The organism is Pseudoalteromonas aurantia 208 (assembly GCF_014858725.1).
GTDB lineage: Bacteria > Pseudomonadota > Gammaproteobacteria > Enterobacterales > Alteromonadaceae > Pseudoalteromonas > Pseudoalteromonas aurantia.
Window position 1 is genome coordinate 288,358 of record NZ_AQGV01000013.1, and the last position, 57,671, is coordinate 346,028.

Consider the following 57,671-nt stretch of genomic DNA (forward strand, 5'->3'; position numbering starts at 1 on the left):
AACAATACTTTGATCACAATAATCGATAAAGTATCGATCAACTTTAACAAAATCTGGACGTAATTCTGACCACTGCTTTAATCCCGAATAACCCGCCCCTAAATCATCAATGGCAATACTAAAGCCTAATTGACGATAATGCTCGATGGTTTTGAGTAGCAAAAATCCATCGTCTACTTTATCTTGCTCTGTTACTTCAATGACGACTCGATTTGCAGACAAACCATATTTTTCAACTAAATGTAACGTTTCACCTTTGGGGTGACTTGGGTCTAATAACGTATTAGGGCTAACATTGATAAACAGCTTGCCTGGTAAATCCTGCTCAACAAACCGTGCGATAGCCTTTTCACGACACAACAGTTCTAATTCCGACAGCTTTCCTTGTTCACTGGCTATACAGAATAGACGCTCTGGAAACTCTAAACTCGTTCCAGAAATCCCACGACTCAATGCTTCAAAGCCAAGAATACTCTGCTTAGAAATATCATATATTGGCTGAAATAAAGTACGCACAGCGCCCTGCTGCAATATATCTTCTAACGCTTGTAAATCAAGCAACGTTCTATTTGGCGCATTGTCCACTGAATTCAGACCAAGTTATTGAGTGATAATCGAACAAGCTACCAAGGTTGTATGACGTTTTTATTGCAACGCGCCAGTATGTCCCTATAAAGCGATATATGGCTCTGTTGTACACATAAAAAAACCAGTGACAAAGCACTGGTTTTTTTATCATCGAATAATATGTTAGTAATTATTCAGCATCATCATAATCAATATCATCAGAAGATGTTTTAAAACCTTCCTTTACGAGCACTTCTAAATAAAATGACGGCTGTTCTAAACGTGCTGCTTCATCGATACACTTATTAATTTCATGTACTTTGATAACATCTGCTTGCGACTCAGTGTGACCAAATCGACAATCGAAGTCCCAATAATCAACCCCTGCTGGCAATGTCTTATTGCGCTCTCGACGAAGGTATTTCTTCACTTCATATTTGATTGCGTCAACTAAACGCGCAGGTTTCAACTTAGGGTGTGTCAAAGCAAAAGTTTTTTTCATGATGATCTCAATGTCAGGACAGTTGTTTTTACAGTCTGCCGAGTGATGGAAGTTAGTCTAACTATTTTACTGTAATTTATTGATGGTAGCGAATACTAAAAAGATATTTATATAGACAGACTTCGGGATTTTCCCCGCAAACTTACTGGACACAGTGTAATACGCTAGTATGACTCTACGACATCTGTAAAAAACGACATTTAGCTCTGCCTGATATGTGACAAAATATAGGCCAATAGATTGCAGTTCACGCTAAATTACGTACACTCATTCTGTATAACATAAACAATACAAGCGAATAAATATGCCAGGATTACCCGCTGCGAGAATCACGGATATGCATGTTTGCCCCATGGTCACCGGTATAGTGCCTCACGTTGGAGGACCGATTTCTGGACCAAGTGTACCAAATGTATTAATTGGTAGTATGCCTGCTGCTGTAGTCGGTGACTTAGCGGTCTGTGTTGGACCTCCCGATAGTATCGTAAAAGGCAGTGTCACCGTTCTGATCAGTGGCCGACCGGCTGTAAGAATGGGCGATATGACAAGCCATGGAGGCAATATTATATTAGGGATGCCTAACGTGCTGATTGGCTGATTTTTGTGCGTCGAAATGGCTGTTAAAACAGCCATTTCTTCAATTTAGAACCCCAAAGTCAGATTTTGATACTCCTTCAATGGAAAACCCTTCATTGAACCGTGCCTATCAAGCCACTCGACCAAAATTTTCATCCATTGGTAACCCAACTTAAAGTTCCAGATAGGGTTAAATAACGGAACATATTGCATTTGCACCAACTGAGCACGTAGCGTCCTCACATCTTGCTCACTTTCCATGATCCAAATGCGCCCATCAGGAAAATACACAACCGCTTCATAATCAATTTCATCTACCATAGGTCGACCAGCCTCATCGCTATGATGCACCACCCAACCACCACTGCCAGCTTTCATGCATCCAGCATTTACCCGTACTGCAATTTCTTCCAATAGTAGGGACAAATTGCCCGTGTGTGCACCTTCCTGGCGGCCGTATTCATCGTAAGTACGAATGAATCTATCACTGCCATCTACATCGCGTTGTAAGAAGTTATCTTTTTTACCATTGGTTGCAGCCCTTACAACTTGCTGCTCTTCTTCAGAGAAAAAGCGCTCCTTAGGGAAAACCCCCCATAAGTCATAATCTCCAGTCTGAACACCTTTAAAATTAGAAGGCGCTTTAGCACCATATCCCAAAGGGTTTGTTAGCCCACATAACTGAGTGTAAGTTTGCCCTGACTCGAGCGTAATAACCTGCTTTCTGGCACCCGTGCACGCTTGAGCTAATGCGTTATCTGGTGCATAACATACCGCCCAATCCCCGCTCCCTGGGCTATACGCTTTTGAGCCTTGTTGTAATGTGGCGACCTTAATCAAGACAAATTTATGATGCTGCCCGTCTTTTGCCGCAGCCGTAATGTTATACATATCATCACTGACTTTCTCTTCTTTGTAGTGTTTTTTCGCTCGGATCATCAATGCTGGTAACCCACTGCGGCGCACTTCAGATATATACAATGGAATCGCCATCGCACCATACTTATTTATCGCCTCTGCAACTTTATTTTCTTGCCACCCAATTGCGCTGCCTCCAGTGCCTTTCTTCCCAAGAGCAGGATCAGCTAGTACAAAACCTGACATCGGACCCCAATCACATGATTTCGCTTTTACATGATAGCCCTTAGTAGCATAACCTTCATTAATCAACTGTGTGGCATAGATCCCCACAGCACGGGTTGAAACAACACAGTTTGTTTCTTCTGCAACCTTTGCAAACACTGCAGAATGTGCCTCAGGTACACCCGCTAATAACTCCGCATTTTCACTGCCACTCTTCACAGGTTCTCCTTAATAATATGTCGAAATTGTTGTCATAAAAATCAGTGTTGTCAGCACTGGCCAAAACCATATACCAGCAATTTTTTTGTAAAGTTTGGCATTACCGCGTGTCGCTTGCGCTTTATAATATTTGTGCGCGATAAACATGAAGATTGACGCTAAGAAGTACAGCAGAAAATAGAATATTTCAAAGTAAACCACTTCATCTATTTGTAAATGCTCACGGATGCTGTAATGCGCTAGCAATATGGTAAATACAACCGCTGTAATATTGTTCCTCAAGTCGCCATATGGGGTATATGCCATACTCACAATACATGCATACAATAAGCACACCATCACCATGACTGGTAATAGTGTCGTAACAAATGGACCTAAGAATTCGCGTTCAATGTTAATACTGTAATTAAGTTCAGGGCTAATATCTTGATTGACAAAACTATCCATTCCAAAGTTCGTATTGTAGTTTTGAAACGTGTACTTAAAGTAACTTTGCTTGAGGCGCCATTCTTCCATCACAATATCTTTAGCCATGGCAGGATTATCTCTTTTTCCTAACTTTTCATAAGCTTCTAAGTCTGGTACCAATACAATACTGCTGCCCAAATCCGCTCCTTTAAGCCTCAATACGATATTTTTATGGTCAAATGGATATTTAGAGTAATCAAATTGCTGACGCGTAATCACCGAAAAGTACCAACCAACGACCAAACCACCATCATTTAACTCTTTGCGGTATTGCTCTGTTATTGTTGATTCTATTGCTTCATTAAAATTCACGCTGGCCGGGATCACATCGCGTTGCTTCGCCGTCAATTTTTGCCATACTAACCCCGTTAAGTGAACATTATTGGCATTTACAAACTCAATAGATTCGACATAAATACCTGTCGCTACATAGTTAGGCTCAGCAATGCGCATTTGCAACATGCGATTACGATAACTGGTCTCAAGTGCTTCTCGTTGTGCGGTTGATGTAATCACCACCGTACTGTCTTCTTCTATCGAGTTAAAGCTCCGTGCAAACTCCAGCACAGTCACGGTGCTAAAAACTAATATGAGTGACACTGAAATATTATTCTGCGTCCAATTAATTTTACGCTGGCGAGTCAATAGAAAGATAGCAAACATCAATGCCGCGGCATAACAACTGACCGCAACAATATTCATTTGCCGCCTAGCATCTTTATCCATTTCGAACATATCCGCCGACATACGTGTGATCAAAACCCAATCAGTATGGGGGATCTTGGTACACGCGGCGTAATGTTCATCATTATCCATGGTTTCGCCATTAAAAAATAAATACGTCAAATCTGCGGCAAAACAACCTTGTACTTTTTTTAAAAATTTAAACTCTGAATGTTCAGATAAACTCGCAGCATTTTCTCCTTCACGTACAAACGAAAATACCGGATGAGAAATCAAATTTTGCTGAGTCGAAAAAATAGTGCCGTAGCCACCTAAGCCAAATTTTAATTTCTTTAATGACGTTGTTAAATAATCTAAAGACACGTCCGAGGGCACCACCCCAATGGGTGCATCACCATTGCGCTGCGCCTCGACAGATGCAAAGAAAGGAACTGAGTAAGTACTCATTAACACGCTATTCTGCGGCTCGTAATAAGGCTCCGTCCAAATAGGACCTTCTTTTAGTGGACGATGGTACCAACTAAACTCAATGTCAGGTTTATCATAATCCACCAAATTAAATTGACGGTCGACGCCCGTTAAGCGTTCAAAGTAAGGGCTAAAATAGCGAGTGTAGCGTTCAAACTTATAGGGGTGAAACGTAACATTGAGAGAGAATAAATCCAAATTGTTATTGAACTCTTGCTCGACCATTTGTGGCACCAGCTGCTTATCTTCCAAAGCTGTTATACTTTGTGCGAAATTATCTACTGCACTCATAGTCGCTGCTAACTTATCCCCCACTTGTTGGGCTGCGGAAAAAGTCTGTTGCTGCACTTGTGCTCGGATCTCACTCTGAAACCGACTATGTTTTTGATAAATAATAAAAGTACAGTACAGCGCGCTCAGCACGCTAAATATAAGGCAAACAACTAAAACTGGCGTTGCTAACTGATTACCAATACTTTTCGCCGCTTTGATACTTTCTTGAGGGCTAATCGTCATTGTTCGTTTTTACTTTCATTTAATTTAACACACTCAAAGGTCATCTACGTTTTTCGAAAACTAACTATAGTAATGCCTGTAAAAAAACACCATGACCTTAATATTACATCGCATTTATACATGCTTAATGCTTTTGTCCTGCAATCACAGTATAACTGCTGTTCAATTTCTCAAGTTCCATGGCCAATGTTTGTAAAGCATTGCGCTCAGACTGAGCCGCGGCATTGAGTCGAGTCATTGCCGGCCTCCTCGGGCTGGTTCGGTGAGTTGCATCCAACTGCATTAACCATGCTTGCACTGGGTACAGTACATCACGCTGTAGAATTTCTAACCTTTGCGAAATTTGCTTTAAACACCCATCGATTGCCTGGCAGTTTTTAGGCCTTAGCATGCCTTGTGCTCGTTGCGTGAAGAATTTGAAATAAATACCAACACCTGCATCTATTGATTTTGTTATCTCATGACGGCGGCCAAATTTAACCCAAGTAAGCTTTTTCCACTGAGCAACTGAAACCGGCTGATTTTCCAAGGCATTCAATGATTCTCGTAATGATTTATTGCCAATCAGGGTGCGATTGATCATTTTAAAATCGACCCCCTGCAATGCCATTTCTAATTTTTTAATTTGCGCCAAGTAATCAAATTCCGCTGTATTTTGCTGCGCCAAAGTCTTTTTATTAAATAATTCTATTTGATCTAGCGTACTCATACCACGCTTCACAACCGTTGTGGTTTTTCCAAGCTTCTTGCGGTTAAACAATTCAACTTGATCAAGTACACTGGTGCCAGATTTAACCTCTGTCTCAACCTGCTCTAGCTCTTTTTTATTAAACCGAGTAATTTGATCTAGGACCCCAATACCCTGTTTTTCAATAGTTTTGGTTTTGCGCAACCCACTATTGTTGTGAAGCTCAATTTCATCCAATAACCCTTTACCCCGTTTAACTTCCGTATCCACTTTTTTTAACGAAGACTTATCAAATTGTCGAATGGCATCGAGTAATGAATTGGGCTTACTCAACTCAACTTTGCTTAAGGTTGATTTATCAAAGTTTTGCACTGTGAGCAAAAATGGCGCGGGTCCAACTTCATCCGATTTAGTCTTCAGTCCTTTTAAACGAATTTTTCGAGACTCTATATACTCTTGAGCCCGCTTTTTCAATGACTCAAACTCAGAGACGTGTTCAGAACAATAATCTAACCACACGGCCATATCATCATTGTCACGAACGGTGGCAAATAAAGTGGAATCAGTCGCGTTAACAATGAGATATGCTGCAATGAGTGGGTCCTTTAATAGCTCATCGGATACATAAGGGTTATATTTATTTATTTTTGATAAATGCCGATTGAGCTTGCGCGTAAAATAGTACTCTTTTGCTAACACGGCTATTTTCTGAATATAAAATGCAGTTAACGTTAAAACCTTGCTTACATTACCAGGCACCATGATCCCTGACATAACTGAAAAACTATTTTCCAATGCTTTCACTAATTGTACAGCTGCGTCTCTCATTGCTAGCAAGAACTGATTATTTGCGAACGTCATCAATGCCGTTCTAAGCTGATACGTTTTACTAGCAAGCGTCATGGTTCTACTGTCTTTGTATCTTTGATAACACCCTTTTGCCGCTAACTTCACTGCGTCTGTGTATTCTTTTACTGACTTGCCAGCCGACACAATCGAGTTAATACCGGGTACTAAAGCAATACAAATTTCCGCAACCAAACTAATCAATAAACTACGAATACTCGCCCAACAATCACTCAAAAACTTCACAAAGTCTTCAGCAATACCTTTTAAAAATTCAAAGATAGTTTGAGCAATGTCTTTGATCCATTCATACCCTCGCTTTACCTTTGTTGCCATCACATTACCCGTTCTCATTTGCGCAGCAATAGAGTTGGCTATTTGATTAACTTCCGATGACTCACTTTGTTGCTCTTCATTATAATTAGCACGTGTTTGCCGGTCATTTTCTGTTTTTTCACGTCGTGATTCTGTAATATCTTTTTTGGCCTGTTTGACCATTTCCTTTAAATCATCTTTGTAAAGAAATTTGGCTTTACTCCCATATAATATACGTACGCAGTCACGCTTTGCTTCTTTCGCCAATAGTAAAGAAAAGTCATCCGCTTGCTGATCCTCTTCGACAGGGAATAAAAAGTTATGTAATCGTTCTACTGGAAAGTTCTTATCTGATTGATTTCGTTGGCTTGAGCGCCAGCCATCTAAATTTAAATACTTGTCTTCTTTACTGATTTGCCATAAAAAGTAAGCACTTTTAAGCTCTTTAAAAAACTCAGGTGTCGGCGTACTCGAATAGGCTGCCACTTTCGAATCTACTTTTCTAAGTAATTTTCCACGGGCCGCTAACCGTATATTCGTATCAGACTTCCATGTATTTAAAATGTGTGTCGTTGCAAATGGCATAAGTACCTCTAAAAAAATTACGCTCTATCAATCATAGACAATAAAATGGCAGCGTTAATAGCATGACCTACCATATTATCTGGAGGCATAACAACTGGCAGCTCTGGTGCCACAATTGAGCCAGTGCCAGACCAAAATACCGCATAGCCAAGCCAGCCTATATCAACATCTAACCCTATTCGCTCTGCTAATTGCTGCGATCTTATACGCAAAGTTTCATTTGGAGATTGTAGCCAACTTTCTACACACGTGAGTAATTTCTCATGATCGCGCGTTAATTCCCCCTTTTGTTTGAGTACCCGTACGCCCCAACGAATTGCCACCATCACGGGTAAACCATGTGCAATCAACTGAATTGCATCTCTCTCTAGGTCTTTTTCACACAATACGGCAACAGCATGCTCTGGGGACCAATCCAGATCTAATACCGCGAGTGCTTCTTTAGATGCTTGATACTTTGATAAAACCTGAGCGATAGAACGTTGCTTTAACTCATTGACTATATGTACGTCGATAATCTCCAAAATCACCCCACCTTTAATTAATCTTAACCAATGCACCTGTGATTTCAGCCATTGCTGCACCACTCAATTTGGCCATTGCCGTTGAAGTTACTTGCGCTCCAGCGGTACCTTCAAGTTTTGCGATTGCGGTTGACTTAACATTCGCGCCCGCCGTACCTTCCAAGTTAGCTTGTGCCGTTGCTTTGATATCAATATTTGCATTTGCACTCATTTTGGTCGATGCGCTACTTGAAGTCGTTAAATTCAAGGCTGATATTTTAGTATCTTGGCTCGATTTAAGCTCAATGTTACTTCCTTCGATTTTAATACCTGAGCTGCTAATGGTTATTTTATTACTGCCCACTTTAAGCTCAATTTGTGAATCCCCTTCCAAGGAAATTTTATCCGCCTTTAACCCATAGTTTTTTGTCACTGTCACTGTTTGTGATTCTTCTATCGTAGTAGTTTGTGACTTTTTCACTGTTAGTGCATCTTCGGCATTAATTAACGTCGTAGCATTATTTGTCACCGTTAGATCAAAATCTTTTCCTGAGCTAATAGAGAGCTTTTCCTCACCTTTTTTATCATCGAAGCAAATTTCATGGCCCGTATCTTCTGCTAACCCTGTTTTAATACAGGATTGCGTTGCATCTTTTTGTGGGTAAGGTGGTTGCGTGCCGCCGTTATACACGCTCCCTACTACAATGGGCTGATCTATATCGCCATTGATAAAATCAACTAAGACTTCGTCACCTATCCGAGGGATAAACTGCATACCCGCTTTAGCGCCTGCTGTTTGCTGCATCACTCTGAGATAACAACTTGTCGATTTGCTATCACTCACATCCCACATAAAGTGCACTTTAATACGTCCATCTTTATCCTGATTAATTTCCCCTTTACTGTCAAAGGAACCTGCATCAGTTACCACCAACGCACTGGTTATTCCGCGTACGACAGGTTTAATAGGGAATTCAGGAGTCAGCGCCAACTTACTGTTTCTACATATAACATGGCATACATAGCTGGTATCAACCTGTGTTTGAGTGACATCAATATGGTGCTCCACTGCCAAAGTATTATATTGCCCTTGCTGCTGAGTATTTATATGATTCTCAACCGACAGAGTGTTCCCAACTATCACGACATTGGCATCTGTGATTATTTTTATATTACTGGCTTGTGCTTCTTGGGCATTATTAAGTACAGTGGCTAAAGCACTCACATCGGTAAAATCTCCGGCGTCACTATTAAGCGCATAGTGTTCAAAGCTTTTATTCGTTACCGTGGTAATACCACTATTAGATTGCTGAGCCACCGCACTTTCTGATTTCGCTTTGTCATAGTTATAACCTGATAACGACAGTGATTTTTTCGCTAAGCGCTGCTGAGGTTCAAAACTTTGTATTAATAAGTTTTTAGCTGATTTAACTAATGCATGATCAAATTTTGCCAATTTATTGTCATCTAGAGGCGAAGACGCCAGTTGCACCTCTAAGGTGTGCTTTGCATCGCTTTGCGAAAAGAAAAAAATCACCCCAGCTTCGGCCATCAATCGCGTCACGAATTCGAGATCTGTTTCATCATATTGAGTGCAATATTCTTTTTTCCCCGTCGGCATCGAGCCAAATTTATATAAACCTTTGAAGCCTGCATTGTCGAAAATATCAGACAAAATATCTTTGAGGGATTGCGCTTGATAAATACGATAGGTACGGCTAAATCTTAATAACCATAGCCATGACTCTAGCTTGAGGTTAAATGCACGAATATTCTCAGCATTTGCTTCTTGCTCCTCAACCTCAACAACATATGCGTGGTAATCTAGTAATTTATTAGGCCTTCCAGCAACATCTTGATACCAACTCACCGACATTGTTTCGCCCAAAGCACTCGAGACATCATCACCATCACTTACCAAATCGATATCAATTGATACGCCTTTGCATAAGGTGTCAGACACCTTGCAACGGTTGAGTCGATATTCTTTACCTTGTGCAGTCGTCGCAATCAAGTAGCTGGTTTCACCCGCAATATAGGTTTCCATAAGTGTGCTCCAGCGTCTTATTTCAGTGGCTGCGAAAAATGCAGCGGCACCGTCAATTGTGAATAAAATAGTGGATTAAGTAAGCTTTGTATGCTGTCGACACCACGGATAGTGACGGTGGCCCCAGCTTCTTTTTGATATGCAAACATCAACGTGTCTTTATTTGATGCGACTTGATTTTCACTCACTAAACGTAATAACCCCCAAACACCGCGATACTCTTTTATTTGCGGCTGGTTATTTAAATCAAGCAAAGTTACCTGAATACGCTCTGTTGAAAAATCTTTTGGCCACATGCTAGAAGTTGCAACCAATGGACCATGGGTATATAGCATGTTTGTATCGCCAGAATTAAACGTAAACGAATTCAACTTTGGCGAAAGTGAGAGTGGTTGTAAAGTCACTTTCGCTTGCAATTGTTCACCTTGACCATATAGCTGGCGCTGCATCCGTTTAAATAATTTAAAAAAGGTCACAACGTTATCATTGAGCGAAATCACTGTCTTACGGTTAAAAATAGCCATCCGATATTGTTCATCCACAGCCAAAAAACGCGATAAAACCTCAGACTCAAACTTACTGACACTGCTGTCAGATGCAAAAAACAGTGCTAATGCATTTAAGCTTAAATCTTCCCCATTTGCTGCAAAAGGGTAATATGGGGCTATCGAGTCGTTATAAGGTTGTAACACCGAGTTTTGCCAGCGGCTTTGCAAATACGTTTGCACTTTCGTTCTAACATGCTGGGTTGTTTGCGCCACAGTTAAGTCAGCTAAACCTTGCATCAAACGCTCTGAATAAGGCTTTAACCACAGCCCAGAAAATGCATCGAAGTTGCTGTTTTGTTGAATTTGATTAAAGTACGTTAACCCAGGAATGACATCATCATCCGCTTGACTCATCCATTTTTTCAACGCAATCAATTGCTGTAAAAACACTTGGTATTCATCTCGCATGGTCGCTTGTTCGCCAATTAAAAGCTGGTATTGAGAAAATGACTGCTGAATTTTTTCGCTTATCTCATTATGCTCTCGCGACTGTGCAATTTCTAATTGCTTGTGCTTGTCTAGTTTTGCGCTTGCTATCTGTGCTAACTTGCCCGCTTTCGCCACCTTCACAGCCACTCTTGCAGGTGCTTGCTGTGTCACATCAACGACTGAGTTTTCCTTAGGTACGTCCACTTTGGGGATCAGTAAATAATTTCGTAACGTGCTATATAGCAGCATTAAAGGTGACTTTTCGTTTGCAGTTAATGCCGTCATCACATCTTCCAATGTGAGTGACTTTTTCAATTCAATACGTTGATAATACTGCCGCCAAAAGCGCGTGTAATCATTAATATAACTATACTTCAAATAATTCCCGATGCGTGTCAGCTCCCTTTCACTCGGTGGTACTTGAAATAATCCATGATTTTTTTCTACTAACCGCTGCATAAACACGGATTCAGGCAAAAATGACAATTTCTGCATAGCCTCCGGCGTATATAACGCAGGTACCAAAAAGCTCGATTGCTCACCCTGAATCTCAAATAAAATAGTATTTTTTAACTCATCTCCTAACAGGGCCTTACGTATATCTATAAGCCGAGTAAACTCAGGAAGTTGTTTAACATACTTGTACATCAATTGATTGGTATCTTGCAGTGCCAATTGGCTATCCACAATCGCCAATAACTCATCATTCGTATCAACACCTTGATAACCTAAGTCATAAAAATCATTGAGTAACGCTATAAAGTCACCTGTTTGTACTTCATCCATTACGCCACTTTCTAGCAGTGACATAGCAACGTAATTCAGTACAATTTGTTTATTTTCTCGTTTCGAAAAAGATAAATAAACATCTTTTACATTAATCACTTTGAGGTAATCTTCTAGTTCAAGATAAACAAATAGCTCCTCTTCCAAGTATTTTTTCAAACTCGGTTCAATCGCTAATAACAGCTGACTTTTATACAAGGTTTGATAATGTTCGGCACGCTCTATCGAAGTAAAAATACCTAATACATACCAAGGTTGGGAACTTTGTGCCTGATTGAATTTTACATAAGCCGTTCTCAACAAAGTAAGAGGCTCAATAATACTAGAGGGCTCATCTATATTAAATGCGGATTTATCAAGATTATCTTTATAATCACGATGTACTTGTCTAAATTCACTGTGAAGTACCTCGTTATATAAATAAGCTTGCCAGCCAACCCAACTGGCCAAAGTTAGTATGGCTGTGCCCACAAAAATCATCGCAGCTTGTTTAATACCATGTTTCCACATTTGCCAATGATTTGCGGGCGCCCCGTGAGATGAAGGCAATACATAGGCTGCAAATGTTTTTGTTAATTGCGCCTTAGGCTTTAAATTTGACTCTTGCACGACTGGCAGTAATGTTTGATTAATCTCAATAAGCGCATGAGCCGTCGCCAAATTGACACGTTGAGTCGCAGTCTCTGATTCAACCAAATGGAAACTTTCAAGCTGAAACGGCACCGCTAAACCATTAAAGTCTAATAACTCGTCAACAAAGCCTGAGACAGCTAATTTCAGGTATTGGAGTTGCATAGGTCCAAGCAGCTGCTTGCGTTTAAAATCTTCATCTAATTGCAGTGAAACTTGGTGCACATTACTGGTAAATAAACGTTTAAACAGCTCATCGTACGCCTGTGATAATTCGCCGCTTAGGTTTTGGTTATTACCCTTTAAGAAGAATGATAACTCACTTAAATCACGTTGTTCATGTAAAGATTCGGCAATACCATCTAACTTATTCACACCACACAAAAACAAGTGTAAAGGAATTTTATACCCGGTTAATAAATAAAGTGATTCTAACTGTGCTTTCACATCTGCGATATGTGCCTGCTTTGCCTTTTGAGCACGCTGAATTAAGCTAAATGCGTCATTCAGTAAGAGCATGCCATTCAGTGGCTGCTTCGCCCGTATATGCGTCAACCAAGATAAAAAATGTGCGCGTTCCGCTTTATGGCTCGATTTAACATGCCAAATTAATGCCCCCTGCACATGATAAACCGCAATATTCGACGGCATGTTAGCGAGCGTTACACGATTAAACTGCGCGAATGTATCTGTAATACTCTCCTCTGATGCTGCAAGGTACCATGCGGTATCATAAATATTAGGACTGAGTTTTATTTTCTTTTCGATACGCCTATATAGCTGTGAATATTGTTTGAATCGACTACTACGGGTATATCGTCTCCCCACAAACGCACGCAAAGCGGGAAAAAAATAACTTGTTATACCTAACAGTATAATAAGTGCACTCACCCAATACATCATACTGCCATAGTTAAACCAACCATTGAGCCCCGCTAGCACAATACCAATAACAACTAACACACCTGCGAGAACTATTCGTAACATGACTCGACTCATTGATATTTCTTAATATAAGGAATGATTTTGCAAAACTCAGTAAAGTAATCACTTACTGTTTTTGCCTGTGCGAAACCGCTTGTAATAACACCGACAAGTTGGCGTTCCTGCTGCTCAATGATCTGTAAAGGATACTGTGAGTTTGCGCATGTTTTTTGTAAATTCTCTGCACGCTGGCGGTTCTTAAACGCCCCAATCTGCACCAAATATCTAACTGTTTGTACAGCGGATGCTGTGTCTATGGGCGCTTCATTGAACTCCGCCGTTGCAAGCTCAAGAGGGTCACTTTTAAGTGCTTTTGATGGCCCAAGAGCTGAAGTGGTGACTTCGTTATTTACTGTTGCCACAGCGCCTATTGCTGATTGCTCATATTTCGCCTGTTCAAAAAACTGGGTATTCTCCATAAACATCTTCGGTGGCTGTAACTTTTTCAGATGTTGATAAGTATCATCAGCCATTACTTGATACTCTAAATTTTGCTGTTGGTACATTTCACCTAAATAATGATTGTAACTAAATAAACTTGTTAACAATATCAGCAGCATGGTTAGCCAAAAATAAAGTGGCTTAACCCCTTTAAACAAACCAAACCGCCTACGAAACACCCTGACTTTACGCGGTTGTTCGTCAGCATAAATCTTAAATGCACCGAGTTCAGATAATGCGTAATTTATCTCTGCGATAATTTGTTTTAACTGAGCACCATGGTGGTTGTGATACTTCCCTTTAAACCCCAGTTGTAAAATAACGTAACACACTTTCAGAAGTGCTAAATGCTTTTTAGGAAAGCCCATCAATTGCTTAATAAGATTAAAGAATGTCTCGCCGCTATTGCGAACTCCAAACAACTGGCTTACCAACGTTTTATTTTGCCATTGCGTGGTATCGAGTGTACTTTCATAGCTGACACGTTCATCAAAGTAGGCCGCCCAAATAAAGCACAGCTTATCAAGTAATGCAGGCGAAACCTCCAACTCGTGTCCACGTTGTTTTATATTTTTTAACTCTAGTACTAAGTGCGCTCGATAATTATCAAGTGACACGGGATCATCAAGTGACTTGATCGCATCAATCATTGGCATCAAAGGTAGGCTCAAGCGCATTAGCTCCTCACCTTGCCACGAAAATTCGCTCAACAAGTCTTTAAGTGCGGTATTTCTCTCATCAACGAGAGAGAATTGATTGACGGTATAACTGGCTGTATTCATATTAATTGATCATAAATAGTTTAACGTCATCAACATGAATGCGCGCATCAATATGTAACGCTAACATTTCTTTATTTTCGATAATTTGCAGCCATAGTGCATCTTCCACATCAACCTCAAAATACGTGGCATCTGCTTGTTCTTTCAACTCTGCCGGAGGGAAGGGTAACGCTTTAACCATGACGCCCTGAGTTGCATTTTTTATACAGTTAACAATGCTCTTATTCCCTGCCAGTTTAAATCCTGTTTTAAACACCTCTTTAGAGATATACCCTTGCGATGCAATCACCGCAATAACAATACGCTGAGATTGCAATACATCGGCCTGTTTCACTTTTGCCAGTAACATTCTACGACTATCAAATAACGATTTATCCCAAAAGTACTCAACCACGTTCTGTTGCTGAGTAATAGACAGTTTGTCTTTTATGCACGACAACACACCGTGAAACTGTTTGAAAAGGTTTTCAAATGTTAAAGGCGTCCAAGGTAAGCGCTGCTCATACTCCACACTCAATAGTGCCGCCTCAAATTGCTTTAACTCAAAGAAGAAACGTCCTAATTTATAATGCTGAGTCTTTTGAGTCGCTTCGAGCCAAGGCAGCCAATGATAAATAGTGCTGAGTAATTGCTGCTCCTTAAATAAAGCAGCATTGCTTTGCGTTTCTACAGCCGTATTTAAGCGCAGTAACAATTGGTTTGCTTTGGCGTTCGCCAACGTTTCTAATTCTTTAACCCGTTCAAGTAAAATATCAGCAGCACCAATACTCAAACTATCAGGAATAAATGAGCGGTCAATAATCACCGCACCATTACCATCTACTTCTAGTACTTTGCCAACCGCTAACTTGACAAAGCCATCCAAGTTATCTTGTTCCAGCTTTAACGTTGCGTTAAGCGAAGCCGTTTCAACTTCTATTTCTTCTTGTTCATTAGAAGTGAAATCATAGATTTTTGTGAAAGCTGTTTTATAACGTGAAGTGGTCGAATTATTTTCAAAGCTGTTATTGCCACCTAATAGCGCAGGGACCACAAGGTATACCATTTGATCAACGCTCCCTGGTGGGATACTCATTGCGATTTCTTTGGCTATTTTGAAATATTGACCATCAGGTAATATACCTTCACACGCACGTATAGAAAACTGCCCAAGCTGTAACAGTGATTCATTAATACTGAGTTGTGTTAATCCACAATGGGGTGCAAACTCACTGGTTGTGAGTGCACTATAGCGCTGTGTGATCCCTTCGAGGTGGGCTTCCATTTGTTGAAAATGCTGAGGGTATAAAAATGCCCCTTCACGCCATACAATCTTGTTGCTCAAATTAAGCTCCCCAACTAAATAAGTTGTCTAACAGGCTTTTCTCTGGGATTTCATTAAACTTGACACCCGTACCATTGATCCCAAGCCAGACTACCGTTTCTTCAGATACATCTTCAGGTAATTCAATCACTGCCTTAGTTGCCCCAGCTTGATACTGGGTAAACTCAACCAGCACCGCTAAATACCTAACCCCAGGTAACAACTTCACCGTAATATCTTCACTGGTGTTTGGCATCACGGGATACAAACGCTTCTTCTCAATCAATTGTTCGGACAACACTTGTGTGTCGCCATTAAACAACGTAATAAAATTACTTTGTAAAAAGCGTTCTTTCTTGGCGAGTTGGTAAATACGTACCGCAACTGGATTTGCCGTATTATTCGCCCAATTAAGTTGTTCATTGGTTTCTAAGCGCAACTTAATCGGCAATGAATACCGTTGCAGCGCGTCGCCACTTGAACAACTTACAAGTAACAAGCATGAGAGTATTAATATTATTTTTGCATGCATTCAATTAATAACGCTTTAAACTGACGTTTAAAATGCCCTTCTTTAATTTTTCTTTGATAATAACTTTTATAAGCATTCCAATGTTTTGAACTTAACATTGAAGGCGGCCCAACCATTTCGTCAATTAATTGTGGGTCAAACTCTTTCACAAACTCATCAACCACATCATCCATCATCATGAGCAATTGTTTTTGCTGTTGCCATGGGTTTTGCGTCACTGCAATAAGTTGATCTAACTTCTGTTCAATAACACGCTGACTACTGTCTTTGCTTACTGGCAAGTCTATGCTTTCTGAGCGTGGCAGTTCCGAGAAATCGTCGTTGACACTTTTATCACGTGTGAAAGCTTGGTCTAATTCATTTTCTAAATCGGCAAAAATATTGCTCGCATCAAACTCAATGTCATCAACGCTTTCAAATAAATGTGCTTGTGCATCATTTTGCGTGACTTCACCTTGGTCATGCGTTATTTCATTGTCATTCGAAAATAGCAATGTATATCCATTGAATGTAATCACATCACCATCAGATAATAGCGCCGATGAATTAGCAAGCTGAGCACGGCCGTTCATTTTCACCCCTTCAATTAAAGCGATGAGTTTGTACTGCGCTGAGTCCTTGTCCACTAAGACCCTAATCAACTGCTCACTCTCATCCTCACTGGCATCGATAGCCGGCAAAATAAGATCGCATTCAATTGAGCTGCCCAATACCACTCCTTGCTCAGATATCGTTGCCATACGTGACAGAAGACGGATATCGTCAGGGCACTCTGTTACTTGTAAAATCGCCGTATTCATTTACTGACTTCCACTATTAGGCACAATACAATTCGATACTGCGGTATTAAATGCATCTAAAAAAGTTGGCCTGTCATTTAAAAATGCCTTTGAAAAAAGCACCCCCAGATCAATTGTTCCATGTTCTGTGCGTGAAAAAACCGTATCTTGCAAACGTAATTTTGCTATTTCATGTTCAAACTCATGCTCATCTAACAAAATAGCATCGACCTCATGACTTAATAGTAACTGCACTAACGCACGTGCATTACGAGGCTTCATTCTCACATTATAACTTTTGCGTTTCAAATCAAGCCATTCATCAGAACCAAATTCCGCTGCAACTTTATATCGCTGATATAATGGATTCGTGGTCTCAATATCAATTTTGTTACCCGCGAAGTACCAGTAAAGATGCTTTGCTGCAACAGCAACTGATACCTGACCGAACTCACTACGGGCTTCACTTTGCGCTACCGCAAAAATACCATCCAGATTACCGGTTCTCAAACGCAATTCAACATCAACCCAATCACTAAATTCGGCTCTATATGGTGTTTCCAATCGGTTAAACGCACATTTAATTTGTCGGATCACAGTCCCTTTTACGCTGCCATTCTCAATGTAATGATATGGATAAGCATCATGCGTTGCCAAACGCAGTAGATCTTTCGCCACTGCGCGCTCGCTCATAGCTGCCATGCCTACAATCAATGCTAATTGTACTATGTATTTCAGCATGAACACGTTAACTTATCGATAAATCAAAACCGCTGGTATCAGCGTGGCCACAAATATCGACCGTCGAAATAACTTCACCTTGGCTTATTTTTTCAATACAACGCTCAGCCAACAAAGGCATTAAATGACGATTAATAATTTGTTCAATCGCTCTACCACCTATCGTAGGTTCATTCCCTTTAGTGACAACATAATCCACAAACTGTTGATCATACTGAAGTGTCGCCTCATATGTTTCCTTAAGCTTATTCGCAACCCGCTGTAACGATATTTCAGTGATCTGCGCTAATTCTTGTTCATTAAGTGGGTAATAAGGAATGATATTGCAACGTCCTAAAAATGCAGGTTTAAAGAATTCTTGTAATGCTGGTCGAACATTATCAACCAATGAAATCATATCAGGGCGATCTGCTTGGTCATTGCAGTAATCAACAATCGCACTATCTGCGGCATTTGACGTCATGATGATCAGGGTATTACGAAAATCAATGTTGCGCCCTTCACTGTCTTGAATACAGCCTTTATCAAAAATTTGATAAAAAATATCATGTACGCTTGGGTGCGCTTTTTCCATTTCATCAAGCAACAAAACGCAGTATGGGTTGCGACGAATGGCTTCAGTTAGCACACCGCCTTTTCCATAACCAACATAACCCGCAGGTGAACCTAACAACATAGATACTTTATGGGCTTCTTTAAATTCCGTCATATTAATGATGGTCATGTCCTGCTCACCACCAAATAGCTGATCGGCCAAAGTCAAAGCGGTTTCTGATTTACCAACCCCGCTTGGTCCGCACATCAAAAAGACGCCAACTGGTTTGCGCTTATCTGTTAACCCTGCTCGTGACACCCGAATACTCTTTGCCAGTTCATTCATGGCATGTGATTGGCCTATTATCCGCTGATGCAAGGAATCTTCTAATGATAGTAACTTGGCGACTTCATCTTTTAGCAAATTACCAACTGGGATCCCGGTCCAGGCCCCTATTACTTCGGCAATCGTTTGTTCATCAACAATCGCATGGATCATCGGATCTTCGCCTTGCAAAGACTTTAACTGCGCCAGTAGCTCCGCAAAATCCCCCTGCGCCTCACCCTTTTGAATTTCAGCTAGTTGCTTCGCAAGTACTTTCTCCTTATCCCATTGCGTTGTTAAATCCACTAACTGTTGCTCAAACCCTATTTTAGAGTGTTCTTTTTCAACAATCGCCTGTTGCTGATTCGAGAGCATATCATCTTCTTTGTTCAACGAAACAATCTCATTTTCTAAATAGCGAATGCGCTGTTCAACAGATTCAATTTGTGCCGGCTTAGCACTTTGCGTCAATGCAATACGCGCACAAGATGTGTCTAAAATACTAATGGCTTTGTCTGGTAACTTTCGACTGGGTAAATAACGGATAGATAAATTGACCGCTGCTTCTAGGGCCGCTTCTGTAATAAATACATTATGGTGTGATTTTAGAGACTCGGCGACACCACGCAGCATTTGTAATGCATCTTCTTCATTAGGTTCATCTATTTTCACGACTTGAAAACGACGAGTTAATGCAGGATCTTTTTCAAAATACTTTTTGTATTCTTCCCACGTTGTGGCCGCTAAAGTTCGAAATTCACCTCGTGCAAGGGCTGGCTTTAATAAATTTGCTGCATCATTCTGTCCTTCAGCACCACCCGCTCCAATAAGTGTATGCGCTTCATCAATAAACACGACAATAGGCACTTCAGAGGTTTTCACTTCGTTTATCACATCCTTAAGTCGATTTTCAAATTCTCCTTTAACACTTGCCCCAGCCTGTAATAAACCAAGATCAAGGGTATGAATTTGTACACCCGCCAGTACCGCTGGCACTTCATTATTCGCTATTTTCTGTGCAAGTCCCTCCACAACAGCTGTCTTACCAACGCCTGGCTCCCCCACAAAAATCGGATTATTTTGACGTTTTCGACATAAAATATCGATCGCTTGACGCACTTCCTCTGACCGGCCAGAAATAATATCCAATTCACCATTTTTCGCCGCTTCCGTTAAGTTAACCGTAAATTTATCTAACGCGCCAGTGACCACCGCAGCCGGAGCACTGCCAGCGCTTTTGCCCTTCGTCGTCACGGCCAATGTCTTTATATGTTCTTTTAAACTTTCCAGTGACACATTTTTCAACGCTTTGAAGTCTTTATTATTAAATGCCAACGGATCTGGCTGTAAAATACTTAACAATAAATGTAAGCCCGCAACGCTGTTATGAGAAAACTCTACAGATGCAACTAACCATGCTGATTTAACGGTTTCAATTAATTCTGGGCTAATTGTTGGTTGCCCTGAATGTACTTTCTCTAATTTATTAATTTTCTGTTCTAGCTCTTGTAAAAACCCAGCAATATCGACCTTTTGTGATTCTAGAAACTGTTGTAATTTAGGGTCTCGCCCTTGTAAAAGCGACATCAACCAATGCTCAACTTCAATCGCGCCAACTTGCGACTTCATTGCATCTGCAGCCGCATATTCAAGCGCATTTTTTAAATTGCCATCTAAATATGAAATTAACTTTGAAATAGATACTTGTGACATACGATTCCCTCTACTCTAACGAGCCCTTACAATTCGTTTAAAAATACCACCACGTGTTGCCAAATTAGAATTTACGCCCAACACAATGGCTTGTGATTGCTGTTTAGTCAGATATAAGCTTTCGACTTGTGAACCGGTATATTCCGCTTCTACATCAACAACAACCTCATGATTAACATAGTAGTTACATAGCGTTTTTATCGCGCGCAACCTGCCCATTAGTTCACTGTCTTGACGCTCTAATTTGGCAAAACAGATTGCTGATTCAAATTTCACACTCACTATAATTTTTCGACCTAACTGCGGGAACTTCCGCCCTAATACCGCACCTTGGCCTAACTTACACCGCCCAACTCGACTACGGGCTTGGTCGGGGATCTGTTTTTCTTCCAATGCAGTTAATGACACCGATACATCATTTGGAAAATAATGCTTAAGTAATAACACCAAATTATTTAAACAGTAATGTTCACTACGTACCACCAATGTAGCCGGCAACATAGCCAACTCATCGTACTGTGCCGTAAGTGAATAAAAATAAGACCTTTTTAAGGTTAATGCTTCATAGGCAGTTTGTGCTTTTTCAGCCCGCAATACCACTGAAGAATATGACTTTAACTGCAGTGATTGATGCACAAAGGTATTGTCAAAAATAGCAAGAAAACGCAAATACGCCCGATTTAATCTAAAGTAGGCTTCTTTCAACCAATCTAAAATGAAATTCGGCAAGCCACCATTTGGGCCGAATAAGGTCGCCTCATGCGCGCTAACAACATAGTGGCGATCCGCTAATTCATCATATTTAATATGTCTATCTGTATAATGATCAGAAAATAGCTCTTGTTTAAAACTGACTTTCTTGGCGCCAAAAAGCCTCGCCAGCCGCGTAAAATGCAAAGCTGAACTCACCTTAGTGAATACTCGCTTACTTAGCTGCATGTTCGCACTCCGAGCTGCGCATCAAACACTTTCGTTGGCCAATTAAAGCTGGTGTATTCAACATGCAATTGGCAACAACGATCAAATGGCGTCTGCGCTATGAAAAAGTCATTCAATAATTCGCTAAATAATGAAAAGTCGGCTGTCAATTCAGAGTTATCCAGTTTAATCGTTAAACTTAGCCCCGGCACAAATATCATCCTGCCTTGCACCTGAAACGGCGCGTTAATCTTATCAGCCTGCACATGATAAATGGCATTGAGCTCTTGGTGAGTCGCATTTGAATTAACAAATAAGCGCAAGAAACCTTTCAATGTTTCTTTCGCATCATCCGCTTCCAATAACTGCGACAAATTAAATGATAACAGCCGCAACATATTCCAATAGTTACGTTCATCTGTCACCGTACCAATGGGCTGAATGGTCACCCCACCCACATTAAACTCCCCAGCTAAAGCTTCTTCTGTATTAACAACAATACGATTACCCACATGAACTTTACTGGCAAGCTCTGCATCGAAACAGGTAATTTCCGCATACGCAGTAAATCCATTTGGGTAAGCTTTGGTCGCATTATTAATGGGTAGCACTAAATGTTGTACTTCATCAATAGCATCTATCGACTGGGTTGCACCAACGGCAGCCAGCTTGGTCATTTTTGACCAATATAACTGCTCTTGAAAATCAACCGTTTGTGTCCCTATCACCGGTTGGATTTCATTTTGCCCACTGGAAGACACCTGATAAACGCGATCGATAGAGTAGATATGAATATTACTTTGGCTTGCATCTGCAAAAATGGGATACGACAGCTCTTGATAATTCACCCGAACCGGCTCTGATGTTTGATGAAACAAATTACTGAACAGTGTTTTGTTTATTTTTACAGACAAGTTTTTTTCATCAAGTAAGGCCGCTCCGAGCTCATTCAAGTACAAATCCAAAAACACGGTTTGCCCTGATGATACTGCGATTTCTTTGTCATTACGTAAAATAAAAAAGTGCCGTTTATCTGGAATCGCAAAATACTCTTTTAATTTAAAATAAACAGGGATCTCATTGCTCTTAATCGGGGAAATAAGAGAGTCTTCATCAGATAAAAGTGACTTAAAGTTCCCCGCACCGACATCATGCGCTTGTTCACCTTGCTCAACGCACAGTGCCACTTTGATAACTGCTTGATTAATAATATCAGCGACATTTCGGCCAATAGACTCATTACTAAAATGCAATTGAATCGGCTGCATCAGCGCCTGACTGACATCAACTTCATCGCTAACAGGTTCAAGTGCTACACGCAGACAATATAGCGCATGTTTAGTATCAAGCTGTGCGGGCATCGCATGCTCAAATGGCGTTTGCTCAAGTGCAAAGCCGCTCACTAGTAATGGACTAAACGTAATAGGCAAAGAGTTAGACAATTTAATATTAACGCTTTCTTGCCCCGCTTTAAGCACATCAAGTTCAACTTCAACATGTTTGTCTAATAAAACAGGCTTATTAAAGTCATCTGCACTGGGCTGAAACTGTGCTTTAACGACTGTCGGCAATGTTTTAAATAAGTTTGGAGACACTATGTCACTAAACTCTTCAATATGCTTAGTCCGCAAAGAATCTATTTCCATCGCATTCTTTGCGGCAACCCATGCAAAGCTGTCTATTAGCCGGGTTACATTTGGGTCTTCTCGCCCTTTATCGTTGAGATTAATATGCTCTGCTTCACGACGAAAGCGTGTACGAAAGCCTTCCAAACCATTGCGTATGCTGGCAAGTTCATCTTCAAAATGTTTCAACATACGATTAATCATATTGGCTTTCGTTCTCTATCAGTACGGTCATTTGACTTAAATTAATGTCTGTATCGAATTGCAATATCTCTTCTTTACCATTGACAGTGAGCATCGCCGAGATCTCAAATTTCATGGTATTCGATAATAAATCTTGTTGTTCATTCTCAATATAAATCGCTTTAACCCCATGTAAACGAGGTTCAAACTGACTAATTTTGTTTTTTATTCTTATCGCTATTTGCTCACCAGAGTTAAGTCGACTAAACAAAGCTATGTCTTCCAATCCAAAACAAATATTCGATTCACTCGTCAAGTTATCTTTGTCGTCAGGTAAAAACGCAGCTTCCGTTTTTAAAATAAGCCCAATATTATGATGAATTGATTGCACCAACTCATCGGTTGTATTGTTCGATGTTGAATCTTTGTCCATGTAAAACGCACTGAAAAAGCTCATTTTTCTACCGCCGTAGATAAACTCACCATGCTTGCCACTCGGTCATATTGATATTGTGGAACTAAATCAATATGGCAGGTGTATCGAGTGGTATCGCTGCTTTCTTCAGTCACGCGTACTTTGGCTGACTTCAATGGCATACCCGCCAGTGTCATTTCGTCTGAAACGACCGAATTGGAACAATACTGCTCTAACCAATGACTCAACCTGTTTTCACAATCATGGGGCTCTAAAGCTGAGCCTATCATTTCTCGAAGCTGTACTTTTAAATAATGTGCAATACGGCTGATCATTAATGTAGTTTGAATTAGAAAACGATTTTCTCCCTGCATTTCAGTTTTAACAGAGCTATTCGATTGGAAAAAGTATTTGCCGTTTAGCGGGTTATAAAAAATGGGGATCAACCCTTGCTGAGATAAATACGCGGCTGTCGACGCTGAAATTCGCGTTTTAAATTGAGTGTCAAATTGCGCTTTATCTGCATAGCAATTAATTGCACTACCACCTGACGCATCTAGTTTGCGAGATTTTAAAAAACCAAACCAACGAACACGATTAAACTCTATTAGCACATTCTTTAAAAATGTTGTTGCGGCATTGCCCCATACAAAGTCTCCCGCAATGTCTTCATCAAAGATGAAACCACAAGGGTGAAAACGATATGCCTTTCTAATCGCTGATTTATTAAAAGTCAGTCCTAAAAAATGGCTATTACTACTTTCTCGCAGTCGGTGCCAACTCGCAAAATCACTGTCTGCCAGCACTCGGTTTAACTTTGGCACATCACACAAAAACATCTCACCTGATGCACCTAGAAAACTGTCATCCGCATCCAAAATAATGGGACATAAACTCTTCTCACCCAACTCAGCTAATAGCTCAAGGGTATACAATTCATCAAATTCATCGGCGTAATCAAGCTCTAGACTGACATTATGATCAATCACCAGCAAGCCATACGGCTCCCCACCCATTGTATTAAACTCTTGATTAGCAACTATATTATAAAGTCGTGTATGTCTAAGTGATGTCGCAATATTTAAGTCATGTGAAATCTCTCGCCAAGAGATATTCATGATTTTGACTTTAATTAATTTGTAGTTGACGGGTAAACTGACTAACTCATATACATTACGCCAGCGCGCTTCAAGATCGACAAATTTTTGCTCGGCCATGACGAGTGACAATTGCTCACTAATCACGCGATCAATCTCGCTAATAAGGTGCTTTACCTGCGCTAAAGGCGGTATATTTGGCTGACTTAGTTCAGTGTGCAACTTCACGTAATAAATCCTTGCAACGTATTTCAGTCATTGAATTTTCTGTATGAACAAAACGAGGTACCTAGGTACCCCGTTTTTGCAGCGTTTCAATCGTTGAATTGACGCTGATATAACTCACCTTTAGCCTGGTAAACTGGCTACCATACGCACAGAAGTTGTTAACTCTTCCATTTGTAACCAAGGTCTTAAGTGTGCAATTGCTGAATAAGCGCCTGGACGACCCGGCTGCTCAATCACAGAGATCTGTGCTTCAGCAAGAGGCGTTTTAGCTCGCTCATCATTACCCATTGCGCCAGAGTTAGTGTATGTTGCAATCCACTCACTCATTTGCTTCTGGATATCTGCAGACTCCATATTTGAGCCTATATTGTCACGACCCATCACTTTTAAGTAATGCGCTATACGACTGCTGGCCATGATGTATGGTAAACGTGCTGAGATAGCAGCATTTGCCGTCGCATCTGGATCAGTATACTCTTTCGGCTTTTGTGTTGTTTGGCCACCGAGGAATACCGCATAATCAGAATTTTTGTAATGAACCAATGGTAAGAAACCAAGATCACTTAACTCTTTTTCACGCTCATCCGTTAAGTTTACTTCCGTCGGGCATTGCTGAGTAATATCACCAGAATCAGTGAAGTACGTTAAGTTTGGCAACGCTTCAACTTTACCACCGTTTTCCATACCTCGAATGGCTGTACACCACCCGAATGCTTCAAACGCGTTGTTCATATTCAAAGCCATGTCGAATGCGGCATTAGACCAAACTAGCTCATCATTACTTGCTGGCTTTGGATTTCCAGCATTGTCTGTGGCTAGCTCTTCAAAATTAAATGACTTAATTTTTTTGCCTTTGCCACCATACGGTAAGCGCGCCATAGTACGAGGCAAGGTTAATGCAACATAACGTGCATCATCGCTTTCTCTGAATGAATTCCATGATGCGTAGCTTGGTGAATCAAATGCAGGCGCAATCGGTTTACCTTCACTGAACGTTGAGAAACTATTTAACTCAAACATTTCAGGCGCGGCAGCAGCAATAAATGGTGCATGACTCGCAGCAGCCACCTCACCCATATAACGCAGTAGGGCCACATCTTCATCGCTTTGCGAAAACTCGTAATCACCTAAAATTAACCCGTATGGTTCACCACCGGCGGTACCATATTCATGCTGGTACATAGAGTTAAAAATTGGGCTACGGTCAACCGCAGGCGCGTCTTCAAATTGCTCTAGTAACTCATCTTTTGAGATATTAAGCAGTTTTACTTTTTGGGCTGTACCAAGCGCACTATTGCGGATCAGCTTCTGTAATCCCAACCAAGAACCTTCAAGCTCTTGGAAAGTATCTTGTTGCATGATTTGAGATAACTGCTCAGACATTTTTGCATCAATTGCGGCAACGGCATTTGCAATCGTGTCTGTTAGGTTTTTATCCCACGTGACGGTGCCCGACATAGCTTCTTCAGTTAATGACGTCAAAAGCTCTTTTGTTCTATCTGGTGCAGTTTGGCTTGTGGCATTAATTGCTTGGTCTAAAAACGACAGGCTTTCACCTTCGCCACCAGCACCTTGCTGTAACTCTTCAGACATTACTCTTCTCCTTTAACGCCAAGCTCATCAGATAATGCATTGATTGAGTCCGAGCTTTGCAAGATATCTTTAAGTAGCTTTTCAAAGTCACGCGAACGATCAGCTTTACTGAGTAGTTCATTTAATTGATTGCGTGTTTCAAGCAATTTTTTAAGTGGCTCGATACGCTGTACAAGTGCATCTGGTTCAAAATCTTTCATTGATTCAAACTCAAGATTCACTTCAAATTGGCTGTCATCGCTTTCAATAACATTATCTACCTTAAGCGATACGCTTGGCTTGATGCGCCCTAGTACTTCATCAAAGTTATCTTGATCAACTTGAACAAACTCACGATCTTCAACTTCTTTTGGATCTTCTTTGTCACCAGAGAAATTACCCAAAACCGCTGAGACAAAAGGAAGTTCTTTTTTCTCGGTAGCGCCATTAGTTTCAACATCGTAAGTAATACTTACGCGGTTTTTACTAACGCGCTTGTGCTGTGAATTAAGTGCCATGTGCTATACCTTACTTAAGATCTGCCGCAGACGTTAACTGGTTAGTTGTTGCATCATATTTAACGGATGCTGCTTTTTCTAACTTACCACCTTCATCTTCAACGAAGAAGATTTGTTCAATTTTAGTATAAGTTAAAGAAAATGACTCTGAAGGTTGGCCACCGTCACTACCAGAAATACTGAAGTTTGCCATACGGGCTTCTTCTAATGAAATAACATAGTAAGGAATAATCCCTTTACCATCACGTGATGGTTTCGTCATAACTAACTCAATGGTCTTACCATCAGCGCCAGGCTGAAATAAATAAGTTAGTAAGTAAGGCGTTGCACCATCATATGTTTTAGAGATACTGATCTCACCAAGTGCTACCATACCGCTATCTTGGTTATTTGCATTACCGATATCTACTGACACACCACGCATAGCGCCCCAAGACAGGCTATCTACTGCAAACCAACCTTTTTTACTATTCAAGTCAACAACCGTTGCAGCACCTTTAATAGTGTCATTACCGTCGATTCTCATGAAGATTGATGCCATCTCTCTTTCTCCTTTGCTATTTTAATTATCCTACTCTGAGGTAGGCATTAATATGTATTAACTACCATAACGGCCCAGAGCTGGAAGAACTGGCCTTTGGCTGTTGCTCTGAAACCTGCTCAACTTTTTCTGGCTCAGCAGGTGTACTAATTTCTTCTGTTACAATTGGTTCTACCGGTTTACTTTTCGGCACAGGCGCCACCACAACTTGCTCATTGAGCAACTCTCCCAAGTCATTCTCAACACCGGTTAACTTGCTAATTTCAGCAAGCACTGGTGAGTCTTTGGTGATAAGCTCCCCCATCAACTCCGAGAATGACATGTTGCCCCAACGAATTGCTCGAGCTAACAGGTATGGAATTGGACTATGTGGTTCGGTTTGTTTAAAAAACACCGCAATTTGATTTAAATCAGCCAACGCATCTTCTCGAGTATAAGTGCTTTTATCACTTTGTGCTTGAGGAGGAACGACCGAACGCTCAGTCTGTGTGCTTTCTTTAATCACATCAGGTTTTATCATATCGTTGCTGTCACTCGTCTGAACGGGTTCAACTATTGCCGGTGCAACTTCTTCTTTTTTATCCACATCTGGAAAAAAGTACCGATACATCACCTTGATTTGTTTTAAATTGTCTTTTACAAACCGAAAACCCAGTAATGCCAAGCCATTTTTATTGCGGTAACCATTTATAAATAAATCAATTTCACCAATTTTACTATCAATCGATGTGATGGTTGCAAACTGTGCCATTAATTGGGCTTTATGAGATTGAATTACGCCTGCAAATTCTGCTTTTTGTTTTTCTAATTTGCCGGCTTTATGATCAGATAAGTAATCACTGAATGTATAATTCTCAATTAATGGAAAGTTCATTAACGGCGCATTTAATAGCCCCGTATTTGGACCATCTCCCGTTAATTGTTCTAATGGTCGAGTCTGATTTTCGCACTGCTTCTGTCTTGCTTGCGCCTCATCTAGGCCTGCGACTTTTTTGTCTGGCAATCGTGGATGAATCGCTTCTTTTAAGGTGTTAAGCGCATACAAAAAGTCACTTAACCCGTCATCTAATAAGGATAGATCGGCCTTTTTATAAGGTAAAGCTGCAAGCCACCAAACGAATACTTCGATATCTCGAGAGTCATTTTTTAACGTCTCGCCACATACTTGCTGTAGCTGATACCACGCTTGTGCGTTTTGCCGTTGTAGGTCTTGATCTTGTGCAGAAGTTGGCGTTTCTAATAATTTACGTAAGCTGGACTGGGCAACATTCAGTAAGTTTCTTAGCTCTCTAAATTTCGCGCGCTGTTCTTTTAAGTAAATACCAACGTCTAATTCACTGTCTTGAGTAAATAGCAACATAAATGGCTAGATACTACTCCCTTGTAATTTCGATAAATTATAGAAACAGTTTGGAGCATATTAAGATAAAGTCAAGATAAGAATACACAGCCCCCAACACCTCACACCACTTAGCCAAAAATCTTATAATTAACACCACAACCGTGACTAAAAACCACCTGAGCCATTGATAAATAACAAATTAAAATTTACACCACCTCTCCATTTTTAATTCACTTTTTAGGAGTATTAAGCGCTTAATTGGGTTTATATAATGATACTGAAATGTAATTAATATATTACAAAAAAGAATAAATTCCTCAGAAAAAGTAATAGATTTGCACTGAATTTATTCCATAAGAATACATCGATATACACAATGACATAATGAATATTTCAAGTTAAACACTCAAAACTGTCTCCAACTAGAACCCGTGACGACATCATGAATACGTGAAAACATATAAAAAAGCAGGTGATATAACCTATTTTAATCAAGTGCCGATAGGTCCCTGTTCTTTCTCTGAATGTTTTAAAAGTAAACCACGGAAGCCTTATTAAAATGGCTAACGAAGCGTTAGAAGTTAGATAAGCTCATTCATTGAACTTATCTAATTAAATCACTATGACAGGTTGAGTTAAAGCGCTCCCTTTCGCTTTAACTACTACCTACTGTGGAACACTTTCTCAATTGAGTCACTTGCTCGAACCCGATTCCCCAGTTATCAGTACTCACTTCTTCAATCACCACAAACGTGGTAGCGGGATCTTTATTTAACACATCGACCATTAGCTGTGTGCACCCTTTAATAATGGCTTTTTTCTGGTCATTACTAACGTGTTCATCTGTTATTTTCACATTGATATACGGCATATTTTTGTTCCTTGTACATGAGTTTATGTATTTCTTTGGAGTCATTGCCCCTTAAGGTCCGTATACATTTTGCTGACTACTTGCCATTTCCCGTCTTCTTTAAGTAATCCTAAGAAATCAATATAATCAAATTCAAATATCGGGCAATGAACCTTAGCCATTGCTTGGTCTTTCACAACATCTACAGCCAATATTTGAAATGCATAGGATTGATTGATGTGAGCTGGTACTGGTCGTTTATCAACATCGTTTAACCACTGTACCAAGGAGCGCCTTACTCCTGGTGCTTTTAGCCACACATCAGGATGAAATATCACTTTAAGCTTTTCAGCATCACCTTGATACAACCCTTCAAAATAGCATTGCAGTACATGTTCCACCGCAGCAAAGTCCTTATTCTGATCATCAGCAACTTGCATCACTTCCTCTCCATCAGTACGAAACTAGTTTTTTAACGTGGCCGCTTCCGCTTCATCGGCAAGTATAAAGCTCGGCATCGCTTGTACCCGTGATAGCATTGTTGTGGTTTTTTCTCCTATGGTAATTTCAATAGGAAAGTAATCTCCCCATCGTGCGTATACCGCGAGCATAATATCGGCAGCTGAGGGATGCTCGCCGCCTAAAAAATCCTGCTCCGCTAAACGATGCTCTACAATCTGCCATAACTGGCTAATACACTTCGCAGCACGATTTAATGTTTGCTGCTTTACTTTTGCATCATCGATATTCTGCGCCAAAAAAAATAATCGACCATATGCTGGATGCATCGTCGCGTTGGCAAACATGATATCTTGAATAGCCAGCTGCTTATTTCCCTGTGGAAACAACATATTCTGATGTTTGCTTAATATGTGTAACATGATCGCTGCCCCTTCAGTTAACGAGCAATCCCCATCCATCAAGACTGGTACCGTCGCAACCGGATTTACATCGGTGAAATTGTCGAGCTGACTTACGTCGATAAGTTTTACAGCTTGGCCTAGTTCACGTAATACAACATGAGTCGCAACAGAACATGCACCTTGTGAGTAATAAAGGGTATACATTACTTCTCCTTAAAAATAACACTGCTTAGTTTGTTAATATCACCGCCAGTTAATCTTTCCTGACGACCCATCCCACACCACTCTCATGTCACAGGACATAAACATATTAGCCATTCACTTTGTTTCCATATATAACAACAATGTGCACATACTGTTTTCAAATCGAGAACAGTTGGCACATACCAAAACACATAAAAATATGGAGGACGTACCATGGATAAACTACGCGCCATGCAGCTATTCGTTAAGCTCGCAGATTTAGGCAGCTTTACGCGTGTTGCTGAGCAAGTAAACGCATCAAAATCCATGATTAGTAAAGAAATTTCGAGATTAGAATCTGAACTAGGTACGCGCCTGCTTCATCGCTCAACCCGAAATGTACAGCTGACTCACGCAGGAGAAGGGTATTTACAACGTGCGCGTGAGATCTTAGCTAAAGTCGATGATGCCGATAATTTTGTCACTGATCTTCAACAAAATATTCGTGGCAAACTCAAAATTAATGCCCCGATGGCATTGGGCCTTACTGACTTATCGATGCTATTTGCCGACTTTATGCACTCTCACCCTGATATCGAGCTAGACATTCATTTAGGAGATGAAAATATCGACTTAGTTGAACAAGGTTTTGATTTAGGCTTTAGAGCATCCAGTACCCCCATTGATGTAAACTATGTCGGCAAAGCGCTTACTCAATTTACCTACAAAGTCTGTGCTGCTCCCCACTATTTAGCCCAACACGCTGCAATCTCAACCTCTCAAGATTTAAAAGATCACAATTGTTTTGTTTATAGCTACTTCCAGCACAAAAATATTTGGCCGATAGAGGATGGAATTGCCGTTAAAGGACGATTGCGCGTAAACAACACGCAATTTATGATGGCCTCAATTCAAAAGGGATTGGGCATCGGTTTTATTCCTGACTTTGTTTGCCAAAGCGCCATAGATAAAGGTGACGTAGTGGAAATATTAACTGACGCAACTAAGCCCAAATTAACCTTATACGCACTCTACCCAGCTCGGCATTTCGTACCCGCTAAACTCATCACCTGTATTAATTATTTAGAGCACTGGTTTGAAAAAAAAAGTTAGCATAAAAAGGTCGTTAAATACGACCTTCCCTGAAAATACAGTAACCGTATTTATAGTGAGTATGAACACTAAGTCGCCACTGCACTCGTTCAATCTACCAAGTACACTAGCCACATTGCATGGCTAATGCTTCGGCTATATCTGATTGCCCCAATATGCGGCCATGGTGTGAAGAAACATAGTGCTTAACCGGCAAGCCTAATTTGCTTATTTGACTAACAAGTGTTTTTAAACGTGAGTAAGTATCTAAGCTTGGCCAATTATTAGGGGAATGAAACGCGCTATTATAACTACTGCCAAACATATCTTCACTAAACAGTATTTGCTGCGCAGGTAAATACATCACCAAATTGTGATCCGCATGACTATTTGGCACATCAAGTAACCTTACTTTTCCACCGGCCAATATCGTCTGGTTTTCTACCTTCACAATTCGATCAGAGGGTAAATCAGGGAGGTGCTTTTTAATCCCGTCAATCGACGTTGGGTGCGCCAACAAGTCCGCACCTTGAGCCACGATATCTTTTAAACTCGACATATGGTCAGTATGGTGATGGGTCACCAAGTGTTGTTTTACGGGTTTCTTATTCCCAGTAGTTGCTCTGAACAATGCAAGACTTTGTTGCCACGCAAGTGAATTATTCGCCTCTCCCCAAGCACCGGCAGAGATAAGATACTCGCCAACATCCGCAAATAATGTATAACCCCAACCTTTACCGACAAAATACACCCCGCTGGCGAGCTCTCTTATGGTCATCTGAGATACATCATAAAATGTATCAGTCGATGCAGGCGAATAAGCTTTTGGCAAAGCAAACATAAGTACCTGAGGTGGGTCAAAATCCAGCCCCCTTGAGTCCGTATAGTAAACAACCTGATTTGCTGTGCTCACAAACATGTTTTTTGCCCAAACGATGCCGCCTTTACGCTGATGTTCAAAGAAGTCATAGCTACGTAACTGCTGGCCATGTTTTTTTAATAACCGACTCACATAGCCTGTTTGCTGATCAATAAACACTGTATATACAGCTTGCTTACTGTCATTCACTTTTAACACATGCTGTGCGCGACCTTGAATATAGGCTTTATCCACTAAACGCGCATGCATTCTGTGACGTACTAATTGCCTCACTATCAGCGGATCTAACAGTCGACTAAAGCCTAAATCCGCATTGCTAAAATTCACTCTATGACTCTCAGTGTAGTTTTTTAAACAATGATCGACTGTATACCCTTTTCCTTGTATAAATAGTCGATGAGTGCGCGTTTTATTCTCAGCATCATGATTGCCAATTAATCGAGTCGTGTGCTGATCCAATACCTTTTGTTCATTCTGAAAGTCTATATAAACGTCAATCTGCTCGTTGCTCAAATGCTGGGTCATTGCGCCTTGTGACGAATACCCACTTTGCATTTGAAAAAAGTGCTTTATGTTATCTCGATAGGTTATGTGTTTTAAATTCAGTAACTTCTCTCCCCCATACGCAGAAACTGCTTTATCAATAATCTTGTGCTCAACTTCCCCCGCCATTGCCCCGGTTAAACACTGTAACCAGAGCAAAATCACCGCAAACCACGCCGTTGTTTTTCTATGCTCGCTATTCCCTTTCATTCATACCACCTCAAATTGAATTATTATGATTTGAGTCGATTAAATGCTATTTTCCTAGGTACACACAATCGAATGTACCTGATGAAATCATTAGGAATTACTGATGCTAAATATATGTATATTATTCAATGAATTATTGAAATTAATTACTCGACAGAATGCGCAAGAATCCATTATATTCTTACTATTCAAGATCGTTAAATGTAGCCATTATGTCTGAGGTAAGCACTTTTCATATTGCAGGATTTGAAATAAACCTGACGCGTTCAACAATCGTAAATCATCAGTACCAAACACATATTGAACCCAAAGTACTCAAAGTGTTGTTACTATTGGCACAACGACAAAACGAAGTGGTCACCCATCAAGAGATCATGGCGCACGTTTGGGCTGGCACTGAAGTCGTGCCTAATGCGTTACAGCGCTGTATTGCCATACTGCGCAAAGAACTTGGAGACAATGCCAAAGAACAAAAGATTATCGCGACTCATCCGAAAATAGGCTATCGACTCATCGCGGATGTAACGTGGCACGCGCCTAATAAACCTGCCGCTCAAAACAATGAAAGCGCACAGGTTACTTCATTGAAGAAACCTGTGCTTTATACCTTGTTTAGCCTCGTGCTTGTCTTGATTGTCACACTATTAACGATGAGTTATTGGCCAAAAGAAACGGCGTCAGCATTTCAAACCGTCTCAGTATTAACACACACAGACGCTCACGAAAGCCATGCCATATTTAATCCCGATGCCAGTTACCTGATATTTAACCGATATGCCGGTGCATGTAAAAGCCACTTATGGGCCAAACACCATACCACTGGGGAAGAAACGCAGCTTACCAAACATGCCGGTTATTATGGCGCAACCAGTTTCACACCTGATGGTCGAGAGCTGGTATTTTCAGCCAAAACTGACTGCAATAATACACCATCAATAACAGAGACTAATAGTGAGAACAACGCATGCTGGAGCATTGCCACACTTGATTTTGCGCAGGCTCTATCTGCACCTGTTGCGCCACAGCAGCGCTTTTTGTGTCAAGCAAATAACCTTAAAAAGCCGCTGGCACTGTCAAATCATAACTATATTTTTTTACACTCGCGCGCGGGCAAATATAGCCTGATGCGATATAATGACTTGAACAAATCTATACAGGTTATGTATGAGCATAAACAAGATGTGATATATCATTTTGACTATGACACACGACATCAGCGTTATGCGATTATCAGCCGCAGTCCACAGCTGAATACCTACCTGACCTTGCTCGATAAAAACGCCAAACTACTGAGTAAAAATCCCATAAAACTCCCCAACAACGTCAGTAAATATACAAACGTATTGGCAAATTTTGACGCACAAGGAAACGCCTTACTCACCATCCTAAATGGGCACTTATACACCTTAGAAATAAACGGACACTTAACTGCACAAAAAACGCCTCTTAGTAACTTTGTTTCTGTAGAGCAACACCCTAATGGCCACTCACTGATAGCCGTCGTGGGTAATAAAGACATAGACATCGCACAAGTAAACAGCAGCACCACAAACACTCAACGGCATGAATCGCAGTTAAATAGCCAATCATTACCTTTTACTAGCTTGGCGCGCACGTCAGCGCAAGAACGCAATGCCACATATCAACCTCATGGCGACAACATCGCGTTTATTTCAGATAGAAATGGTCATGATCAACTTTGGCTTTGGCAAAATAGCCAGGTCACTCAAGTCAGTTCTCATACTGCTCGGCACCGTATTCACAATTACAGCTGGTCACCCGAAGGGAAACGTATGGCTTGGGTATCTAACGATCAACTCATGATCTCTGACTTAAAAGGCAATATATCGACAGTAAACACTGACAAACTGTTATATTCTGCGTTAACTTGGTACACCGACAATCACATTCTGGTGTTATTACATGACCCAGTGCAAAACGGGCTTTATGACCTTAACCTATCCACAAACACCCTAACGGCACTCAATATTAACCACGTAGAGAATGCGTGGGTCAACCAAGAACAGTTAATTTATAGCACCTTAGACGGACAAGTTTTCTCACGTGTATTCAATGAGACCCATGCACCCAGCCAGCATTTAACAGCACTGAATGGCAAAGCCATGTTTTTACATGATCAACAGCTTTACAGTGTGAACCCAACAACGAAAACCCTCAATCAATACAATCTCACTGGACAACGCTTAAAAACCGTCATGCCACTGAAAGATACTGCATGGAAAGTCACAGATCTTAAAGACAATAAACTATTATTGAGCCAATTTATCGCCATTAACCAGGAAGTTGTTTTGTTGGAGTAAACACCTTTGTATATTTCAGACAGCAGCACAAATAATGATTCATATCATTTAAGAAGTAAAAATTACACGCTATCTAATTTCATGAAGCATACAAGTTCTAAAATAAAACGAGATACACTAACCATAACAGTCCTGTAATCCCGTAGGTAAATTTATTCGTTCACGCTACTCTCCTGTATTGTAGTGGTCAACTAATTCCGGACAGTGAATTAAGTTTTTCTTCTGCTACTGCAGGGGCTTTCATATCATTATGACTATGCGGCCTGCTCCAGTTGTAATAGTTCATCAAATAAAAGCTAATATCTTGCTCTGCTTCTTTAAATGAGTTGTAGCCCGTACTTGGAACCCATTCTGTTTTGAGGCTTCTGAATACGCGCTCCATCGGGGAATTATCCCAACAATTACCTCTGCGGCTCATGCTTTGTGTTATTTGATAACGCCATAACCTTTGCCTGAATTTTGTTGAACTATACTGACTGCCTTGATCCGAATGGAACATAACCCCTCTAGGTTTGCCTCTTTGTTCATATGCTCTATCTAATGCTTTGATAGTTAGGGCTGTATCTGGCTTTTCTGACATGGCCCAGCCAATAGCCCGCCTTGCATATAAATCAATTACTACTGCTAAATATGACCACTTCTGACCAGTCCAAATATACGTAATATCTCCACACCATACTTGATTTGGGCTATGCACATCGAACTCTCGATTTAACTGGTTTGGTATATCAGGCCGTTCATTCTCCCCCACTTTATATGCGTGTGGCCCCGGTTGCTTTGATACCAGTTGCATATCACGCATCAGTCGTCTGACTTTGAATAAACCAACATCAATATCTAAATCTGCAAACATTGCTAAGAGCGTGCGACTTCCAGCAGAGCCACAACTAAGCTTAAAGCAAGCATTTAACTGCGCTCTGAGTTCAACCTCATTAGCGTCAATTGTGTTACGGCGGTTTTTGTAGTCATAAAAACTTGAACGAGCAACATCAAAGACACTGCAGACCACCTCTACCGATTCTTGCTCACTTAATTGGTCTATTAACGAATATTGTTCATTTCTTCTGACATTAAGAGAGCTGTAGCCTTTTTTAGTATTGATTTCTCTCGTTCTAAACGATTGATTCTGGCTTCAAGTTCTTGAATCTTTTGTTGCTCTGGAGTCAAAGCTTTGGCATTAGGTGTTTCACCATTTCGCTCAAGTTCAAGTTGTTGAACCCAGCGCCTTAAAGCCGTTTCTCCAACATCCAATGAACGACATGCTTCTTGAAGTGAATAGCCTTGGTCTAAAACCAAACAAGCGGCTTCAAGTTTGAATTCTTTACTAAATGTTCTGCGTTTTTTTGCCATAGGACACCTCTGATTGAGTGGTAATGATACCACCTAAAATAGTGTCCGGAATTATTGAACCACAACATGCGATGTTAGGCATAGAAGATATTTATCAATACATGCAACCAAGTTTGATTAATGTTATTGAGCAAAAAGAAACACTGATTTTTGAATAATAAATATTATAAGTGAAATCAGTTGTACAGAAATCAGTTTTAGTAGCTCATATCTGATCTTACAGTTTCGATAAATAGGTTTGGACTTCATCTGACAGTCAGTTATGAGCAATCAAGAAATGGTTGCTATCATTTACAACGATTTGAACATTTCTACAAAGCGGACGTTTAAATAACTCAACCCTGCCCAAAAGGATTAATTTGATTTATACATCTTCACTTTATAAATCAAAATCTCTCCCTATATGATTCATAAAATATAGACTTTTAAATCACAATTCGATATAAAGTGATTTATAACGAACAAAGGTTTAAATCACATGTATCATTGGCAACAAAAAAATTGGCCTCAATTTGAATATGATGTGACACGCTTTGAAGCAAGTGTCAGCGAGTATTCGAAAAAAGCCTACAGCATTGAAGGGGCCTTATCGCAAATACCGTCAAATGACCATAACGATGCATTTGTCCACTTACTGGTGGAAGAAGCATTAAGCACCAGTGCCATTGAAGGTGAAAAACTTAACCGTGAAGAGGTGCGCTCATCGGTTGCTCGTTTCCTAGGGTTAAAAGAGCCAGAGCGTGGTGGTTACTTCCCTAAAGAAAAAGGCATTGCGGCGATGCTTGTTGATGTGCGCAAAAGCATTAAAAGCGCTATGTCTAAAACCTTACTTTGTCATTGGCACACGCTGCTATTGCACGGTAGTGAAGATTATTATGTAAATCCTATTACTAAAGGCGATTATCGAGACTCGCCTATTGATGTAATAAGAGAAGACTTATACGGCGACAGTGAAATCATCTACAAAGCACCAGGTAATAATCGCACTGAGGTTGAACATGAAATGGATGCTTTTATACAGTGGTATAACAGCGCTAATTGTTCAGGCCCTATAAAAGCAGCAGTTGCTCATTTATGGTTTGTCGCTATTCATCCGTTTCAAGATGGTAATGGTCGTGTTGGTAGAGCGATAGCCGAGCATGCGTTATTTCAAGACTTTTCGAGACCTCCGCTTTTTAGTATGTCGAGCATGATTAATACTAATAGAATGGAGTATTATCAACAACTTAGAAATACTAATGCTGGCTTACAAATTAATGAGTGGACAGCGTGGTTTGTTGAGTTGGTTAGAACTTCGCAAGATAAATCGCTTGAGTCCGTTGAATTCGTATTGCAAAAATCAAAATTTTGGGCTGAATATGGAGAGGTAAAACTCAACCAACGCCAAGAGAAAGTTATGAAAAAAATATTCTCTGTAGGCGCTGACGGCTTTGTGCGTGATGGTTTAACTAATGAAAAATATCGAGCTATTACTGGTGCGCCACCAGCAACCGCAACAAGGGATTTAAAATCATTAGTTGATAATGGCTTACTATACCCATCAGGCGAAGGTAAGCGTGGGTTACGCTACTTTGTGAACTTCCCCCAAGATAACAATCTATTTATTGACAAAGAAGATACTCCATTGGTTGATGATGTTAGCTTAGGCAAAATTTTTAAGAAAATAGAACGAAATATTGAATATTTTCGTGGTGAGAAAAATCCAAGCTTAACAAAGCTTATTGATGAATATAAGGCTCTATCATTAGATGATAAAGTAGCGGAGCAAAAGTTAGAAAAGCTTTTAGAACGAAACAGGTAAATATAGCTTTAAGTAACTTTAGATGTGATTTTTACGTGTGATTGCTCACAGAACGCCACTTAAAGAGTTGTTTCTCATATTCAATCTAGTAGTCTAAGAAAATATTAAGAAGGCATGAAAATCAGTATTTTTATATAAAAACAACGTTCTACAATTGTCTTCGTTCCAATTAAATTTTTTATTCCAAAGTAGCCCGTTATACACAAGGGATTAGTAGGCTACTTTGTCTTCGTTACATTTATGGGGTTACACACTTGTTTTATTTGATTATAAATGAAGACAGAAATCCTCTGTAACCCGCATTTTTAGCAAGCGTTTTTCACAGTATCTTCTAATCTAAATAGGGACATTTTTTTGGTTAAATATACTCTGATATTAGCCCCGACATTTATTAAGAAAATAGCTGCTAATAAAAGTAACAATATATAAGGGAAGTAGAGTTATTTCTAGTAAAAAAGGAAGAAGTTAAGGGAACATAAATAGATAAAAACTATTTATTTTAATTTACCTGCTTTTGATAAGAATGCTTTTGTTTTTGGTAACTTATTTAATTGACGATGTAAATATTGGTGATCATCTATCAACCGACCAATTGCAGATAAAGACAACTCATCCAAATGATTAATTACTTCAAGAGCACTTAATAACCTTTGATCTTCCTTCTCCCAGTCTTTTTTAAATTGTTCTGGCTTTTGAGCTGGAGGGAGTAATTTATCGATTAAAGATTTATCATGATTATATAAAACAAAATACTCTGCTTGAGCTGAGTTTCTAATTTTAGTTCGAGACCATTCAGGATGTAGTTTCCTTATATTCGTAAGCGTTTTTGAAGCCTTTAATATATTCTTTTGAATTCGTAAATGTTTGCGCCACTCACTCATTCCTGGTGCGTTGCAAATTACTTGCTCTACATAACCAAGCCCCACCTTCAGTTTGTCAGCAATTTCTTGACGATGAACACCATATAAAGCTTTTATTAATACTGCCCGTTTAATGCTCTCAGGGAACGCTTGTGAATTGGATAGATGCGGAATTCTGTTCAGCTCTGCTATACGATGAATAAAGCACCTACTTTTTCCTGTTTGACTCGAAATCATATTGATACTAACTCCTTGCTGGAGCATTGAAATGATTTTATCTTTCGAATCGTCATTCGTAGCGATTACCATCGGCTTTGATGTGTTGACTTTAGTATCAGTAATTAATAACTTCTTGGCATCAAGATTAGTTAACCAACAACCTAACAGAATATGCTTTAATGGGTGAGCATGAGAGTGAGTCTTAGGTCTCAATATTCTCCCTAAAAAATCAAATGAAGCTAACTTTTCAGAAACACCAGGAACCAAATGATTTGTATAGCTTAGCTCTTGCCAATACTCAGAAAGAAGAGCCACAATTTTAGAGATAAATACAAATCCATTATTACAGCTAACCAACCCTTTCTCGTTAAGTAAACTTCTGTACACTTCAGGATAATTGATCTGATGATTCTGGCTTAAATTGAACAGTTGAGATGAAAATAGAGCTAACTTTTTCTGGCAGGTTGAAGCTAATTGAGATGATTGTTTATTGAATGGCGGTAATATTAAAGATCTATCTTTATTACCATCCCCCATAGGAATTCCTACGAGCAAGCAACTGTGCTCAAAGCATGCTTGAACTCCAGGTATTTGGTGTTTTATATGCCAATAAGCAAAACCTAAATCATTTATATCCTGCTGTACACAAACAGGGCAATAACATAGGCCATAAAATGTACGAAATCTAGAGTGACCTATAGCAGTACTCAATATCACTTTATCATCAGTACAATCTTTCATTGCCTGCTTTATCATTATTTCATCGGCAGGTTGCGAGAATTTAAGTAAAGGAAAAATAGTTTTATGTTCTATTACATCCTCTGACGATAGTTCGAAAAAACCAGAAAATCGATCTATTAATCCAGGTAAATAAGGGTGTAACCGTTTTTTAGAATTACCATAAATTTGCTTCATTACTTGAGGCGCTCGAAATCCGCCTAATAAAGCGTATCGAGCTATGGTGCTATAAGGGATTTCGTCTCTAGGAATATGAAGATAAAATGCAGCCCGATTCATTAGATATCCAGTAAAATTTTATCTTTCAACCAATATAGAATGATAAGCCAATTTACAGGATGTTTTTGTTTGTTGCGGTAGTTAAGACCCAGAGTGCTTCTTAATATTCTTGGCTGCGTTCTATATGGTTTGGTATAAAATGAAAATAAATGTCTACGAATAGATAGCGGTACTTCTTCATCAAATTGACTCTGTAAGTCTTGAAATAAATCGTTGTGCTTAATTTGAATATTAGTAGGTAATTGTAAAAAATTAATCACTCTATTTCTTAGTGTTTCTCCAAAGCTAGGTGATTGATTGAGTTTGTTATATATACTCATCACAAATTCACTCCAGCTTAGTAATTGTGAGTTATTATCCTGTCCTGATACACAATAATCATAAGTTTGAGGGAGTGAACAGTTACGCAAATCTCTAAAATCTATTGAATTACCAATCAATGCCTCTTTGTGTAAATAGCAATGCGTAACACTGGGTAACTGATGCTTAACATGCCAAAAACTATGGCCGCACTTATCAATGTCATCTTGAATGCAGTTAGGGCAATACTTCCATCGACTATTAAATGAAAAAGCTCCTTTTTCATTCATAGAAGGCATAAGTAAACTATTGTTAGACCGCCTCTCATTATAATCACTAGAATTGAAAGATAGTGCCCAAAGTGAAAAAAGTGTATGCCGATCAAAACAAATTTCATCATCGACTATTTCGCTACGATAGAAGTTGATAGCATCCAAAAAAGCTTGATTATGTCCTGTGCAGTTAAATGGCTGATTTCCTATATTTAAAAAGGCTAGAGTACTTTTTAATTTAATATTTCCTGAAAGTAGGTGAATTCGACTTACCCAGCTAAACAAGTGCTCGTTCGGTTGAATCGGACAGTGAAAAGGAAGCATTATTTTTTCACCTCACATTCACCTTCGATAAAATCACCATTAGAAGCATCATCTATGAATAGCTTTTGATGTTTTATGGTGTTAATAAGGCTTTGCTCTTTCTCATTAAGCACGTATTTATCTTCAAATTTATTAATTTCTTTTCGGAGTATTTTGTCAACACTTGGTGTTAACGAATTACCTTCAAAAACTTTTTTAATATTTGTAATCATTTCTGTTTTTTCTGGAGAACTCTGGTATTGAGCAGCATTCATTAAATCAGGGTAATTCTTCCCTTTATTATGTCTAATATCTTCTATAGCAGCTTTTATGAGTTGCGAACTTTCGTTATAGGCTTTACGCCATTGCTTTATACTTAACTTTTCTTCATTACTTTCAATTGCAATCATTTGCGCATGAATAAACAAAAAAGAAAAAATGAAAGGAATTCCTTGGGTTAACTTATATATTTCATCAAAAAATTTATGGTCAATAATCTCTCTTTTATCATCATAAATAGTACTGGGTGAAGTAATATATTGGTATGACCATAAAGTTGTTACCAAGCCTTTCCAAACGGTGTCATCTTTCGCATATCTAGAAAAATGTTTATCGCCTCCTGACGTTAACCTTCTTGTTGCCGTAAATGTTTTTTCGAGAATAGGGATAATATTAGGAGTTCCTACCAATACTAAAGCCATACTCCATTGTTCTGATAGCTCACTAAAAAAATTTAAAAACTCATCATCTCCCCCTGATTTGGATACAGATAAGTTTTGCATTTCATCAATAACAAGCATTCCTAGTTTGTATGTTTCTATAATAGTTTTAAAAAGATTTTCATAGGCTCCGATTTGAGTAGAAGTGGGTGTATCAGTCGAGTATGTTGTTCCAACACACTTATCAACTTCTTTTAAAAATAAATGGCATAAACTTTTACGGGCAGCATTTGAAGGGATCTTCAAATATATCCATAAAACCTGCGGTTGTTTGAATTTTCTCCCTTCATATTCCTCATGATCAATTACTTGCGTTAGAGAATGTAAAACTCGTTTGACCATCATAGTCTTACCGAATCCACTAGGGGCTGTTATTAGTAAACTTTCGCCTGTGGTGCCTTTCCATACCAAATTCATCTTTTGGCGTAACAATAATTTACTGTATTGCTCTCTAACGGCTTCAGTATTAAAACTGTTTCTATCGGTATAAGTAGTAAACATCATCCTCCATAGCGTTCTGTATAAGTCATAGTAATGCTGATTCGGCACCAAATATTTATACACTTCTACAATTTTTACGTTGCGAATATGTGCTGGCTCATGTCTATAAGTTTTATCGAATGAAGGTAAAAATAAAGTAGCTTCAAAGTATGATTTTATATCAAGCATATCGGGTAACGCTTCAATATAAGGGTTACCAAGATACTCTTGTGGAACATCTTTATTATATGTTGCAGGGAATCTAATAATGTTATCCATGACCAATCTCCCCAAGAATATTTGTTAAAATATCAGCGGATTCATTGGTGCTATTAGGGTTTATCTCTTCATTTGAATCTTGGTCTATAACATCACTTTCTGTTGGGGCTAGGGTTGTTTGATCTACATTCTCTTCGCCACCTGTATCGGTTACTCGATTCAGCATTTCATTATCAACGTGATAACTTTCTTGGATTTGAAGCTGAGTTGCTGTTTGTGTATTTAATAGAGGGCTTTCTTGAGCTTCTTCAATAAAATATTTTTTAGTTTTTAATGCTTTATTATTAATATCTTTTATTAGAATGCTTGTATCACTCGTAACCCCAGATATTTCATGCTTATGCATTTCTTTAATGGCATTGCGATATTTCCAAGCATCTTTAAATTCATCATGCGATAACCCGGCAAATTTCTGTTGATTAGAATGTAATTCACCCAGTACCAACTTCCCATCTAACTCAATTAGGATTTTGTCTACAGTGGACCGAATATATCTACATGTTAAAACTGGCTTAGCAGATCTTCCGACAATACGGTCTTGAACTTTTTTAAGTCTTATATCATCGCACTTATATTTTAGGTGTTTTCCTTGAAGTAATAAGTGAGTTTTATGGACAGTTAATTGGCCCACTTCTAATAGGCTAAGATATAAGGTACGAGTAGGCTTTTGGGTTAAGAAATAAGGGCGTTTTTTCACTCCCCATTCCCAATATTCACGACAGATGTCTTTTACACCATCATTCATCGCCTCTTGTTCGAGAGGATAGTCTTCTTTCCAAATATAGCGATTATGGTAAATCGCATAAATCATCAATATTTGTTGGATTTCTCTTGGTGTTAGTGCCGCTGTATCTATTGGTAACTTTCGGTTTCTTCCCAATAACCCCTGATACTGAAATCCTACTAATTCTTCATTACGCATCATTGCGTGTAACATATGAAAGCTTGACTCAACCAGTCCCTTATCATCACCAGAATAAGCTCGACTAAAGTAAACTTTTAACCCAAGGTCTCGACCAACAGATGCACTTATTTTGTTGGCAAACTCTTCATTATCAACAAGCAAAATTAGTGGAATACCAGACTCAATAAAATCGTCTTTATCAATGATTAATCCACACTCCTTTGCTACCGCCACTTTATCTCTAAAAGCGTTTAATAACGCCAACCGAGCTTCATACCAACTGGCTTTTCCGCTGGCAATATGAATACTAACAAAAGCACGTGTATATACATCTCTAATAACGTACAAGGTCACTTTTTTTAATAAAACTCTTCTGTCATGAGGCGATACAATATTTATGTCCATCTCTGTAGAATCAAGCTGAAAAATGTGTCCTGGGCCTTTACTATAGTAAGCTACTTCACCTGTTCTACCAGCAAAGTTTGATTTGTGAATTGCACTTTGTCTTCTTTTGGCATTGATGTCATTTCTAGTCATTCCTAGCGCGATAGGCATCCAGTCATAAAATTGACCTATTGAGATCTGCTTGTTGGGATGAACGTGTTTTGTATTAACTCTTCCACCATTGGGTAAGATCTTCCCATTTGTTTCTGCATAACATTCGTCTAGCAGCAATGTGAAACACTTTTGGAGAGATTTTTCTTTTTTATTTATATAGTATTTTTCTGCAATGTATCTTATGTGTTCTAAGTCTTCTGCTTCAACATTCTTCCCATTTACACCAAAAATATCTGTAGTTCGCTTCGCTCCAACCTTTTTAGCACCATGTTTTGGTGAACTAGAATGACGGCCAGTTTTCGGTATTAATGAATTAATATGTCTCCCGCCTCTAAAGTATTCATTTAAATACCGTTGTACATTATGGCGAGTTACCTTAAATTGCTCTGCAACCTTAGCTATTACACCTTTTCCATGCATGGGATAAAAAAGTTTATCTTCGTCACTCATGGCTACTTTTACAATTTCATATCTGCGATCACGTTCTATCGCAGATGGGATTTTTTCACCCTCTTTGTTATATAGGTACTCTTCAGGCACATCTTTGTACGATTCAAGTTGAAGACAATCTAAACTTATTTTGCCATCTTCAATTGCCGACTCAATAATGGTTAAATCATATTCGGTAGGTTTTTTATCAGGGCTTTTTGTTTTTAATTTACCTGAAGTTATATATGGTAATAGCCAAATTGCATTGAGATCTGGAAATATGGCAGCAAAAACCATAGTTTCAGTTATGATTGAGTCATCATGGTCTGAATTGGGTGAGAGCAAACTATTATTATTAAGCATGAATTTTCATCCCTAATATGTATGGTGAATATTCAGGGTAAATTGGTTCCTCAGGATCTGAAGTGATATCTCGAACCCAAAAACCATGCTGCATTAAGGTAAATGATTCGACAAAGTTGATATTATATCGGTCGGCCAACTTTTCAATTTGTACAGAAATTGGAGTGTGAATATTGTCTGTAACTAGTAGCTTGAATTGGGTAATCCAGTCTGGATAAATAGCCGAAAGCTTAGGTTCTAAATTTGCACCTCTTAATATCCTAAATATATTTTGAACCGCTTCCGTCTTAACTTGGTCATCGGTAGTGATTATATGTTCATAGCCTAAACTCTGAGCTAATGCTTTTTCCAACTTCAGTTTTTCAACTGTTCTTCTGTCATTAAGTAAGTGTCTTGGTTTAACACTAATTGCTAGTCTAGGCCCTATTTTCATATCGCATAGGAAATCCCAAGTAATAACAGAGTCTGTTGAACTCCATGTATGCGTAGGGTGCTTTATCTTAAATTCTTTGGCAAAAGCTTTCGTTTTAGCAAGATCGGTTTCAGCGTATTGCTCTTTTATATTTTCAACAAGTGGGTTCTGCAAAAGCTGTACAAGGGTATATGTTTCGTTCAATGATAGTGTGTGATAAACCCGGCCAGGGTTATTCGGACAAGGTATTCGACCTTTTATGCCTGAAGAGGTGATGTCCTGTGTTCTGTAAAATGGTTCGTATTCACCACTAGCTTCTTTTTTCTTAAAGTTTTTGATCCAAAACCTTTGTGTTGCTTGTGAAGTTCGAACTCTAGTTTTCCCCATACTCATAATTGTATGCCTTATCTAATAGGTAAATGTTTGTCTTTTTATGTTCATTTACCTTCTCAGCCTCACTTCCCACTTCTGTAGTGGGCTAATGTTAGTTTGATTTTTGATCAAATATTAGAAATTGTCAATATTTTATTCCCACTTTAATAGTGGGTTGTGATATTGTTTGTGTAATATCTATTGAGGACAATCTTTATGAAGTTGAGTGATATTGCGGTGATCCGTGGTGGAAGAACCTTTAAAAATGGGATTCCTGAATCTGATGAGCCAACTCATTCCGTGATTCAATTACGTGATTTTGATAAAGAAAATGATCAACGGCCCATACAATGGGAACAGCTAACTCGAACTGATTTAACGGGAAGTAAAGTAGATAACAACTTAAAGGTTGATGATGTTTTAATTGTTGCCAAAGGACCTCTAAAAAAAGCTATTTATTTAAACAGTGTTCCTAACAATGTCGTCGCCAATCAGCACTTTTTTATTATCAAGGTAAAACCGGATGTCTCGTTATCCCCACAGTTTTTGGAGTATTATCTTAATGGCTCTGATGCACAGCGTTGGATGCATGATAACAGTGGGGGTAGTTATCAGTCTTCGATTAGTAAAAAAACACTATCAGAATTACCAGTGCCGAATATAAGCGATGTAGAACAGCAGCTAATTGTTGAAACGGCTGATAGTGTTAGGACAGAAATACAATTGCATCAGCAATTAATAAAAGGCAGAGAACAAGAAATGGATGCTGTATTTAGCAGTCTATGGAAAGAGCGACAATGATGAACAGTGAAGTGTTGGTTAGGGACATAGTTGAATCATACAATCATGCTGGTTTCAAAAATGATACGATGAAACAGAGAGATTTTTTTCTTTCATTTTTGACTATCTGTTTTATCAATCAAGTACAAAAAGGTTATTACCGTGAGCAAGTTGAGTTACTTTTCAATATTGTTGATGTAGACGATCTTAAAGCGGTTCTTGAAACGGAATTCATCAACAAATTACATGAAACACTATTTTACGAAGTGGTCAATGAAGCACTAGCACTGCCAGACCTTAGCCCGCTGTTTAGGATGACGGACAAAATTTCATTCTTGCTGGAGCCAGAAACATTTGAAAACTACGGTGTGCATGAGTTAACCGTTATTTACGATCATGTTTTACAACGCCTTCAATTGATGAATGCTGAGGATCGGCTATCGAAAAATTTTACCTACCAAGAGCCACCTTTTGACTTTTCAGAGTTAATATCTTTACTGGCAAAGAAGGATGGGCCTCATGATGCATATGACCCTTTTGCTACCACTGGGGAATCCTCAGTTTCTTACGTCCTTAATAATACAAATGTATCAATAACGACAGAATCGGTTTTACAAACTAGTAAATACATTCACGAGAAACTATTTATCGCAGGAGCGACAAACATAGACGCAAAACATGCATTTGCACTATCACCCAAAGCTAACGTTGGCAAAGAAAGCTTTGATGTTGCATATACCTTATTTCAACCTACTGAAACCGAAGGTGTGAGAGAGCATGAAATTAGGAAGAGATATAAAAAGGAATTCATAGACGGGCGAGTTGATTCAAACACTATTTTCGACAAATACCGTGAACATGGTTTTATCCAACATATCATTTGGTCGCTTAAACAAGATGGTATTGGTTTTGTCGTTTTGGGAAAAGGACCACTTCATCGTCAACCCGAAAGTGAAGCAAGAAACCTGTTACTTGATGGCAATTATGTTGATGCTGTTATCCAATTACCGCCAAAGTTGATAACCTCCAAGACAGTCCCTTTATATGTACTTGTTCTCAAAAAAAACAGGATAAGAAATACCAAGATAAAATTTATCGATGCCAGTTCGTTTTGTAAATTTGATGGCAAATGTAACAAGCTCATAGATTTAAAAGCTTTGGCTGACATCTACCATTCAGGCATTACTGACACTAATATTTATACTGAGATTGATGTTGATAAAATTGAACGAAACTCAGCATTACTAACAGTTTCAAGTTATGTATCAAGTGAAGCATCGTCTTACGAGCAAATTGATACAGACTTAATAAGAAAAGATTTATCCAAGCAACAAAAGCTTACTGACTACCTACTATCTAAACTTAATAAAAATACAGCGGTCAGTAACTAACAAATAGTTTTCAACAAGGAATTAGTAACAGATGGATTTATCAATTTACCTCAAAATAATATTCAGTGCAGCATGGTATCTGGTACCAATATTTATATTTGCTGTCATTATAAAGTCAGCATGGTTTAAAGGAGTACTTGGTGAGTGGCAAGTAAATTTACTTATCAAGTTTTTCTTAGATAAAAATGAATATCATCTTATAAAAAACGTAACACTTCCTACTGAAGATGGAAGTACTCAGATTGACCAGATCATAGTATCAAAATATGGCATTTTCGTAGTTGAAACGAAGAATATGAAGGGGTGGATCTATGGTAGTGAAAATCAAAAGCAATGGACGCAACAAATCTTTAAGCACAAATCAAAATTTCAGAACCCACTTAACCAAAACTATAAGCATGTCAAAACGTTAGAAACTTGTTTGAGCGCAAAGAATTACAGTATATTCTCAGTCATTATCTTTATAGGTGATAGTATTTTTAAAACTAAAATGCCCGATAACGTAAGGTTTGCGAGAGGCGGTATTGAATATATTAAAAGTAAACGTGATATAGCCTTTAGCGAAGATGAAGTAGCAGACATAATTGAGAAAATAGAGAATGGTCGTTTAGAAAGAAGCTTTAAAACTAACCGCCAACACGTTAAGCATGTGCGAAAAATTATAGAAGAAAAGTCTGATACTAAATATTGCTCAAGATGTAACTCGGACATGGTATTGAGAAAAGCGACTAAAGGTAAAAATGCGGGCAATGAGTTTTGGGGATGCACTTCATTTCCTACTTGTAGAAATGTAACTGAAATAACTAAGTAAATTATTTATGAATTATATAGCTCATATGCTTCAAAGGTTAAAAAATGACAAATAACTATCAAGTTAACACTCTAAACATAACTATGTTTCCTGCATCATTTGGTGATAGTTTTTGGGTTTCAGTAGAAGAAGACAATTTAGATATTTTGATCGATACTGGATTTAAAAGTACTTATGAAGATCATATCAAACCAAAATTAACTGAACTAAAAGCAAAGAATAAACCTTTAGATTTTTTAATTGTTACTCATATAGATTCAGATCATATATCTGGATCATTGTCCTTGCTAAAAGCTAATGAATTATCTAAAAAAATTGATATTAAAAACATTTGGCACAATAGTTACCGACATATTCAAAACAGTCCCACTAATGAAAATAAACTCTCGTTAAAGGATCAAAGGATACTCCAGCAAATAAATATTAATGGATATAAAAAAGATGAAACCATTGTTAAAAACCACAATAAAGATATCAGTGGTAAACAAGGTTCATCTTTAGCTTCTCTTATTTTTAAAGGTGGTTATGACTGGAATGCACAATTCAACCATGACGCAGTTTGTGTCGAGAATAGTACAGATATAGAACTTTCAAAAAATGTGAAATTAATTCTTCTTTCTCCAGATAAATCTAAACTGCAAAAGCTAATGATATTTTGGAAAAAGGAGTTAAGAAAGCTAGGAGTTAGTAGTTCTGCACTAGATAATCAATTTTTCGATGATGCATTTGAGTTTTTAGTTTCTCATGAAAAACCAATAAAAAAGAACATCAACAAAAATATATCTAGTAAAGGAATCAGTATAGAAAAGTTGATGGCTGAGGTTTTTGAAGAAGATGATAGCCCTACAAACGGTAGTTCAATTTCGTTTGTCTTGGAGTATGGAAATAAAAAACTTCTTTTTTTGGGGGATTCACACCCATCAATAATAGAGCGAGCGTTAAAAAATAAATATCAACAAGAACAATTATGGTTTGATTCAATTAAAGTAGCTCACCATGGCTCACATAAAAATACCAGTCCGAGCTTATTAAGCCTTATAGATTCAGATACATACTTTATTTCAACTAACAGCTATAGGTTTGACCACCCTGATTTAGCTACTATTGCTAGAATTGTAGGCCGAAAAACAAGTGTTAATCGAAAGGTGATTTTCAATTATGAAACGGATACATCCAATTATTTTGATAACGAAAATTTAAAAGAAACATACAATTACAGTGTGTATATTTCAGGTGCAGACGAAATATTTACTTTTATGAAGGACTAATTAAAGTGCAAAATTATTTAGAAAAGTATGTAGGTAGAGTTTATTGTAATGACGATGTAGGTACAGCTTTTCTTGTTTCAAAAAAAGAGCTTTTGACAGCATATCATACAGTCGAAAATGTAGAAGAAAATACTACTGTAATTTTCGTTGAGCTAGATGAAATATCTAGTGAGCCATTAGAAGTCAGATTAAAGGACTTCGATGAAAGCCTTGATATAGCAATTTTAGAGTTAATACAACCGTTAGATATAGAGTACTTTTTAAAACTATCCAATCAAGTCATTAGAAATAATTCTACCTGGAGTACTTTTGGTTTTCCAGGAGGGAAATTGAATGCAGGCGCTAAACTGGATGGAACAGTTGCTAGATCGAATGTGAATATTGAAAGATCGAATTATGAGTTAGATTTGGAATATAACCAGAGTAATGAATGCATAGAGGGTCTATCGGGTGCCCCTTTGATGGTTAGTGATACAACCATTGGTGTAATTACAAAAGAACTAGATGGTACGTTAGGCGCTATAAGCGTATGCAAAATAGCTACGTTACTAGATAAAAATGATATTACATATGAATCTCTAGAAGAAAGTTTGGGAGATGAGAATGGTTTTGAATTAAATACCCCTGTTGTAGATAAGTTAACAAATAATATCACCTCTTTAGATTCAGGTTACCTCTTTCTAAAGGGGCATCCGGGGTCTGGTAAAACGACTATTGTTGAGTCAATAGGTTATGCTCAAAGTGACATTGCAGTTCTTGGAAAATATTTCCTACTTGAGAAAGGTAAGGAAAACCTTCTTTCGTTAAGAATGAATCACTTAAAGTTCTTAGAATGGTTAGAAGATATAGTTGTTGCGGATTTGTATAACTCTATACCTCAAAAATCAGAGCGGGATATAAACCAATGGATAACTACAACATTAGATTTATTACAAAAGTTGTCAGAAAAATATGTGGCAAAACAAACTAAATGCGTCATTTTTGTTGATGGCATAGATGAACTATTCAAATCAAATAAAATAGAAGAGTTTTTTTCTGCTTTACCAGTTACTTTACCTAAGAATGTTATTTTCGTAATTGTAGGTCAAAATGAAAACAGCCTCCCTCCTAAGCATATAATTCAAGATGAAGAAAAAATAATATTAGTAACTCCATTACCTGTAAATACATGCTTACGACTTATCAATAAAGAACTACCTGAACTCGCATATGACCTTCGTAATAAAATAGGGAAATGCTCAGAATACCATCCACTCTATCTTCGGTATTTAATTGAGTACGTTAGAACCAATATAGCAGTCGATGGAGAACAAGAAATCAATAAGTGGCTGGATAGGTTACCTCAAGTTAGTGGTGAGATTGAGATTTATTATGAAAGCCTCTGGCAAGATATTTTAAAGAAAGACGAACTGCTTTATCTAATATCATTAATCACCCGTTTTAGGGAACGCATATCACATAAATCGCTTATTGATACGGTTCCAGCGAGTATGAGAATATCTTTAGATAAAAACCTTGATTTAATTAGTCATTTTTTAACAAGTAAAGAAAGCATCTTTGCATATCATGCTTCACTTATAACCTTTGTAAATAAGAAAACAAAGGCTCTTGAAGAAGATTTTCAATCACAAATATCCCTTTTTTGTAAAAACCATATCGATATCTCCTATTCTCAAAGGAATATACTTCACCACCTTTTGAGAGCAACAACTGAAATCAGAAACGAAACAATAGATTTTTGTAATCAAAAATGGGCCGATAGTTGCTCGCACAACTTTGTTGAGCCAGGTTTAATTCTTGCAGACCTAAAAGATGCACTTTCTTTTTATTTGCAAGCAGGCTGTTTTATATCTGTGACTAAATTGCTTTTACTCTCACAACGGATCAAATTTCGATATAACAATGTATTCGCCTTAAATGCAATGGAGTTAGCTGAATACTTAATTGCTTTGAAAAAACCTAAAGAAGCACTACATCATTTATTCCGCGAATCTATCCCGTTAGTTTCAACAGAAGACCTTATTGATATTCAGTACAAACTAATTATGGAAAATAACTTTGAAGAAGCTGAATTCATTAATTCTGCTATACATAGTAATTTCATGGGCGAGTATGAAAAAGGCTCAATTGCATATGAAGACATACTTAATTTCTTTATATCAGCCTCTATAAATAATTGTTTGATCTCTAGCACTCCCTCTAAAAGTGCTTTAAATGTCATACAATTACTTCATAGATTTATTACAAGCTCGTCAGAAGGAAATGAGGAAGAACAAGAGCAAAAGCGTAAAATACTCCTTTATATTCTGGGGCATAACACTGCGTTGTTATTACTTCATCATAATATTTATTCGCCTATAGAAGAGTTGGAAAGAAGAGAAATACCTATAGATAATTCTATTACCATGACTCTAATACAGGCGTATAACCATGTAGGGTACTTCTCTGATATTTCAGGAATACAAGTGGATCTTGGTGATATTGTTAAAGATATAGAATACGGTTTAACAATATATAAACCTGATGAAGAAGATTCACCCATGATTATAAGGTTATTAGATGGGGCATTAATCAAATATGACATATTGGAAGGTTTAATTAATGGGTCTACTTTTAAGGAATCACCTGATTTTAGAGAAAGTAATGGAGTTGACCTAAACCATAACTGGCTTGGTAGTGTATTATCAAACTCTAAATATAAAGGTTTTCTAGATGAACTTTACTCGCCCCCTGATTTGGAATTATTCACTGAAACAGAATGGGAAAAGTCGTTAGAAAGTATTATTTCTTATATTGGTTACCTTTTAGGTTTCGCTTGGAAACTAAAAGTTACTTCCCAGGAATCAGAACAATTGTCTGTAGACATGTTAGAAAAGGTTTTACCTCTTCTTAAGTTTGATTTGCTAACACGTTCAAAATTTGAACGTTCATACATGTTAGTAGAGGAGGTTCTTCCTTTTATTCATAATTCTATCTTGGAATTTTTCTCTTTATATTCAAAACAAAATTTAAGTAAGTATTTAGATTTTATTTATGAACATTCAGATAAACAGTTAGGGGTATATTCTGAAGGTTTTAGAGAAACTATTCATACAATAACAAAGAAGTTACTCCCCAAAATAGAGCATAAAAAACATATATTCCAGTTACTAAAAAAACTTGAAGGCCACGTTCTATTAGGTGTTCAAAATCGCTGGGATAGATGTCAAGAATTAGTCTTATTAGCTACTCATTATAGAGCATTAGGTAGTAGTCGCGCTGACGGATGTTTTCAAGAGTTACTAAATTCTTCGATGGGGCCATCATGGTATAAAGAAGATCAGTTAGGATTAATTAATTCGTCTTTAAGTATGCTTCAGCGTCATAACGCTTCATGGTCCCCTAAAGAACTGGCTCCTATTTTAGACTATGCCGCAGGTGAAATGACTTTCCAGCGTTATATACGGATGGAAAAGGAAGAATTCATTGGTTCTTTATGTTCATCAGGAAAGTTATCTACAGCTATAAAGTACTTTAAAAATGAGACCATCCCTCTTGAGCCTCAATTAATTTTGCATAGGGCTGAGTCAAATCAAATTGATAGTTTATATAAAGGAGCAAGTTACGATACTGGAGTAAGAAAAGTTGATGAACAAAGTGGAATATTAAACATATTAGAAAATACAAAGGGCATACAACCTAGCTTGCAATGGGCTATTAGTGAACTATTCCTTATTGGAGATGATAGGTATATCAGTCGATTCTCTGAAATTTTTGCCAAAACTATTAATAATAGCAATGCAATACAGTCAAATTTCTACATGAATAGAATTATTCGAATTTTGATTTCTGATATGGAGTTCGCTATAAGAAATCAATTTATTAATGGGCTTAATAAGCATCTTGAACAGCGTCACTTTGATGAGTTGATAGTACAGATCAATAAGAACAAAATTGATGTGGAAGTTCCAACAATACCTGAATCTACTCCTTCAGAAGTTGAACATGAAGATGTGACTCTCGTTGACAGGGGAGAAGATGACATTGCTAATTCAATTTACCTACCAGGAACTTTTGGAACATCCAAAGGATTAAAAAAGTTTGATATTCACTACGCGCTTGCCAAAGAGGCTTCAGATATCGAGGACGAAATAACAAGTAAGCAAGAATTACTCTTATCTTTAAGAGCGATACAGGACTCAGGGTGGGGTGTTTGGTCGAGAAATCTTGGTCAAAATGACGAAGCATTTGCAGAACTATCTAAATTATGCGATGTAAATGAGTTATTAGAAATATTAACGCCTCTTATTATCGATGAACCACATGCAACTGACTGGTTAATAGTAGATAAATTAATTTCAAAGTTTAGCAATGTATTGTCTCCTGAAAAGGTTGAACAGTTACATGAGTGTGTTATTGAACATATAAAAATTATGGTATCCCCACCAAACCATATTGTTGAGGATTATGAGTGGATGGATTTTGAAAATTCAAAAACTATCTCTAACGATCAAGAATTAATGGTATTTTTACTTAATTTCATCGATCACCCATCTCCAGCCATATATTCAAGAGTACCGAGCATAATAAAATCTATTTCGAGGTTTGAACCAGATATTTATCTACCTATTTTAGCTGAGCACTCATTAACAGGTATACAAGCACTATCACCTGAGATTGCAGTTGGAATAATCTATTCATTAGCTATAGAAGATGTTAGCCAAATCAAATCTCATGTAAATATACAGTCATTATTTAGTAAAATTGAGAGCTGTAAACATTTAGTCATAAAGCATACGTGGTCTCTTATAATCGCATGTATAAACAATCTTGATAATTCGTTGTGGGAAGAGGATATATCACTGGATAACGCAATATTTAATAGTAAACCTGTAGATATAAATGGAAAAATTGAAAACAGAATAGATATTAATAACTTAGGTGATTCTCTAACTTATATCTTATCTAAATTAACAAAAATTGGAGTATGGAAGAATTCAGATCTTCTTTCGCTAAATAAGCTATTGATTCAGAACTCACCATGCTTAGGGTTTGATGAAATCGTCAGAATCAATGACAAAATTCATAAAGGCTATAACTTAGGAGAAAATAAAAAATTTATAAATGACCAGTTAATGCCCGTAATAAACCAGATTGTTCAAGATAGAGTTACTGAAGAAAATATTAATTCTGTTATCTCTGCTTTAAGACAGTTTAATCCTAACTTTCCAGATGAAAGCATACAGAATTATTGTCAGAATGGCTTAGATGAAAAAATAATTAAATTTCTTTCTAGTTCTTCACAAAACCCTATGGATTTCCTTAAGGAAGGTGATAATGAATATTTACATTATTTTGAGGTTGTTGTGCCAGATGATAGTAACCCTAAGGTGATTGAAATATCAATTTTCTTAAGTAATTCAAAAGCCTCTCTTCAACCTTCAGAGTTCCAAGCCAATCAACATCCTATGGTTAAAGATATTCACGAGCTTAAAAAAAGAAAAAGTGAATGTTTCTTATTTAATTGTTCGCCAGGAATGAATTATACCGGAGGAAGAATAACACCTTCATTTATTAACTTAGGAGTTCAAGGTTTTGCAGGTAAAATCAAACATAATGACATTAGTGAGAATCATTGGATTGAAGGACGCTGTTGGGATTCAGAGCAATTGGGGAGACCTGTTCGGGAGGGGAATCGATTGATGATAACAAGTGAAAAATTAGATCTTTTAGCTCAAAGAGGTTGGGAAATATATTGGCGTGTAGATTACAACTTTACGTCACAATTTGTCATTAACCGTAAAACCCTAGAAGTATCGATGATTAATTAGGAAGTAGATATGAGTAAAATGACAGACATGAAGACACCTAGAAATAGATTGGAATTTGAGCGTAATTTCAATTTACTTAAAGAGCAAGGATATCAAGGAAAAATGCACTTTATGCAGGGTACATCACATGTAATAGATAGTTTAAACAAAGTAAAAATGCTTCCAAACGGGAGAATTGATCTTTTAACAATTAACGAAAGTGCTCGACTTCAAGCCAATATGATGAATAATTTCCCTAACATGATTGATGCTTCTTCCTCTGAAGAAGAAACAGAATAAACAATTGTAATTTTATAGCTCTAGATATATGGATTGAAAATGAAAGAACTCATTGAACAATTGTTGTTAGAAAACAGAGAAGGACTATGGTGGGATTTTAAACAGCAACATCATTCTAATCTGGTAGATCTTCTTCATGACATTTTATGCATGGCTAACGTGCTTTGTGATAGTGATCGTTACTTAATTTTCGGTGTAAATGATAATTGTGAGGTTATTGGCTTAGAAGGGAGTGCTTATCGCCCTTCACAAGCAGATATAGTTAGTTACCTTCAGACAAAAAGTTTTGCCAAAAATAATATACCAACAGTAGAGCTTAAGACCATTAAAGTTAAAGCCTTAGAGTTAGATATTCTTGTCATAAAAAATGAAAAATTCAAGCCATATTTTTTAACGCGTGATGAAAAGAAAAAAGGGAGTTGTGTTCGGTCTGGGACTGTTTATTCTAGAGTTGAAGATACCAATACGCCAAAGGATAGTAGTGCCAACCCGTATGAAATTGAAGCTATGTGGCGTCAACAATTTGGATTAGATAAAAAAGCTTCTGAACGGTTTGTAGATTTATTGCTAGATTTTGAAAACTGGAAATATGACGGAATAAACGGAGCTTTTTACGACATAGATCCAGATTATACTATTGAGATTGGAGATGGTGAATCATCAGGTGGAAAATTTTGGTGGCAAGAAATTTTATTTGAAAAGCCTAGTAAGTACTTTTA

General features: G+C 38.3%; 44 protein-coding genes (2 of these 44 only partly in view). 12 read left to right on the top strand and 32 right to left on the bottom strand.

Features of this window, described 5'->3' with window-relative positions; all coding sequences use genetic code 11:
- Together PAUR_RS16490 and PAUR_RS16495 are read right to left on the bottom strand one after the other, a co-directional pair.
- Positions 1–585, bottom strand: partial view of a GGDEF domain-containing protein gene (locus PAUR_RS16490; RefSeq protein ID WP_192508838.1) — the 5' end (the start) only. 1,230 nt of this gene lie to the left of the window's left edge; only the first 585 of its 1,815 coding nucleotides appear in the window; it begins with the start codon at positions 583–585; its stop codon lies off the left edge, out of view.
- Between the two features lie 172 nt (positions 586–757).
- On the bottom strand, positions 758–1,069 hold the full coding sequence (locus tag PAUR_RS16495) for a DUF6172 family protein (protein WP_192508839.1): 312 nt from the start codon (positions 1,067–1,069) through the stop codon (positions 758–760).
- 304 nt (positions 1,070–1,373) lie between these two features.
- Between PAUR_RS16495 and PAUR_RS16500 the strand changes: the two genes are divergently transcribed.
- Entirely contained in the window at positions 1,374–1,667 is a 294-nt protein-coding gene (locus PAUR_RS16500) for a PAAR domain-containing protein (RefSeq protein ID WP_192508840.1), read from the top strand.
- Between the two features lie 44 nt (positions 1,668–1,711).
- On the opposite strand, the gene PAUR_RS16505 is transcribed toward PAUR_RS16500, so the two are convergent.
- The 23 genes from PAUR_RS16505 to PAUR_RS16615 form a co-directional block, all read right to left on the bottom strand.
- Positions 1,712–2,947, bottom strand: a complete 1,236-nt coding sequence (locus PAUR_RS16505) for an anthrax toxin-like adenylyl cyclase domain-containing protein (protein ID WP_192508841.1) — start codon at positions 2,945–2,947, stop codon at positions 1,712–1,714.
- A 9-nt stretch (positions 2,948–2,956) separates the two neighbouring features.
- Positions 2,957–5,083 carry a PDC sensor domain-containing protein gene (locus tag PAUR_RS16510; RefSeq protein WP_192508842.1) on the bottom strand — a complete coding sequence of 709 codons (2,127 nt, stop codon included), beginning with the start codon at positions 5,081–5,083 and terminating at the stop codon, positions 2,957–2,959.
- A gap of 124 nt (positions 5,084–5,207) precedes the next feature.
- Complete coding sequence (locus tag PAUR_RS16515; RefSeq protein WP_192508843.1) at positions 5,208–7,517, bottom strand: hypothetical protein; 2,310 nt, start codon at positions 7,515–7,517, stop codon at positions 5,208–5,210.
- A gap of 17 nt (positions 7,518–7,534) precedes the next feature.
- Positions 7,535–8,041, bottom strand: coding sequence for a DUF6931 family protein (locus PAUR_RS16520; protein WP_192508844.1), 507 nt, complete (start codon positions 8,039–8,041; stop codon positions 7,535–7,537).
- A 13-nt stretch (positions 8,042–8,054) separates the two neighbouring features.
- Positions 8,055–10,067: a type VI secretion system Vgr family protein gene (locus PAUR_RS16525; protein WP_192508845.1), complete on the bottom strand. Its 2,013-nt coding sequence runs from the start codon at positions 10,065–10,067 to the stop codon at positions 8,055–8,057.
- Positions 10,068–10,084: 17 nt separating this feature from the next.
- Positions 10,085–13,447, bottom strand: coding sequence for a type VI secretion protein IcmF/TssM N-terminal domain-containing protein (locus PAUR_RS16530; protein WP_192508846.1), 3,363 nt, complete (start codon positions 13,445–13,447; stop codon positions 10,085–10,087).
- 8 nt (positions 13,448–13,455) lie between these two features.
- Positions 13,456–14,667, bottom strand: coding sequence for a DotU family type IV/VI secretion system protein (locus tag PAUR_RS16535; protein WP_192508847.1), 1,212 nt, complete (start codon positions 14,665–14,667; stop codon positions 13,456–13,458).
- Position 14,668: 1 nt separating this feature from the next.
- The gene (gene tssK / locus PAUR_RS16540) at positions 14,669–15,991 is read right to left on the bottom strand and encodes a type VI secretion system baseplate subunit TssK (RefSeq protein WP_192508848.1); all 1,323 of its coding nucleotides are present in this window, start codon (positions 15,989–15,991) and stop codon (positions 14,669–14,671) included.
- 1 nt (position 15,992) lies between these two features.
- Entirely contained in the window at positions 15,993–16,502 is a 510-nt protein-coding gene (gene tssJ / locus PAUR_RS16545) for a type VI secretion system lipoprotein TssJ (protein ID WP_192508849.1), read from the bottom strand.
- Positions 16,487–17,302, bottom strand: a complete 816-nt coding sequence (locus tag PAUR_RS16550) for an FHA domain-containing protein (RefSeq protein WP_192508850.1) — start codon at positions 17,300–17,302, stop codon at positions 16,487–16,489. Before PAUR_RS16550 ends, tssJ begins: the two co-directional genes overlap by 16 nt.
- On the bottom strand, positions 17,303–18,022 hold the full coding sequence (locus tag PAUR_RS16555; RefSeq protein ID WP_192508851.1) for a type 2 periplasmic-binding domain-containing protein: 720 nt from the start codon (positions 18,020–18,022) through the stop codon (positions 17,303–17,305).
- A 7-nt stretch (positions 18,023–18,029) separates the two neighbouring features.
- Positions 18,030–20,594, bottom strand: coding sequence for a type VI secretion system ATPase TssH (gene tssH, locus PAUR_RS16560; RefSeq protein WP_192508852.1), 2,565 nt, complete (start codon positions 20,592–20,594; stop codon positions 18,030–18,032).
- 15 nt (positions 20,595–20,609) lie between these two features.
- Positions 20,610–21,533, bottom strand: coding sequence for a type VI secretion system baseplate subunit TssG (locus PAUR_RS16565; RefSeq protein WP_192508853.1), 924 nt, complete (start codon positions 21,531–21,533; stop codon positions 20,610–20,612).
- Positions 21,524–23,329: a type VI secretion system baseplate subunit TssF gene (locus PAUR_RS16570; protein ID WP_263973701.1), complete on the bottom strand. Its 1,806-nt coding sequence runs from the start codon at positions 23,327–23,329 to the stop codon at positions 21,524–21,526. Before PAUR_RS16570 ends, PAUR_RS16565 begins: the two co-directional genes overlap by 10 nt.
- A 4-nt stretch (positions 23,330–23,333) precedes the next feature.
- On the bottom strand, positions 23,334–23,777 hold the full coding sequence (tssE, locus tag PAUR_RS16575; protein ID WP_192508855.1) for a type VI secretion system baseplate subunit TssE: 444 nt from the start codon (positions 23,775–23,777) through the stop codon (positions 23,334–23,336).
- The gene (locus PAUR_RS16580; protein WP_192508856.1) at positions 23,774–25,060 is read right to left on the bottom strand and encodes a type VI secretion system contractile sheath domain-containing protein; all 1,287 of its coding nucleotides are present in this window, start codon (positions 25,058–25,060) and stop codon (positions 23,774–23,776) included. Before PAUR_RS16580 ends, tssE begins: the two co-directional genes overlap by 4 nt.
- A gap of 120 nt (positions 25,061–25,180) precedes the next feature.
- Positions 25,181–26,653, bottom strand: a complete 1,473-nt coding sequence (tssC, locus tag PAUR_RS16585) for a type VI secretion system contractile sheath large subunit (protein ID WP_192508857.1) — start codon at positions 26,651–26,653, stop codon at positions 25,181–25,183.
- On the bottom strand, positions 26,653–27,150 hold the full coding sequence (gene tssB, locus PAUR_RS16590; RefSeq protein ID WP_192508858.1) for a type VI secretion system contractile sheath small subunit: 498 nt from the start codon (positions 27,148–27,150) through the stop codon (positions 26,653–26,655). Before tssB ends, tssC begins: the two co-directional genes overlap by 1 nt.
- A gap of 10 nt (positions 27,151–27,160) precedes the next feature.
- Entirely contained in the window at positions 27,161–27,691 is a 531-nt protein-coding gene (locus tag PAUR_RS16595) for an Hcp family type VI secretion system effector (RefSeq protein ID WP_010362738.1), read from the bottom strand.
- Between the two features lie 61 nt (positions 27,692–27,752).
- On the bottom strand, positions 27,753–29,051 hold the full coding sequence (locus PAUR_RS16600; RefSeq protein WP_192508859.1) for a type VI secretion system protein TssA: 1,299 nt from the start codon (positions 29,049–29,051) through the stop codon (positions 27,753–27,755).
- Between the two features lie 637 nt (positions 29,052–29,688).
- Positions 29,689–29,904, bottom strand: a complete 216-nt coding sequence (locus PAUR_RS16605) for a tautomerase family protein (RefSeq protein WP_192508860.1) — start codon at positions 29,902–29,904, stop codon at positions 29,689–29,691.
- Between the two features lie 41 nt (positions 29,905–29,945).
- Positions 29,946–30,323, bottom strand: coding sequence for a nuclear transport factor 2 family protein (locus PAUR_RS16610; RefSeq protein WP_192508973.1), 378 nt, complete (start codon positions 30,321–30,323; stop codon positions 29,946–29,948).
- Between the two features lie 24 nt (positions 30,324–30,347).
- The gene (locus PAUR_RS16615) at positions 30,348–30,950 is read right to left on the bottom strand and encodes a glutathione S-transferase family protein (RefSeq protein WP_192508861.1); all 603 of its coding nucleotides are present in this window, start codon (positions 30,948–30,950) and stop codon (positions 30,348–30,350) included.
- Positions 30,951–31,163: 213 nt separating this feature from the next.
- Here PAUR_RS16615 and PAUR_RS16620 point away from each other — a divergent pair, with 213 nt between their 5' ends.
- Positions 31,164–32,042 carry a LysR family transcriptional regulator gene (locus PAUR_RS16620; RefSeq protein WP_192508862.1) on the top strand — a complete coding sequence of 293 codons (879 nt, stop codon included), beginning with the start codon at positions 31,164–31,166 and terminating at the stop codon, positions 32,040–32,042.
- Between the two features lie 106 nt (positions 32,043–32,148).
- Here the strand turns inward: PAUR_RS16620 and PAUR_RS16625 are convergent, their stop codons facing one another.
- Positions 32,149–33,654, bottom strand: a complete 1,506-nt coding sequence (locus PAUR_RS16625) for an MBL fold metallo-hydrolase (protein WP_192508863.1) — start codon at positions 33,652–33,654, stop codon at positions 32,149–32,151.
- Positions 33,655–33,866: 212 nt separating this feature from the next.
- Between PAUR_RS16625 and PAUR_RS16630 the strand changes: the two genes are divergently transcribed.
- Positions 33,867–35,975, top strand: coding sequence for a winged helix-turn-helix domain-containing protein (locus PAUR_RS16630; protein ID WP_192508864.1), 2,109 nt, complete (start codon positions 33,867–33,869; stop codon positions 35,973–35,975).
- Positions 35,976–36,162: 187 nt separating this feature from the next.
- Here PAUR_RS16630 and PAUR_RS16635 read toward each other — a convergent pair.
- Positions 36,163–37,325, bottom strand: a protein-coding gene (locus PAUR_RS16635; RefSeq protein ID WP_192508865.1) for an IS3 family transposase whose coding sequence is annotated in 2 segments (ribosomal slippage) — positions 36,163–37,070 and positions 37,070–37,325 — 1,164 coding nt in all. Because the reading frame shifts where the segments join, the coding sequence is not laid out codon by codon here.
- 23 nt (positions 37,326–37,348) lie between these two features.
- On the opposite strand from PAUR_RS16635, the gene PAUR_RS23815 reads away from it, so the two are divergent.
- Positions 37,349–37,483 (top strand): hypothetical protein, encoded by a 135-nt coding sequence (locus tag PAUR_RS23815; protein ID WP_263973702.1) that lies wholly within the window; start codon positions 37,349–37,351, stop codon positions 37,481–37,483.
- A gap of 320 nt (positions 37,484–37,803) precedes the next feature.
- Complete coding sequence (locus PAUR_RS16640; RefSeq protein WP_192508866.1) at positions 37,804–39,126, top strand: Fic family protein; 1,323 nt, start codon at positions 37,804–37,806, stop codon at positions 39,124–39,126.
- A 494-nt stretch (positions 39,127–39,620) separates the two neighbouring features.
- Here the strand turns inward: PAUR_RS16640 and PAUR_RS16645 are convergent, their stop codons facing one another.
- From PAUR_RS16645 to PAUR_RS16665, 5 genes are read right to left on the bottom strand one after another with little or no spacing between them, the layout of a single operon-like run.
- On the bottom strand, positions 39,621–41,222 hold the full coding sequence (locus PAUR_RS16645; RefSeq protein ID WP_192508867.1) for a TnsD family Tn7-like transposition protein: 1,602 nt from the start codon (positions 41,220–41,222) through the stop codon (positions 39,621–39,623).
- The gene (locus PAUR_RS16650) at positions 41,222–42,118 is read right to left on the bottom strand and encodes a TniQ family protein (protein ID WP_192508868.1); all 897 of its coding nucleotides are present in this window, start codon (positions 42,116–42,118) and stop codon (positions 41,222–41,224) included. Before PAUR_RS16650 ends, PAUR_RS16645 begins: the two co-directional genes overlap by 1 nt.
- A complete protein-coding gene (locus tag PAUR_RS16655) occupies positions 42,118–43,575 on the bottom strand; it encodes an ATP-binding protein (protein WP_192508869.1) in 1,458 nt (485 codons plus the stop codon). Before PAUR_RS16655 ends, PAUR_RS16650 begins: the two co-directional genes overlap by 1 nt.
- Positions 43,568–45,829 carry a DDE-type integrase/transposase/recombinase gene (locus tag PAUR_RS16660; RefSeq protein WP_192508870.1) on the bottom strand — a complete coding sequence of 754 codons (2,262 nt, stop codon included), beginning with the start codon at positions 45,827–45,829 and terminating at the stop codon, positions 43,568–43,570. The genes PAUR_RS16655 and PAUR_RS16660 overlap by 8 nt, the downstream gene beginning before the upstream one ends.
- Positions 45,822–46,634 carry a TnsA endonuclease N-terminal domain-containing protein gene (locus PAUR_RS16665; protein WP_192508871.1) on the bottom strand — a complete coding sequence of 271 codons (813 nt, stop codon included), beginning with the start codon at positions 46,632–46,634 and terminating at the stop codon, positions 45,822–45,824. The genes PAUR_RS16660 and PAUR_RS16665 overlap by 8 nt, the downstream gene beginning before the upstream one ends.
- A 195-nt stretch (positions 46,635–46,829) precedes the next feature.
- On the opposite strand from PAUR_RS16665, the gene PAUR_RS16670 reads away from it, so the two are divergent.
- The 7 genes in view from PAUR_RS16670 to PAUR_RS16700 are tightly spaced (at most 44 nt apart) and all read left to right on the top strand, a layout consistent with a single transcriptional unit that may run on beyond the window.
- On the top strand, positions 46,830–47,414 hold the full coding sequence (locus tag PAUR_RS16670) for a restriction endonuclease subunit S (RefSeq protein WP_192508872.1): 585 nt from the start codon (positions 46,830–46,832) through the stop codon (positions 47,412–47,414).
- Complete coding sequence (locus tag PAUR_RS16675) at positions 47,411–48,784, top strand: N-6 DNA methylase (RefSeq protein ID WP_192508873.1); 1,374 nt, start codon at positions 47,411–47,413, stop codon at positions 48,782–48,784. Before PAUR_RS16670 ends, PAUR_RS16675 begins: the two co-directional genes overlap by 4 nt.
- 31 nt (positions 48,785–48,815) lie before the next feature.
- A complete protein-coding gene (locus PAUR_RS16680) occupies positions 48,816–49,595 on the top strand; it encodes a nuclease-related domain-containing protein (protein ID WP_192508874.1) in 780 nt (259 codons plus the stop codon).
- A 44-nt stretch (positions 49,596–49,639) separates the two neighbouring features.
- Positions 49,640–50,863, top strand: coding sequence for an AVAST type 1 anti-phage system MBL fold metallo-hydrolase Avs1a (gene avs1a / locus PAUR_RS16685; RefSeq protein WP_192508875.1), 1,224 nt, complete (start codon positions 49,640–49,642; stop codon positions 50,861–50,863).
- A 5-nt stretch (positions 50,864–50,868) separates the two neighbouring features.
- Positions 50,869–56,673, top strand: a complete 5,805-nt coding sequence (locus tag PAUR_RS16690; RefSeq protein WP_192508876.1) for a S1 family peptidase — start codon at positions 50,869–50,871, stop codon at positions 56,671–56,673.
- Positions 56,674–56,682: 9 nt separating this feature from the next.
- The gene (gene avs1c, locus PAUR_RS16695) at positions 56,683–56,952 is read left to right on the top strand and encodes an AVAST type 1 anti-phage system protein Avs1c (protein WP_192508877.1); all 270 of its coding nucleotides are present in this window, start codon (positions 56,683–56,685) and stop codon (positions 56,950–56,952) included.
- Between the two features lie 39 nt (positions 56,953–56,991).
- On the top strand, positions 56,992–57,671 hold the 5' portion of the coding sequence (locus PAUR_RS16700; protein WP_192508878.1) for an ATP-binding protein. The gene runs 478 nt beyond the window's last position; 680 of the gene's 1,158 nt are visible here — the first part of the coding sequence; the start codon lies at positions 56,992–56,994; its stop codon lies off the right edge, out of view.

Coding starts and splice junctions, on each gene's coding strand:
- PAUR_RS16555 (WP_192508851.1), bottom strand. CDS start 18,022: ATGCTGAAATACATAGTACAATTAGCATTGATTGTAGGCATGGCAGCT.
- PAUR_RS23815 (WP_263973702.1), top strand. CDS start 37,349: ATGATACCACCTAAAATAGTGTCCGGAATTATTGAACCACAACATGCG.
- PAUR_RS16680 (WP_192508874.1), top strand. CDS start 48,816: ATGGATTTATCAATTTACCTCAAAATAATATTCAGTGCAGCATGGTAT.
- PAUR_RS16515 (WP_192508843.1), bottom strand. CDS start 7,517: ATGCCATTTGCAACGACACACATTTTAAATACATGGAAGTCTGATACG.
- PAUR_RS16655 (WP_192508869.1), bottom strand. CDS start 43,575: ATGGATAACATTATTAGATTCCCTGCAACATATAATAAAGATGTTCCA.
- tssC (WP_192508857.1), bottom strand. CDS start 26,653: ATGTCTGAAGAGTTACAGCAAGGTGCTGGTGGCGAAGGTGAAAGCCTG.
- tssJ (WP_192508849.1), bottom strand. CDS start 16,502: ATGCATGCAAAAATAATATTAATACTCTCATGCTTGTTACTTGTAAGT.
- PAUR_RS16670 (WP_192508872.1), top strand. CDS start 46,830: ATGAAGTTGAGTGATATTGCGGTGATCCGTGGTGGAAGAACCTTTAAA.
- PAUR_RS16675 (WP_192508873.1), top strand. CDS start 47,411: ATGATGAACAGTGAAGTGTTGGTTAGGGACATAGTTGAATCATACAAT.
- PAUR_RS16615 (WP_192508861.1), bottom strand. CDS start 30,950: ATGTATACCCTTTATTACTCACAAGGTGCATGTTCTGTTGCGACTCAT.
- tssB (WP_192508858.1), bottom strand. CDS start 27,150: ATGGCACTTAATTCACAGCACAAGCGCGTTAGTAAAAACCGCGTAAGT.
- PAUR_RS16525 (WP_192508845.1), bottom strand. CDS start 10,067: ATGGAAACCTATATTGCGGGTGAAACCAGCTACTTGATTGCGACGACT.
- PAUR_RS16550 (WP_192508850.1), bottom strand. CDS start 17,302: ATGAATACGGCGATTTTACAAGTAACAGAGTGCCCTGACGATATCCGT.
- PAUR_RS16665 (WP_192508871.1), bottom strand. CDS start 46,634: ATGAGTATGGGGAAAACTAGAGTTCGAACTTCACAAGCAACACAAAGG.
- avs1c (WP_192508877.1), top strand. CDS start 56,683: ATGAGTAAAATGACAGACATGAAGACACCTAGAAATAGATTGGAATTT.
- tssH (WP_192508852.1), bottom strand. CDS start 20,594: ATGTCACAAGTATCTATTTCAAAGTTAATTTCATATTTAGATGGCAAT.
- PAUR_RS16605 (WP_192508860.1), bottom strand. CDS start 29,904: ATGCCGTATATCAATGTGAAAATAACAGATGAACACGTTAGTAATGAC.
- PAUR_RS16495 (WP_192508839.1), bottom strand. CDS start 1,069: ATGAAAAAAACTTTTGCTTTGACACACCCTAAGTTGAAACCTGCGCGT.
- PAUR_RS16595 (WP_010362738.1), bottom strand. CDS start 27,691: ATGGCATCAATCTTCATGAGAATCGACGGTAATGACACTATTAAAGGT.
- PAUR_RS16535 (WP_192508847.1), bottom strand. CDS start 14,667: ATGAATACAGCCAGTTATACCGTCAATCAATTCTCTCTCGTTGATGAG.
- PAUR_RS16570 (WP_263973701.1), bottom strand. CDS start 23,329: ATGTTGAAACATTTTGAAGATGAACTTGCCAGCATACGCAATGGTTTG.
- PAUR_RS16625 (WP_192508863.1), bottom strand. CDS start 33,654: ATGAAAGGGAATAGCGAGCATAGAAAAACAACGGCGTGGTTTGCGGTG.
- tssE (WP_192508855.1), bottom strand. CDS start 23,777: ATGAGCTTTTTCAGTGCGTTTTACATGGACAAAGATTCAACATCGAAC.
- PAUR_RS16610 (WP_192508973.1), bottom strand. CDS start 30,323: ATGCAAGTTGCTGATGATCAGAATAAGGACTTTGCTGCGGTGGAACAT.
- avs1a (WP_192508875.1), top strand. CDS start 49,640: ATGACAAATAACTATCAAGTTAACACTCTAAACATAACTATGTTTCCT.
- PAUR_RS16500 (WP_192508840.1), top strand. CDS start 1,374: ATGCCAGGATTACCCGCTGCGAGAATCACGGATATGCATGTTTGCCCC.
- PAUR_RS16510 (WP_192508842.1), bottom strand. CDS start 5,083: ATGACGATTAGCCCTCAAGAAAGTATCAAAGCGGCGAAAAGTATTGGT.
- PAUR_RS16630 (WP_192508864.1), top strand. CDS start 33,867: ATGTCTGAGGTAAGCACTTTTCATATTGCAGGATTTGAAATAAACCTG.
- PAUR_RS16660 (WP_192508870.1), bottom strand. CDS start 45,829: ATGCTTAATAATAATAGTTTGCTCTCACCCAATTCAGACCATGATGAC.
- PAUR_RS16565 (WP_192508853.1), bottom strand. CDS start 21,533: ATGCAGCTAAGTAAGCGAGTATTCACTAAGGTGAGTTCAGCTTTGCAT.
- PAUR_RS16645 (WP_192508867.1), bottom strand. CDS start 41,222: ATGAATCGGGCTGCATTTTATCTTCATATTCCTAGAGACGAAATCCCT.
- PAUR_RS16600 (WP_192508859.1), bottom strand. CDS start 29,051: ATGTTGCTATTTACTCAAGACAGTGAATTAGACGTTGGTATTTACTTA.
- PAUR_RS16530 (WP_192508846.1), bottom strand. CDS start 13,447: ATGTTACGAATAGTTCTCGCAGGTGTGTTAGTTGTTATTGGTATTGTG.
- PAUR_RS16620 (WP_192508862.1), top strand. CDS start 31,164: ATGGATAAACTACGCGCCATGCAGCTATTCGTTAAGCTCGCAGATTTA.
- PAUR_RS16640 (WP_192508866.1), top strand. CDS start 37,804: ATGTATCATTGGCAACAAAAAAATTGGCCTCAATTTGAATATGATGTG.
- PAUR_RS16650 (WP_192508868.1), bottom strand. CDS start 42,118: ATGCTTCCTTTTCACTGTCCGATTCAACCGAACGAGCACTTGTTTAGC.